Source organism: Flavobacterium flabelliforme (assembly GCF_017948675.1).
Lineage (GTDB): Bacteria > Bacteroidota > Bacteroidia > Flavobacteriales > Flavobacteriaceae > Flavobacterium > Flavobacterium pygoscelis.
The window spans coordinates 115343-173013 of sequence record NZ_JAGFBU010000006.1; the positions used below are offsets into that span (position 1 = coordinate 115343).

The 57671-nt window shown below is 32.8% G+C and carries 44 protein-coding genes and 1 tRNA gene (2 of these 45 running past the window's edge); 29 read left to right on the forward strand and 16 right to left on the reverse strand.

The window, feature by feature from the left end; genetic code table 11:
• Positions 1 to 1159, reverse strand: the 5' portion of a protein-coding gene (locus tag J3S90_RS13855) for a peptide MFS transporter (RefSeq protein WP_188051377.1). Its footprint begins 533 nt before the window's first position; 1159 of the gene's 1692 nt are visible here — the first part of the coding sequence; its start codon is at positions 1157 to 1159; its stop codon lies off the left edge, out of view.
• A gap of 25 nt (positions 1160 to 1184) precedes the next feature.
• A complete protein-coding gene (locus J3S90_RS13860; protein ID WP_210646684.1) occupies positions 1185 to 3356 on the reverse strand; it encodes a S9 family peptidase in 2172 nt (723 codons plus the stop codon).
• Between the two features lie 179 nt (positions 3357 to 3535).
• Here J3S90_RS13860 and J3S90_RS13865 point away from each other — a divergent pair, with 179 nt between their 5' ends.
• Together J3S90_RS13865 and J3S90_RS13870 are read left to right on the forward strand one after the other, a co-directional pair.
• Entirely contained in the window at positions 3536 to 4852 is a 1317-nt protein-coding gene (locus J3S90_RS13865; RefSeq protein ID WP_210646685.1) for a hydroxymethylglutaryl-CoA reductase, degradative, read from the forward strand.
• Positions 4853 to 4918: 66 nt separating this feature from the next.
• Positions 4919 to 5836 (forward strand): GYDIA family GHMP kinase, encoded by a 918-nt coding sequence (locus tag J3S90_RS13870; RefSeq protein ID WP_188051380.1) that lies wholly within the window; start codon positions 4919 to 4921, stop codon positions 5834 to 5836.
• 265 nt (positions 5837 to 6101) lie between these two features.
• Here the strand turns inward: J3S90_RS13870 and J3S90_RS13875 are convergent, their stop codons facing one another.
• From J3S90_RS13875 to J3S90_RS13900, 6 genes are all read right to left on the reverse strand, one after another.
• Complete coding sequence (locus tag J3S90_RS13875) at positions 6102 to 8198, reverse strand: peptidylprolyl isomerase (RefSeq protein WP_210646686.1); 2097 nt, start codon at positions 8196 to 8198, stop codon at positions 6102 to 6104.
• A gap of 108 nt (positions 8199 to 8306) precedes the next feature.
• Complete coding sequence (locus J3S90_RS13880) at positions 8307 to 9566, reverse strand: hemolysin family protein (RefSeq protein WP_210646687.1); 1260 nt, start codon at positions 9564 to 9566, stop codon at positions 8307 to 8309.
• Complete coding sequence (locus J3S90_RS13885) at positions 9566 to 9766, reverse strand: hypothetical protein (RefSeq protein WP_210646688.1); 201 nt, start codon at positions 9764 to 9766, stop codon at positions 9566 to 9568. The genes J3S90_RS13880 and J3S90_RS13885 overlap by 1 nt, the downstream gene beginning before the upstream one ends.
• An 11-nt stretch (positions 9767 to 9777) precedes the next feature.
• Positions 9778 to 10332 (reverse strand): LPS export ABC transporter periplasmic protein LptC, encoded by a 555-nt coding sequence (lptC, locus tag J3S90_RS13890; protein WP_188051384.1) that lies wholly within the window; start codon positions 10330 to 10332, stop codon positions 9778 to 9780.
• 36 nt (positions 10333 to 10368) lie between these two features.
• Entirely contained in the window at positions 10369 to 11616 is a 1248-nt protein-coding gene (locus tag J3S90_RS13895; protein ID WP_210646689.1) for a hypothetical protein, read from the reverse strand.
• Complete coding sequence (locus tag J3S90_RS13900; protein WP_210646690.1) at positions 11613 to 12344, reverse strand: type III pantothenate kinase; 732 nt, start codon at positions 12342 to 12344, stop codon at positions 11613 to 11615. The genes J3S90_RS13895 and J3S90_RS13900 overlap by 4 nt, the downstream gene beginning before the upstream one ends.
• A gap of 98 nt (positions 12345 to 12442) precedes the next feature.
• Between J3S90_RS13900 and J3S90_RS13905 the strand changes: the two genes are divergently transcribed.
• A tRNA-Phe gene (locus J3S90_RS13905) sits at positions 12443 to 12515 on the forward strand.
• A 156-nt stretch (positions 12516 to 12671) separates the two neighbouring features.
• On the opposite strand, the gene J3S90_RS13910 is transcribed toward J3S90_RS13905, so the two are convergent.
• The gene (locus J3S90_RS13910; RefSeq protein ID WP_210646691.1) at positions 12672 to 13211 is read right to left on the reverse strand and encodes a lipid-binding SYLF domain-containing protein; all 540 of its coding nucleotides are present in this window, start codon (positions 13209 to 13211) and stop codon (positions 12672 to 12674) included.
• A gap of 318 nt (positions 13212 to 13529) precedes the next feature.
• Here J3S90_RS13910 and J3S90_RS13915 point away from each other — a divergent pair, with 318 nt between their 5' ends.
• From J3S90_RS13915 to acs, 7 genes are all read left to right on the forward strand, one after another.
• Positions 13530 to 13949 carry an IS1/IS1595 family N-terminal zinc-binding domain-containing protein gene (locus tag J3S90_RS13915; RefSeq protein WP_188051388.1) on the forward strand — a complete coding sequence of 140 codons (420 nt, stop codon included), beginning with the start codon at positions 13530 to 13532 and terminating at the stop codon, positions 13947 to 13949.
• A gap of 109 nt (positions 13950 to 14058) precedes the next feature.
• On the forward strand, positions 14059 to 15327 hold the full coding sequence (locus tag J3S90_RS13920; protein WP_210646692.1) for a hypothetical protein: 1269 nt from the start codon (positions 14059 to 14061) through the stop codon (positions 15325 to 15327).
• A 29-nt stretch (positions 15328 to 15356) separates the two neighbouring features.
• Positions 15357 to 16892: an MFS transporter gene (locus J3S90_RS13925; RefSeq protein ID WP_210646693.1), complete on the forward strand. Its 1536-nt coding sequence runs from the start codon at positions 15357 to 15359 to the stop codon at positions 16890 to 16892.
• A gap of 10 nt (positions 16893 to 16902) precedes the next feature.
• Positions 16903 to 17130 carry a DUF6814 family protein gene (locus J3S90_RS13930; protein WP_188051391.1) on the forward strand — a complete coding sequence of 76 codons (228 nt, stop codon included), beginning with the start codon at positions 16903 to 16905 and terminating at the stop codon, positions 17128 to 17130.
• 442 nt (positions 17131 to 17572) lie between these two features.
• Positions 17573 to 20278, forward strand: a complete 2706-nt coding sequence (locus J3S90_RS13935; RefSeq protein ID WP_210646694.1) for a sensor histidine kinase — start codon at positions 17573 to 17575, stop codon at positions 20276 to 20278.
• A 7-nt stretch (positions 20279 to 20285) separates the two neighbouring features.
• Entirely contained in the window at positions 20286 to 20648 is a 363-nt protein-coding gene (locus J3S90_RS13940) for a response regulator transcription factor (protein WP_188051393.1), read from the forward strand.
• A 115-nt stretch (positions 20649 to 20763) separates the two neighbouring features.
• On the forward strand, positions 20764 to 22671 hold the full coding sequence (acs, locus tag J3S90_RS13945) for an acetate--CoA ligase (protein WP_210646695.1): 1908 nt from the start codon (positions 20764 to 20766) through the stop codon (positions 22669 to 22671).
• Positions 22672 to 23387: 716 nt separating this feature from the next.
• Here the strand turns inward: acs and J3S90_RS13950 are convergent.
• The 3 genes from J3S90_RS13950 to J3S90_RS13960 are packed head-to-tail and all read right to left on the reverse strand — an operon-like array spanning position 23388 to position 28803.
• Positions 23388 to 24209, reverse strand: coding sequence for a SusE domain-containing protein (locus J3S90_RS13950; RefSeq protein WP_210646696.1), 822 nt, complete (start codon positions 24207 to 24209; stop codon positions 23388 to 23390).
• Between the two features lie 30 nt (positions 24210 to 24239).
• Positions 24240 to 25850, reverse strand: a complete 1611-nt coding sequence (locus tag J3S90_RS13955) for a RagB/SusD family nutrient uptake outer membrane protein (protein WP_210646697.1) — start codon at positions 25848 to 25850, stop codon at positions 24240 to 24242.
• Between the two features lie 10 nt (positions 25851 to 25860).
• Positions 25861 to 28803 (reverse strand): SusC/RagA family TonB-linked outer membrane protein, encoded by a 2943-nt coding sequence (locus J3S90_RS13960; protein ID WP_210646698.1) that lies wholly within the window; start codon positions 28801 to 28803, stop codon positions 25861 to 25863.
• A gap of 233 nt (positions 28804 to 29036) precedes the next feature.
• On the opposite strand from J3S90_RS13960, the gene J3S90_RS13965 reads away from it, so the two are divergent.
• The 11 genes from J3S90_RS13965 (at position 29037) to J3S90_RS14015 (ending at position 43789) form a co-directional block, all read left to right on the forward strand.
• The gene (locus J3S90_RS13965; protein WP_210646699.1) at positions 29037 to 30059 is read left to right on the forward strand and encodes a LacI family DNA-binding transcriptional regulator; all 1023 of its coding nucleotides are present in this window, start codon (positions 29037 to 29039) and stop codon (positions 30057 to 30059) included.
• Positions 30060 to 30327: 268 nt separating this feature from the next.
• Entirely contained in the window at positions 30328 to 31692 is a 1365-nt protein-coding gene (locus J3S90_RS13970; RefSeq protein ID WP_210646700.1) for an MFS transporter, read from the forward strand.
• Positions 31692 to 32348 carry a beta-phosphoglucomutase gene (gene pgmB / locus J3S90_RS13975; protein ID WP_210646701.1) on the forward strand — a complete coding sequence of 219 codons (657 nt, stop codon included), beginning with the start codon at positions 31692 to 31694 and terminating at the stop codon, positions 32346 to 32348. The genes J3S90_RS13970 and pgmB overlap by 1 nt, the downstream gene beginning before the upstream one ends.
• Positions 32349 to 32465: 117 nt before the next feature.
• On the forward strand, positions 32466 to 34763 hold the full coding sequence (locus tag J3S90_RS13980; RefSeq protein WP_210646702.1) for a glycoside hydrolase family 65 protein: 2298 nt from the start codon (positions 32466 to 32468) through the stop codon (positions 34761 to 34763).
• A gap of 29 nt (positions 34764 to 34792) precedes the next feature.
• Positions 34793 to 36904 (forward strand): glycoside hydrolase family 97 protein, encoded by a 2112-nt coding sequence (locus J3S90_RS13985; RefSeq protein ID WP_210646703.1) that lies wholly within the window; start codon positions 34793 to 34795, stop codon positions 36902 to 36904.
• Between the two features lie 96 nt (positions 36905 to 37000).
• Entirely contained in the window at positions 37001 to 38668 is a 1668-nt protein-coding gene (locus J3S90_RS13990) for an alpha-amylase family glycosyl hydrolase (protein ID WP_210646704.1), read from the forward strand.
• 180 nt (positions 38669 to 38848) lie between these two features.
• Positions 38849 to 39406: an NfeD family protein gene (locus J3S90_RS13995; protein WP_210646705.1), complete on the forward strand. Its 558-nt coding sequence runs from the start codon at positions 38849 to 38851 to the stop codon at positions 39404 to 39406.
• Between the two features lie 13 nt (positions 39407 to 39419).
• Positions 39420 to 40955: a flotillin family protein gene (locus J3S90_RS14000; protein WP_210646706.1), complete on the forward strand. Its 1536-nt coding sequence runs from the start codon at positions 39420 to 39422 to the stop codon at positions 40953 to 40955.
• 122 nt (positions 40956 to 41077) lie between these two features.
• The gene (locus J3S90_RS14005) at positions 41078 to 41755 is read left to right on the forward strand and encodes a glycerophosphodiester phosphodiesterase (RefSeq protein ID WP_210646707.1); all 678 of its coding nucleotides are present in this window, start codon (positions 41078 to 41080) and stop codon (positions 41753 to 41755) included.
• A complete protein-coding gene (locus J3S90_RS14010; protein ID WP_210646708.1) occupies positions 41752 to 42960 on the forward strand; it encodes a BaiN/RdsA family NAD(P)/FAD-dependent oxidoreductase in 1209 nt (402 codons plus the stop codon). Before J3S90_RS14005 ends, J3S90_RS14010 begins: the two co-directional genes overlap by 4 nt.
• 91 nt (positions 42961 to 43051) lie before the next feature.
• On the forward strand, positions 43052 to 43789 hold the full coding sequence (locus J3S90_RS14015; RefSeq protein WP_210646709.1) for a hypothetical protein: 738 nt from the start codon (positions 43052 to 43054) through the stop codon (positions 43787 to 43789).
• 24 nt (positions 43790 to 43813) lie between these two features.
• Here the strand turns inward: J3S90_RS14015 and J3S90_RS14020 are convergent, their stop codons facing one another.
• The 3 genes from J3S90_RS14020 to J3S90_RS14030 all read right to left on the reverse strand — a co-directional run bounded on the left by J3S90_RS14020 (position 43814) and on the right by J3S90_RS14030 (position 46259).
• Complete coding sequence (locus J3S90_RS14020) at positions 43814 to 44290, reverse strand: TspO/MBR family protein (protein ID WP_188051409.1); 477 nt, start codon at positions 44288 to 44290, stop codon at positions 43814 to 43816.
• Between the two features lie 206 nt (positions 44291 to 44496).
• Complete coding sequence (locus tag J3S90_RS14025) at positions 44497 to 45210, reverse strand: LytR/AlgR family response regulator transcription factor (RefSeq protein WP_210646710.1); 714 nt, start codon at positions 45208 to 45210, stop codon at positions 44497 to 44499.
• Positions 45207 to 46259, reverse strand: coding sequence for a sensor histidine kinase (locus tag J3S90_RS14030; protein WP_210646711.1), 1053 nt, complete (start codon positions 46257 to 46259; stop codon positions 45207 to 45209). The genes J3S90_RS14025 and J3S90_RS14030 overlap by 4 nt, the downstream gene beginning before the upstream one ends.
• Positions 46260 to 46462: 203 nt before the next feature.
• On the opposite strand from J3S90_RS14030, the gene J3S90_RS14035 reads away from it, so the two are divergent.
• The 7 genes from J3S90_RS14035 to J3S90_RS14065 all read left to right on the forward strand — a co-directional run bounded on the left by J3S90_RS14035 (position 46463) and on the right by J3S90_RS14065 (position 54067).
• On the forward strand, positions 46463 to 48862 hold the full coding sequence (locus tag J3S90_RS14035) for an outer membrane beta-barrel family protein (RefSeq protein WP_210646712.1): 2400 nt from the start codon (positions 46463 to 46465) through the stop codon (positions 48860 to 48862).
• Positions 48863 to 49013: 151 nt separating this feature from the next.
• Positions 49014 to 50117: a diphosphomevalonate/mevalonate 3,5-bisphosphate decarboxylase family protein gene (locus J3S90_RS14040; RefSeq protein WP_210646713.1), complete on the forward strand. Its 1104-nt coding sequence runs from the start codon at positions 49014 to 49016 to the stop codon at positions 50115 to 50117.
• Positions 50118 to 50154: 37 nt separating this feature from the next.
• Positions 50155 to 50349: a hypothetical protein gene (locus J3S90_RS14045; protein ID WP_188051414.1), complete on the forward strand. Its 195-nt coding sequence runs from the start codon at positions 50155 to 50157 to the stop codon at positions 50347 to 50349.
• 51 nt (positions 50350 to 50400) lie between these two features.
• Positions 50401 to 51339: a mevalonate kinase family protein gene (locus tag J3S90_RS14050; protein WP_188051415.1), complete on the forward strand. Its 939-nt coding sequence runs from the start codon at positions 50401 to 50403 to the stop codon at positions 51337 to 51339.
• Positions 51340 to 51488: 149 nt separating this feature from the next.
• Positions 51489 to 52415, forward strand: a complete 927-nt coding sequence (locus tag J3S90_RS14055) for a geranylgeranylglycerol-phosphate geranylgeranyltransferase (RefSeq protein WP_236023968.1) — start codon at positions 51489 to 51491, stop codon at positions 52413 to 52415.
• Positions 52416 to 52711: 296 nt separating this feature from the next.
• A complete protein-coding gene (locus J3S90_RS14060) occupies positions 52712 to 53620 on the forward strand; it encodes a pseudouridine synthase (protein ID WP_188051417.1) in 909 nt (302 codons plus the stop codon).
• A gap of 84 nt (positions 53621 to 53704) precedes the next feature.
• Entirely contained in the window at positions 53705 to 54067 is a 363-nt protein-coding gene (locus tag J3S90_RS14065) for a nuclear transport factor 2 family protein (RefSeq protein WP_210646714.1), read from the forward strand.
• Positions 54068 to 54150: 83 nt separating this feature from the next.
• Here J3S90_RS14065 and J3S90_RS14070 read toward each other — a convergent pair whose 3' ends face one another.
• Positions 54151 to 56298, reverse strand: coding sequence for a M3 family metallopeptidase (locus tag J3S90_RS14070; protein WP_210646715.1), 2148 nt, complete (start codon positions 56296 to 56298; stop codon positions 54151 to 54153).
• Between the two features lie 181 nt (positions 56299 to 56479).
• Between J3S90_RS14070 and J3S90_RS14075 the strand changes: the two genes are divergently transcribed.
• Positions 56480 to 57671 carry the 5' portion of a DUF885 domain-containing protein gene (locus J3S90_RS14075; protein WP_210646716.1) on the forward strand. The gene runs 572 nt beyond the window's last position, so the window shows 1192 of its 1764 coding nt (coding positions 1-1192); it begins with the start codon at positions 56480 to 56482; the stop codon falls past the right edge of the window.

Consider the following 57671-nt stretch of genomic DNA (forward strand, 5'->3'; position numbering starts at 1 on the left):
GTTTAACAGGTGAAATTGGTTCTTTTCCAGATTCTCTCAATTTATCCCATAGAATACTAAATGGGAAAGCAAATGCAAAAACAAAAGCACCATTAAATATCTGAACCATTGATGGTGGCATATTCCAACCAAAGAAATTTCTATCTGTTTGATTATCTGCAATAAAAGTTAAGGATGATCCCGCCTGTTCGAAAGCCGCCCAAAAGAAGATAATAAAGAATGCTACAATATAAATAACGAAAATCCTGTCTCTTTCTATTTTTGTTAATGAACTATCTGAAACTATTAGTCCTGCTAAGGTTAATCCACTTGCATAAATTATAGGATAAATTATAGTTTTTACAAAATTTTCTCCACCTAGAATATATCTAAAAACAAAGAAAAGAGTAACGAAAGCTATCGCAGAGATAACTAAAGATTTTTTAGTAAAAACAGCTTGTTGCGCCTCACCTTCTTCATATTCCGAACCATCATTTTGAGATGGCAAACCTCCTAATGGCTTCCCTTCTGGAGTAACTACATACTTGTTTTTTAAGAAATAGAACACTAAAGTACCCACTAGCATTGCAATTGCAGCTGCTAAAAATCCCCATTTGAAAGCATGAATATCTCTAATTCCGCCAACATCTTTAACATCTCCTACAAGTGGACAAATCAATTGACCTAGAAAAGCACCTAAATTAATACCCATGTAAAATATTGTAAAAGCAGTATCTAATTTGCTTTTTTCTTGTTTTGGATATAAACTTCCCACCATTGAGGAAATATTTGGTTTAAAGAATCCATTACCAAAAATAATTATCCCTAATGCTGACCACATTAAAGTCGTTGCTAAATTTAAATTAGCATCAAATATACTTGCGCTAAAAAACAGTAAAAACTGTCCAACAGCCATCATTAGTCCTCCGAGTAGAATACAATTTCTATTTCCAAAAAATCGATCTGCAACAAAACCTCCTAACATTGGTGTTAAATAACAAAGTCCTAAAAATCCTCCATAAATAATTGAGGCATCAGCCTCTTTCATCATAAGAGCATTAATCATAAATAATGTTAAGATTGCTCTCATTCCGTAGAAATTGAAACGCTCCCACATTTCTGTTCCAAATAATACCCAAAGGCCTTTAGGATGTCCTGACTTTACTGCTATTTCACTCATTTTTTATATTATTGATATTAATTTATTATAAATTCTCTTTGATGTAATTAGTCATTTTTGTGTACAACTGTATTCTAGTGTTCCCGCCATAAATACCATGATTGTTGTCTGGGTAAATTTGCGAATCAAATTGTTTATTGGCTTGAATCAAAGCTTCCATCATTTGCATAGAATTTTGAACGTGCACATTGTCATCTCCTGATCCGTGTATCAAAAGAAACTTACCTTTTAATTTATCTACATGATTAATTGGTGAGTTTTGATCGTATCCGCTTGCATTTTCTTGAGGTGTTGTCATATAACGTTCTGTGTATACGCTATCATAAAAACGCCAGTTGGTTACTGGAGCTACTGCAATTGCCATTTTAAAAACATCATTCCCTTTTAAAATACAATTAGAAGCCATAAAACCACCATAAGACCAGCCAAATATACCGATTCTAGATTTATCTACAAATGAATAATTGCCTATAACTTTTGCAGCATCAATTTGATCTTCTACCTCGTACTTGCCTAATTCAAGTTGAGTTACTTTTTTAAATTCGGCACCTTTAAATCCAGTTCCTCTTCCGTCTACGCAAGCTACAATGTACCCTTGTTGTGCCAACATCATAAACCAATAATCATTAGAATTAATCCAACTATTAGCTACTTGTTGTGATCCAGGACCTGAATACTGAAACATAAATACTGGATATTTTTTTGAAGCATCAAAATCTTTTGGTTTGATAATCCAAGCGTTCAATTCATTTCCTTTATCCGTTTTTAAAACAAAAAATTCTTTAGCTGGTAAATCGTATGCTTTCAATTTTTCGCTAAGAGCATCATTATTTTGAATAACTTTGATTTCTTTACCTAATTTTGATTCGTTCAAACTATATTTTGTTGGCTGAGATGCGCTAGAAAATGTACTAATATAGAATTGAAAATTAGGACTAAAAGTCGCTTTCGTAGTTCCAATTTCTTTAGACAAACGCAATTTATTTTTACCATCAAGACTTATTCTATAAACATCTCTATTGATAGAACCATTTTCAACAGATTGATAGAATACAGTATTTGTTTTTTCATCTAATCCATAATATTCGGTAACGTCCCATTTTCCCTTAGTCACTTGATTTTTTAACTTTCCATTTTTATCATATAAATAAATATGATTGAAACCATCTTTCTCTGATGTCCAAATAAAACTATTGTCTTTTAGAAACGTTAAATTATCCGTTACATCAACATACGCTTTGTCTTTTTCGTTCAAAACCACTTTTGCAATTCCTGTATCTCCATTTACAAACACTAAATCCAAATTATTTTGATGACGATTTAATACCTGAGCAGATAAGGTATTAGCATCATTAGTCCATTTCATTCTAGCGATATAGAAATCAGTATAATTACCTAAATTGATGTTTTTTACAACATTGGAGTTGACATCATAAATATGCAAAGAAACTTCTGAATTTTTTTCTCCTGCTTTTGGATATTTAAAAGTATCAATTGTTGGGTATAAATCTTTTCCAAACATTGACATAGAAAATTCTGGTACTTTACTTTCGTCAAAACGAATATAAGCTAATTTTTTACTGTCGGCACTCCAATCAAATGCTCTTACAAAAGCAAATTCTTCTTCGTAAACCCAATCCGTAATACCATTGATGATACTGTTTTTAATACCATCAGAAGTAATTGCAGTAGATGTATTAGAAGCTACATCATATACGTAAAGATTATTGTCTTTAGCATACGCTATTTTTTTTCCGTCAGGCGAAAAGGTAGGCTCTTGAACTTTAAAGTCAAATGGTTTTTTAAGTTCTTTTGTGTCAATGTTGTACACATAATAATCTGCTGTGAAGGAATGGCGAAAAATTTGATTGCTATTACAAGCTAATAATATCATTTTTTCTGAAGCATCAAAGGTGTAACTATCAATACCATTTGCTAAGGCAGCAAATGATTTTGTATCAATTAAGGTTGATACTTTTTTTAAAGTTTCAAAATCATATAAATCAATACTCATACTGCGAGATTGTCTATCTACATTAAGAACGGTATATTGGTTTGTATTTTTTAAGGATTGTAATTCATCCATCCCTTTGGTGCGGAATGTGCCATTGTAAATCTCATTTATCGTGATTTTTTGTTGCCCTACAACGGTAAAACAGACAAATAAAAATAAAGCTATAATTCTTTTTGAGTACATAGTATATATTTAAAGATAAAAACCGTCAATTTTAGTGAAAAAATTACAATTAACAGTTGTTTTTTATGTTAAATGTAAAAATTAATATTATTGACAAATTTGCAGTCTAGATAAATTGGTTGCAAACAAAACCGCTAAAACCGTATATTTGCGGTTAATTATACCATAATCAATTGAGAATGAATAAGGCTATTAGTGGATTTTCTAAATTATCCAAAGAAGAAAAAATAAAATGGATTGCAAATGAATATTTTTCGACCCCTACAGAAGCTATTGCCTTACTGAAAAACTACTGGAATTCTGACGAAAAAATACAGCAGTTGCATGATGAATTCATCGAAAACACCATTACAAATTTTTATATACCATTGGGAGTTGCTCCAAATTTTCTAATTAACGGAAAATATAGCACTATTCCGATGGCAATTGAGGAAAGTTCAGTTGTAGCTGCTGCTTCTAAAGCAGCTAAATTCTGGTCTACTCGTGGCGGATTTAAAACGACTGTTATAAACACTGAAAAAATAGGCCAAGTTCACTTTATCTATACTGGAGATGTTTCTAAATTAAATTCATTTTTTGCTCAAACTAAGAATAAATTTTTCAAACAAGCAGAATCCATAACTGTTAATATGCAAAAAAGAGGTGGTGGAATTTTAGATATAGTTCTAAATGACAAAACTGATTTACTGCCTAATTACTTTCAGCTACATGCCACTTTTGAGACCAAAGACAGCATGGGAGCTAATTTTATCAATTCTTGTTTAGAACAATTTGCAAAGACATTAAAAGAAGAAGCGCATAATTACGATCTATTTACTCAATCGGAGAAAGAAATCGAAGTAGTTATGAGCATACTTTCCAATTATGTTCCTAATTGCCTTGTGAGAGCTGAAGTTTCGTGTCCCGTATCTGAATTAGAAGAGAAACACATTCCAAATCCTGAGGAATTTGCTCATAAATTTATTCAAGCTGTTCAGATTGCGGAAGTTGAACCGTATCGTGCTGTAACGCACAACAAAGGAATTATGAACGGAGTTGATGCTGTAGTACTTGCAACAGGCAACGATTTTAGAGCTGTAGAAGCTGGAATTCATGCTTATGCATCTAAAAACGGAAAATACTCGAGTCTTTCTCATGCAAAAATAGAAAATGGAATTTTTACTTTTTGGCTAGAAATTCCTTTAGCTTTAGGTACCGTTGGCGGATTGACTTCTTTGCACCCATTAGTAAAATTATCTTTAGAAATGCTAGAAAAACCTTCGGCAAAAGAATTAATGCAATTTGTAGCCGTAGCTGGATTAGCGCAAAATTTTGCTGCGTTACGTTCCTTAACCACCACAGGGATTCAGGAAGGACACATGAAAATGCATTTAAACAACATCATCAATCAGTTTGAGGCTAGTGATGAAGAACGCATTTTAATTCAGAAGCATTTCAAAAAAAATACCGTTACTCACAGTGCAGTAGTAACATTTATTGAAGAGATAAGAAAATAACAAACAGATCTTTGACAGATTGAGACCATCAAAGAGCTAAAAAATACTGAAATAAATTCAGCATAAATGAAAAAAACATTCTACAGTAACGGAAAACTTTTAATCACGGGAGAATATCTCGTTCTTGATGGCGCTAAAGGATTTGCACTTCCTACCAAATTTGGTCAAAATTTAATTATTGAAGAAGGAAATAAGCAAGAATTTCATTGGAAGAGTTATGATGCTGATGGAAGTATTTGGTTTGAAGACACTATTACTTATAATGACTTAATAAACGAAATTGATCTTGAAGAAGAATCTGTAAAAACTACTTTGACTATCATCCTAAAAGAAGCGTTCTTACTAAACCCAACTTTCATGGATCCTTCTAAGGGATTCAAAATTACCACAGAGCTTAGTTTTTCAAAAAGCTGGGGCTTAGGAACATCATCTACACTTATAAACAACATTGCACAGTGGTTACAAATTGATGCCTTTAAGCTACTTCAAAATAGCTTTGGAGGAAGTGGTTATGACATTGCCTGCGCACAAAACAATACTCCTATTTTATACCATTTAGAAAATGGAAAACCAATTATAGAACAAGTTTCTTTTTCTCCCGATTTTATACCAAACATTTATTTTGTATATCTCAATAAAAAACAAAGTAGCAAAATTGCAATTGCCGGTTACAATAAGAACAGAAAAAATAATTTAGAGAAAATAATTGCTACAAATGATCAAATAACAATTCAGGTTTTACAAGCAGAAACCGTTGAATCGTTTGCAAAAGCAATTCAGAAGCATGAAATAGATATGAGTTTAATTCTTGAAATGCAAACAGTAAAAGAAGCTTCATTTCCTGATTTTACTGGAACTATAAAGAGTCTTGGTGCTTGGGGAGGCGATTTTGTAATGGTAATTAGCACTGAAAACCCAACAGACTATTTTGTTGAAAAAGGATATACAACTGTTATCCCTTATGCTGAAATGATATTAAACTAACTTTTATGAAGTATACTCTTTTCAGTAGCAAACACAAATTACAGCGTTTATAATTATGTAAGGCCATCAATAGAAAGGAGGAAGTTTGCAGATACAATTCAATCCTGACCAATAAAACACAAAAGAGATTTCTAAATAATTCATTTTTTTATTGATAGAAGTGTCAGCTTATTATGCATATTCACTAATTAGATCAAAATTATAGCACAAAAAAAACCGATACATTTAAAATGTATCGGTTTTTTTTTAACCTATAAGATATAAACTAGTAATTAAACTGTTGTCTGTTATCTTTAATTTTAGCGTTTCCTTTTAATGCAGGAATTACTCTATTTACTTCAGCACCATTTTGAGCTTCTATTTTTGCAACGTATGTCTTATAATCTTTCAACGCTGGAGCTTTAACTGTACTTGTGTTTTTCACAACATAAACACCAGTATTTCCTTCAATTGGAGCCGATAATTTATTTGCTGCTAATGCAAATGCATTCCCAACTACTTTTGGCTCAGGTCCAACATTTGGCAACATTGCATTTTCCATAGTAAGATCAGTTGCTTGTTGCACTGAACCACCAACTGCCTTAGCAATTGCTTCAAGAGAAGAACCAGTCATTTTAGCTTTGATTAGTTCTGCTTTTTTCTTGTTTTTAAGTATTTGCTCTACGTAAGGTCTCGCAACCGAAACTGCTACTAAACCAGATTTATCAATACTTTTAACTTTAGCAATAACGTGTCCTACATTGGCTACTTCAAATCTTTTTACAGAACCTTGTTTTACATCATTTTCAAAAGCCCATCTTACGATGTTTCTTTGTTTTCCTAATGAACCAAAATTCTCATCCATTCCTTTTACAGAAACTGCTGGAGCAACAGTAAGACCCATTTCTTTAGCGGCTTTGCTAAAATCTTTATCAGCAGCTTCCATTTCAAATTTGGTTGCTTGTGTAAACATTTTATCAGAAGTTCCTTCTGAAGCTTGAATTTTTTGAGCTACAGTTGCCAAACGAATTCCGTCTTGCTTGTCTGTTATTTTAATAATATGAAAACCAAAATCTGTTTCAACTAAACCTACTTTACCAATTCCGTTATTAAAAACAAAATCATTAAAAGGCTTAACCATTTGGTTTGGACCAAAATAACCTAAATCACCACCTTGTTGAGAAGAAGAATCATCAGAAGCGGTAAATGCTAACATTAAGAAACTATCCGGATTTGCAGTTACTTGAGCTAAAATACTTTCTGCTTTTGCTTTTGCTTCTGCTTTAGTTCTTTTTTCTTTTTTATTTGGAACTTGAGTTCCTTCATAACTAATTAAAATATGACTTGCTTTAGCATTAACCCCATTTTTCATACCCATTGATCTAGAAATACAATAGTACTGACCAAAAATATAAGGACCATAAACAGTACCTGGAGCAAGGTTAAATAATTTATCAGCATCAATAGCTGGTAAATCTTTTTTAGCAATGTAAGTTGAATCATAAGGAATATCAGAATTTGAATTCACAAAGTCAATCACATTTTTTGTAGTTCTAAATCCTGCTACAGTATCATTTTTCCCTGTTGCTTGGTTGTATACCACACTTCCAGTTAATAATGCACTAATTTTAGATTTTATTTCTGCCTCATCTGCTGGAGATGGTTTATCTTCAATTAAAACGTATTCTACTTCACGAGATTCGTCTGCTTTGAATTTTTTTTCATTTTTCTTCATGTAATCTACAATTTCAGAATCAGTAACTTTTACATCACTATCTTTAATTGTTGAATATAAACCGGCAACGTAAGCAAAGTTAACTTTGTTTGCTTCCATTTCGTATTTCATCTTACCTTCACTCTCAGTTGTATAAACTGCTGCTTTTATCATTGTGTTATACATTTGATATTTCGCATTAAGTTCAGCGTCTTTTTCTCTGTCTTTCAAAAATTGAGCTTGCTCCGGATTAGACTTGAAGTACTCTTTAAATTTAGCAACATCAAATACACCAGCTGCATTCATAAACAATGGATTTCCACCAATATTTTGATCTGCTTTTAAAACTTCCAATAAGTGTTTTTCACCTACTCTCAATCCTAATTTTTCAAACTCTGAAGACAACAAAGCGATAGAAACTTCTTGCTCCCAAACTCTGTTTGCTGCTTCAGTTGAAGTAATTCCTTGCCCACTTTTCTCAACATTACTTACTTTAACTCTAAAGTCTTCAAATGAGATATCTTTTCCATCAATGCTTCCTACATCTTTTGATGTGCTGTTGAAACCACCGCTGTTGAATATATCACCTATGATAAATGCTAATAAACAAAACCCGATAACAAGTATCAGAAGAAGTGAACGTTGTCTAATTTTTTGTAAAACTGCCATTTTATTGTTGTTAATTTTTATATTCAGTTTGCGAAAATACAATTATCTAGTTAATAATAATACTAGTAGCGTTTTATTTTGCAAGAATTTTTACTTTCACAATAAAAATCACTCTTGCACGCTCATTTTAACCAATTCTATTTTCTTGTTTGTAGCCTCTTGTATTACAAAATGATAGCTTCCTACGGTAATAATAGCACCTTTTTGTGGAATTTCTTTAGTAAAATTGACAATAAATCCGCCAAGCGTACCATAGGAGTCTTCCTCTGGAATATTAAGTTTATATTTTTCATTAAGATACTCAACATCTAATCGAGCTGAAAACTGAAAACTACCATCATCGAGTAGGTTTTCTATCAACTCTTCCTCCGAATCGTGCTCATCTTCTATTTCGCCAAAAAGTTCTTCTACAATATCTTCGATAGTAATAATCCCTGAAGTACCGCCGTATTCATCTAAAACTACAGCAACACTTTTTCGCTTTTTAGTCAGCAGATTCATGGCGTCTTTTATAAATATGGTTTCTGGAACAAACTCTACAGAAATAACAATTTCTTCAATATTATTGGGTTTTTTAAACATATCAAAAGAATGCACGTAACCAATAATTTCATCAAAAGATTTTTGATAAACCACAATTTTAGAATATCCAGTTTCGATAAACAATTCTCTTAAATCTTCTATCGAATCAAATAAATCTACAGCTACAATTTCAATCCTAGGAGTCATTACATCTCTAGCTTTTACACCAGAAAACTCTAATGCATTTTGAAACATTAATATCTCTGAATCTACTAATTCATTGTCTTCTACAGTGCTCATTTGCTCTGTAATGTAATCTCCAAGTTCTAATTTACTAAAAAAAAGAGGCGTGATATCACCCTCTGTTTTAAAGAATTTTCTCAATATAAAATCTGAAATTCCTATAAAAAATGCTGAAATAAAATAAAAAATCTTGTAAAAAACATAAGCCGGAATCGCAAGAAATTTAATTAATGAATTGGCATAAATCTGGAAGAAAACTTTAGGAAGAAACTCTGCCGTAACAAGAATTATCATTGTAGAAACAACAATTCTTATTATTAAAGCCAAACTAACCGAAAGCGGATTTGAAAAAGACAGTAGCCAATGCGTAAGCAATTCGCCCATAAAAAAACCGTAAACAACCATTGCAATAGTATTCCCTATTAACATGGCAACAATGAAATTTGTAGGCTTTTCAGTAAGTTTAGTCAGTATTTTAGAAAGAAAATTATCTTGTTTTTTTTCAATTTCAAGATATATTTTATTCGACGAGACAAAGGCAATCTCCATTCCTGAAAAAAAAGCACTTAGTATTATACACAATATGATAATACTAATCTCCACTATTTAGAGTTGTTATTTCTATCTTCAAATTTTTTAGCATATTTTCTTCTAAAAAAGAACATAAAAATAGCCAAAGCGGCAATTATAAAACTCAACCAAGGAGTTCCTGTTTGTGGGTCTATCAGTTTAGTAACTCCATCATAGATGAAATAAGCAGCAAAAAGCAGATAAACGTATTGTGTTAATTTTAGGTAATTCATGGTATTATTAATTATTCATTGGTTTCTACTTCGCCAGTAATTTTTTGAGAATTAATGACTTTAAAATCTTTACTAAAATCTATTCCTTGGCCGTTTGAAACTCCTTTTGGATCGGTAAACTTAAATCTACGCTCTGTAAAGAACCATTCGTTTTTTTGATCAAAATAAAGCTGTTCCGTCTCTAATATTTGACCATCTTCGGTATATATTTTTACTTTTCCTTGCAAATCAATAATACTAGATCCTTTATATGAAATTGCATAATTAGACCTAATAAAGGTTTTTTTTGCCTTCTTATCATACAAAGTAACATCTATTCCTTTTGGAAATTCTGTAAAAGGGAAATTAACACTTGCGTAATCAAGCATCTTAGAACTAACCAAAATTGCAGTAATACGGCCTGAGTCGGTATATTTTAAATTAACCATATCAGCATCACTGCTTGGAACAAACTCGGAAAAGTTAATTTTTTGTATTTCTTTAAAATTACTTTCGCATCCAAAAAACAGAGTCACAGCAAAAGCTGTGACAATCTTTATTGTATTTTTTGTATTAAATAAAGTCATACGCTAAACTTAGCAATAAATTTATGAATGGTAATTTTAGTTGAATTTTCGTTTAACAAACCATTGCTCATTAAGTGAAAAACTCACACTTACATTGGCATAATTTTCTTGAACTAAATTTGCTGTAGTGGTACCTTTTTTACCAATTTCAAAACCAACATTTACATTAGAAAATGTTCCTGACAAGGGCAAACCTAATCCTAATGTTAATGCCATATCATTTATTGGCTCAGAATTAATAATCAAACCGGTTTTTTCATATCTAAATCCACCTCTGTAAGTAATTCTTTTTGCATAGCTTGAAAATGCATTATAACTAGGAACATAATATCCTCCTAGACTATATTTTGAGTGCTTTTCATGAGTCACATTAACAGCTGAGTTATAATAACTACTCATAGAGCTTGCTCCTTGAAAAGTATATCCAACACCTAACAACCACTTTCTAGCTTCACCAATACCTGCAGCAAATGCATATTTACTTGGCACTTTTAGATTCTCATTTGTCTTTACATTTTCTAAAACATCAACAATTTGCAAATCAAAATTAGAATTATATAAAGCTGTAGCAATATTTCTGGAGTTTTTAGATTTTAAATCACTTTCAATCGTATAATTTAAGCTACTAAAAAAAGACAGTTTCTTATCAATTTTTTTCTGGTACATAGCGCCTAGATTGAAATTAAATCCAGACAAATCAACTTCATTTAACTCACGTGTTCCAATAGAAATATCATTGATATATTCAAAATTGTTAGATTCAATTTTTCCAAAATTATAATTCAAATCGGCACCCACGCTAAATTCAGAATTTATCTTATATCCTGCACCAATAAATGCTTTATTCAGACCTCCTTTACCATTAAAACTTTGATTGTTTTCTGTTCCAGAGCCTAATGTTCTAATTTTATAACCAACAGATGAATATGGAATTAACCCAAAGCCTACACCAAATTTACCTAAAGGCAAACCTACCGCTAAGTAATCTAAAGTTGATCTTGTTGCTTTAGCAGAATTAGTATTTGATTTCAAGTTAGTCGATGAGTAACTTCCACCTAGTGTAAAAGTCGTCAATTTTAAACTTGCATAACTCGCAGGATTTTCTAAATTCATGTGAATACTATCTTGCTCAATGGCTATACCTCCCATAGAACGGGTTTCATGGGTTCCTTTGAACCTTACATCACCTATACCGTAAAATGAATATGGAGAAGCAGTTCCTTCTTGAGCAAAAGAAACTAATGATAAAAGCAAACAAGCGCTTACTATAATTTTTTTAATCATTTTTTGATTTTATATTGAAAAGTTTGGTTCAAACTCTCTAATAGAAAATTTGAATTGGCAAATATGGTATTTTTTAATCGTTTAGCCAAAAAATCTGTGTCTCCACCCGTTAAAATTATTATAAAATTTAAATATCGCGATCTATAATCTGCTATGAATCCGTCAATCTCGTAAACTAATCCATTAACAATACCAGAATGAATGGATTCTGAAGTAGAGTTTCCAATAAGATTTTTGGGCGCTTCTAAGGACAATAAAGGCAATTTTGCAGTGTAATTATGCAGTGATTCATACCTTAATCTTAGTCCAGGAGCGATTGCTCCACCTAAATAATTATTTTGATCGTCTATAAAATCATAAGTGATACAAGTTCCTGCATCAATAACCAAACGATTCTGATTAGGAAATTGGAGTACAGCTCCAGCAGCAAGAACCACTCGGTCTAATCCTAATGTATGTGGTGTACTGTATTTATTTTGAAAAGGAAAAGAATCTTTATGAGATATAAAAAAAACATCGACTACTTTTTCGTAAGCTAAAAAAGATTGTTTTTCGACATCTCCAACTGAGGAAACAACGAGATCTGATACTTTTTTAAACTTTTTTAAAATAAAATCTATATTTTTTTGAAGCTCTATTTTCGTGAAAACAAAATGCTCTAAAAGCATAGATTCCTCAAAAACAGCCGCTTTAATTCTAGAATTACCCACATCAACAACTAAAACCATAATATATTCTTTGATGTTGCGAAGGTACGAATTGATTTTTTTAAAAAAATGTTTTGGATATACTAAAAATGATTCTATATTTGCACCCGCAATAGCACGGTACCTTAGCTCAGATGGTAGAGCAATGGACTGAAAATCCATGTGTCCCTGGTTCGATCCCTGGAGGTACCACAAAACCCGAATAGAAATATTCGGGTTTTTTGTTTTATAAAATTGACGTTTATTGCTTCTCCTGATTCATTATAACTTGAAAGTCAACAGAAACCAAATATTATACATCTTTAGGAATTTGATTCTTTTGTTTTTTTAAACTTGAAAAAATAAGTATTACAATTTATTAAACTTAAATTTTTGACCTCCTACTGACGCTTCATACATCAATCCTCCTTTTAGTGCTGTAAAAACCATAACACCTTCTGCATACTTAACATTCGCCGAAGCACCTTCTGTCGCAGCCACTGCAGAAGCTTGAGCCGAAAACTCAAAGTTACTTTCCTCAAATCGCGATAAATCTTTTTTCGCCTCAAAAAATATCACTTCTCTATAAGCCTGTCCACCTGCTTGAAATCCTATACTCAATTGCGAAAGCTTTGCCATACCTATAATTTTACCTTTCTCATAAACAACACCATTTCCTGCAGCTCCTCCTATTCCGAAGCCACCTTTACCAACATTAGGAAAAATAACATACCCATGTGCATTCTCAAAAAGATCTTTCATAAGAGCATCGGCTTTAATAAATTCAGCTTTTGCCATCTTGCTGTCAGCAATAATTTTATTTTTTTTAGCTTCTGACTGTCCTAACACAGATGCAGTACTCATCACAAAAACTACTGCCATCATCCAAATAACATTCAAATTTTTCATATCCTTTATTTTTAATTGTTCATAAACTATTGACGCAATAATCCATCTGATTTATTAAAAAAGAAGAATAAAAACGCTTATCAAATATACCATAAAAAATCAAACAAAACACAAAACAACTGATTATCAATACAATATAAGTAAGATGTTTTTTTTTACAGTTGAATTATGGCAATCAACATAACCACATTAATAAGCAGTTAGAAACAGTACATTAATGTAATCATTATTAAGTTTTGATAAATTTAAAAAGTTTTAAATGAATGCGTTTTTATAATATAATTGCAAAATTACTATATTTATGCAAAATTTATATACATGGAGATTTTAACCTGTCCAAAATGCCAAAGCAATCACATCATCAAAAGTGGTGTAATAAACAGCAAACAAAGGTACTTATGCAAAAAATGTAATTATTTTTTTACCGTAAATAAAATAGGAAAAAAGATCGATGATTACTATGTCACTAAAGCATTACAACTTTATTTAGAAGGGCTCAGTTTTCGTGAAATAGAGCGAATCATCGGGGTTTCACATGTAACCGTTAGCAACTGGGTAAAGTCCTATAATATAAAAAAACCTTCTCATGGCAACTATCACCCTACTTATAAGATTATTAATCATTTAGAATTAATAGAATTTATAAAAAACAAAGAATTACTTTCTGGTGCAGGTATGATAATCACAGAACTTGGTGATAAATTTATGCTTATAAAATGGGAGCGTTTCAAGGATTAACTATAGTAGTTTACATAAAAATATATCATAATTTTTTTCTAGAATAAAATAATTGAATTTGGCACCGTTGAAACTAACCACTTTGATAAAACCAAACCAACTAGTTATTATGAAAAAAGCATGTTTATTATTTTTTGTCGGAATAGCTTACTTTCAAGGTTATTCACAAACTCCAACACCATTACCTACACAAACAAATACTGAGAAAGAATGGGACATTAGTTTGTACGGTTTTGCTAGAACTGACTTTATTTGGGACAGTCGAAAGTCCGCTTTTACTAGAGAAGGCCAGTTAAATCTATATCCGTTAGATGTAATTTTAGACGCTAATGGTAAAGATATTAATGATGCTCCACAATCTAATTTTCTATCCATTACATCAAGATTAGGAGTAAAAGCAAAAGGACCGAATGTTTGGGGCGCAAAAACGTCCTCTGTGATTGAAGGCGATTTCTACGGAAATGTTGAAGGTGGCACCATTGGGTTATTGAGATTAAGACATGCTTACATAAATCTCGAATGGTCTAAAACAGCTGTTACAATAGGACAAACTTGGTATCCGCAATTTATTCCTGAAGTTTTTCCTGGCGTGGCAAACTTTAACACAGGTATTCTTTTTAATCCTTTTGGCTGGGCAACACAAGCTAAAATAAAACAAATGTTAACTACTGAATTTTCAGTAACATTTACTGCATACAAAGAAAGAGAATTTACAGTTCCAGGACCTGGAACACAAAATTCCGCATCTATAAACAGTACATTACCCTCACTTAATGGTCAAATTCAATACAAAGGGAACAACTCGATTCTGGGTTTAGGAATCGAATATAAGTCCTTACAACCACTTACAGTTTCCAATAATTTAGTTACCACTGAAAAAGCAAATAGCACTTCATTTTTTGGATACGGAAAATATTCTAATGAAAAATTTTCGATAAAAGCTTACGGAATTTCTGGTGGCAATCTAAACAGCTTAGTAATGCTTGGTGGTTATACTGGTAAAACAATTGCTGGTCAAGTTGAGACTTATAATCCTACAAAAACAACTGCTGTTTGGATTGATCTTGCCAGCAATGGAAAAGCTATTGCTCCAGGATTATTCTTTGGTTATACCAAAAATAATGGATCGAAAGACGATAATACTACCGCTACTTTCGTGAATTATGTTCGAGGTAGTAGCGGAAATAGAATAGTAGATAATGTATGGAGAGCTTCTGGAAGAGTTGACTTTAAGAAAAACAAATTTAGAGTTACTCCTGAGTTAGAATACACCGATGCAACTTGGGGCGATTTAAATAAATCAAATGCAACCGCAGGAGCTAATAAAACAGCAGTAGGAAATTTTAGAACCATGATTTCTTGCGCTTATTCATTTTAAAAAACCAAACTAACAAAAAACCAAAAAATATGAAAGAGAAATCAACAAAAGGAATTTGGAAAGTAATTTCCGCCTCCTCAATGGGCACAATGATCGAATGGTACGACTTCTACATCTTTGGGAGTTTAGCTGTTGTGATTTCAACAAAATTCTTCCCATCAGACAATCCAACGGCAGCTTTCTTATCTACTTTAGCAACTTTTGCTGCTGGATTTGTTGTTCGTCCTTTTGGAGCTCTGTTCTTTGGGAGACTAGGTGATTTAATTGGAAGAAAGTACACCTTTATGGTTACCTTACTTTTAATGGGTGGCGCCACTTTCCTAATTGGTTGTATTCCGAGTTACGAAACCATAGGGTTTATGGCTCCCTTACTCGTTTTAATTCTTCGATTGTTACAAGGTCTTGCCTTAGGAGGCGAATACGGTGGAGCAGCCACTTATGTAGCAGAACACGCACCAGTGGGACAAAGAGGTTATTGGACTTCTTGGATTCAGACTACTGCAACGGTTGGTTTATTCATTTCATTGATGGTAATTCTAGCTACACGAAATATTCTTACCCCAGAACAATTTGATGAATGGGGATGGAGAGTTCCGTTTTGGGTATCTATCATTATGGTTGGCGTTTCTTATTTGATTCGAAAAAACATGGATGAATCTCCCGTTTTTGCAAAAGCAAAAAGTGAAGGAAAAACAAGTACAAATCCATTAAAAGAGAGTTTCGGTAATCGTTATAATTTAAAATTTGTCTTACTAGCTTTATTTGGAGCTACTATGGGACAAGGTGTCGTTTGGTATACAGGACAATTTTACGCGATGAGTTTCATGAAAACCGTAATGGCGATCGATTCTTCTCAAGTAGATACTTTACTCGGAATTGCTTTGATTCTAGGAACACCGTTTTTCGTTTTCTTTGGTTGGTTTAGTGATAAAGTGGGTCGAAAATACATTATGATGGGTGGTATGTTATTAGCAATTTTACTGTACAGACCTATTTACAAACAAATGTACGAAACCACCTCTGTTAAAAACAAAACAGAAATAGTTGCAAAAACGACGCTCCTTGCTGAATTAAAAGAGACCAAAAAACAAACCATGGACTCTATTTATACTACTCACAAAGAGTACACCGATGGAACAACTTTTCAAGAGATAAAAACCGTACATTTAGAAAACGGCACTCCTATTATAATTGATGGAAAACCAAAAGGAGATACCAAAACAACTGTGAAAATTAATTCCAGTGACGAATGGTCTTTAGTATTCCTTGTGTTTATACAAGTCATTTTCGTAACCATGGTTTATGGTCCAATTGCAGCATTTTTAGTTGAAATGTTTCCCGTTAAAATTAGATATACCTCTATGTCATTGCCCTATCACGTAGGTAACGGAATTTTTGGAGGCTTACTTCCGGCTATTTCAACGTATTTTGTTACCAATGCAAAAGATCTTGGTCATCCAGAGTTTTATTTAGAAGGACTTTGGTATCCAATTGTTATTGCTGCTGTCAGTTTTGTAGTTGGAATGGTTTACATAAAAAATAAAGATAAAAACGCTCACGTATAAAAATATAGCTATGAATCAAATAAAAAGAATTTTAGGATTAGTTTGGATTGCATTAGCGGTTGCCGCAGCTTATTTTTGCATCTTTACTTTTGGATTACCAAAATTTGTATCCGGAAAACAAGAGGATTTAGTTTTTGGAATTATTATCCTTTTCGTGCTCACACCTCTTATTGTTTTGGGCTTAGGAACTTTTGGATACTATGCCTTAATGGGAGATTACGACGAAAAAAAGAATTAAAAAAACACTACTTTAACAAACAGTCCCTGTATTTATTTACAGTGATTGTTTGTTATTTAATATAAAGCTGTTGTACCAAAATGATAAAATTTTAACATTATAAAATTAATTGTGTTTTAGTATGACTAATTATAAAGAGACAATGGTTTTAGTTACTTTTATCTAGTACAAACAGTTTTTCAGTTTTTGTATCAATAATACAAATACAACACCCATTATATTAGCTATTCTGCTCACAACAAGCGGTATCTTACTATGAAAAAGAGACATGAACAAAAGTTAGTAATTCTATCAATGCTATTGTTATTAGTATTGAATCTGCCTCTTTTGCTATTATTTGATAGCTCCAAACCAATTTTTGGTTTTCCAATAATCTACATCTATATTTTTTCGGCATGGTTGTTTTCAGTTGCTATTTCGTACTTCATTATAAAAAGATATTATGAATAGCATAGGGCTTTTACTAATATTGGTTATTTATTTAGCTATTCTTTTTTTCATTGCCCATTGGTCTGAAAAAAGAAGTCATTCTAAATGGACTAATAATGCCTATGTATATTCCTTTTCATTGGCAGTTTATTGTACCGCCTGGACGTATTATGGGAGTATTGGCGTTGCTGCAGAATCCGGTTTAAATTACCTAACGATTTATTTAGGCCCTATATTAATTATTCCGACATGGATGATTATTCTCAAGAAAATTATTAGAATTTCGAGGGTGAATAAAATCTCTAGTATCGCAGATTTTATTTCCTTACGTTATGGAAACAGCAGATTTCTTGGAGCCTTAGTCACTATGGTATGCATTTTTGGTATTGTACCTTATATCGCATTACAATTAAAATCTATTTCAGATACTTTTCATATTGTTACAAAAACAGAATCTAGTGCTAATATTTTTACAGATACTACTACTTATGTTTGCTTGGCTTTGGCACTTTTCGCTTCCTATTACGGTACAAAATACGTAGATGCTTCAGAAAAAAGACGCGGTATTGTTACTGCAGTTGCTTTAGAATCTATATTAAAATTAATTTTCTTTTTGATTATAGGAATCTATGTAACTTATTTTGTTTTTGATGGTTTTGATGATATTTATCAAAAAGCAGCTTTACTCAAAGATTTCGACAAAAAAAATACAATTGGTGGGATTAGCAACGGTATTAATTGGTTCTTTTTATGTATATTATCCATGTTTGCTATTTTTTTATTACCTAGACAATTTCATACAGCAATTGTAGAAAACAATAAAGAAAATCATATTAGAACTGCTATTTGGCTTTTTCCTTTATACTTACTGCTTTTTAATATATTTGTTTTTCCAATTGCTTGGGGCGGCAACATCCTTTTTGAAGGAAAAGGCCATAATTCAGACACTTATTCTTTATTGATTCCGCAATTATTTGACAACAACACCTTGACAGTTTTAGTATTTCTGGGTGGATTTTCGGCAGCAATATCAATGATTATTGTTTCTTGTATTTCTCTGTCTACTATGCTTAGTAATAATTTACTAATTCCGTATGGATTTATTGGATCTCTGGAAAATGCATCGCAGAAAAAAAACAACAGACGTATCGTTAACAGTCGCAAAATTGGTATATTTTCTCTTATCATTTTATCCTACGCTATTTATAGAATTTTCATTTTAGATTATTCTCTATTTTCTGTAGGATTGGTCGCTTTCGTAATAATTGCACAACTAGCACCTTCCTTTTTCGGCGCGCTCTTTTGGCGAAGAGGTTCAAAAAAGGGAACGATCACTGGGATTATTTTGGGTTTTTCAGTATGCTTTTACACGTTACTAATTCCTTTTGCTATTGGTCTTACAAAATCAACAAGTATGTTTATTCAAGAAGGACCTTGGGGAATTACACTATTAAAACCTTTTCAGCTTTTCGGATTGGATTATCTGGAACCAATTCCACATGCTTTTTTCTGGAGCTTACTTATTAATACATTTAGTTATATGGCAATTTCCGTAAGTTTTAGCGGAAATTACAGAGAACGCAATTATGCGGAAATGTTTGTAGATATTGACAAATATATTACCAATCATGAAAATGCTTTTATTTGGAAAGGTACCGCTTACATTAGTGACATTCAAAAAGTATTACAACGTTTTTTAGGAGAAGACAGAACAAAGAGAGCTCTTACTATTTTTAATTTAAAATACAATGTAGACAAAGATATCACGACAGCCGATGCGCGATTTATAAAATTTGCAGAGAATCTATTAACCGGCCATATTGGTACAGCTTCCGCAAAAATATTAATATCTAGTGTTATCAAGGAAGATAAGATCAGTTTGCCGGAGGTCTTGCGAATTTTAGAAGAATCTAAAGAAAACCTCATCATCAACAAAAAACTGACAGATACTTCTAATGAACTAAAAAAAATATCGGTACAGTTAAAGAATGCCAATTTAGAACTCGTAAACAAAGACATTCAAAAAGATGAATTTCTAGATACGGTTACACATGAATTAAGAACACCAATTACGGCTATTCGCGCGGCTAGCGAAATCCTTCATGATGACGAGGATATACCAGATGAGTTGCGCAAACAGTTTTTACAAAATATTATTTCCGAATCAGATCGATTGAACCGTTTAATAGACAAAATTTTAGATTTAGAGAAATTTGAAACCGGAAAACAAAAAATATATTTATCTAAAAATGACATTTCTAGAACAATAAAAAATACTTTAGAATCATTACAACAATTGATCAAGAATAAAAAAATTGAAGTGGTTTTTGAAGAATCTTCTTCAGAAATAAAAGCTTTTTATGATGAAGAACGGATTGTTCAAGTTGTTACAAATTTAGTGTCAAATGCTATAAAATTTAGTGCAAATGCCAACGGGAAAATAATAATTTCGATTATTGAAAATAGAGATAACATCGAGGTCAAAATTCACAACAATGGCAAAGGAATTAAAAAAGAAGATTTTGAGGCTATTTTTGATAAATTTTATCAGTCCAGAAATCAAAATGTAAAAAAACCAATAGGAAGTGGATTGGGATTAGCAATTTGTAAAAAAATTATAGAACACCATAAAGGTAGAATTTGGGCAGAAAAAGAAGTTCTTGAAGGCGCAACTTTTATTTTTACCTTACCCAATTATAACACCGCAGAAAATAGTTAAAGAAAAAATGAAAAAGATTTTAATCGTAGATGACGAACCCAATATTGTAATGGCGCTTGAATACACGTTCAAGAAAAACAATTTTGAAGTTTTTATTGCTCGTGATGGACAAGAAGCATTAGAGATTTTAAAAAATCAACTTCCAGATGTAATTATATTAGACGTAATGATGCCTATGGTTGATGGTTTTGCAACATTAGAACACATTAAAAAGAACGAACGGCTGCGGCATTGCAAAGTCATCTTCCTTTCGGCAAAAAACAAAGAAAAAGATATTGAATCAGGACTAGCACTCGGAGCAAACTTATATGTAACCAAACCTTTTTCAGTTAAAAAATTAGTCGAGCAAGTTCATGAATTAACACAATAAAAAAATTCTCAGAATAGGGAGTTATTAAAATGTAGAGGTTACATTATAACAAAATCAAAAGTTCACGAAATTGAAAATCATTTTTTAAAATAAAAAACAACTAACATCTATAAATATGAGCCGTTACAAAATAAATAATCTAGAAGAATACTTTAAAGAATATAAAAAATCCATTCGCGAACCAAGAAAGTTTTGGGATAAGATAGCCGCCGAAAATTTTACGTGGTACCAACAATGGGACAAAGTAGTCGATTTTAATATGGCTGAAGCCGAAATAAAATGGTTTACTGAGGCTAAAGTTAACATCACCAAAAACTGTATCGACAGACATCTTGCTAAAAAAGGAGAAAAAACAGCTATTATTTTCGAACCAAATGATCCTTCTGAAGAAGCGGTTCATATTTCGTATAATGAGTTACACCAAAAGGTTTGCAAAATGGCAAATGTTTTATTAGATCAAGGTGTAAAAAAAGGAGATCGTGTTTGCATTTATTTGCCCATGATTCCCGAATTAGCAATTACTACATTGGCCTGTGCTAGAATTGGAGCAATCCATTCCGTTGTATTTGCTGGGTTTTCAGCATCGGCAGTGACGGCAAGAATTAATGATAGCGAGTGCAAAATGGTAATTACTTCAGATGGTGGTTATCGTGGTAACAAGACAATAGACTTAAAAAGCATCGTTGATGAAGCTCTAGAAAAAAGTCCTTGCGTAGAAAATGTGTTGGTGGTAAAAAGAATCCATTCGGAAATTAATATGAAAGAAGGTCGTGACCAATGGCTAGAGCCTCTTCTTGATCAAGCATCGGATAATAATGTAGCCGAAATTATGGATGCAGAAGATCCTTTGTTTATTCTTTATACTTCAGGATCAACAGGAAAACCAAAAGGTATGGTTCATACTACTGCGGGTTATATGGTTTATGCTGCATACACTTTTAAAAACGTATTTAATTATGAGGACAATGACATCTTTTGGTGTACTGCGGATATTGGTTGGATTACCGGACATTCTTATATTTTGTACGGTCCCTTATTAAACGGAGCCACTACAATAATTTTCGAAGGTGTGCCTTCCTATCCTGATTTCAGTCGTTTTTGGGAAACAATAGAAAAGCACAAAGTAACCCAATTCTACACTGCTCCAACTGCCATTAGGGCTTTAGCCAAAGAGAACTTATCTTATGTTCAAAAATTTAAATTGGAAACATTAAAAGTAATTGGTTCTGTTGGAGAACCTATAAATGAAGAAGCATGGCACTGGTATAATGATCACGTAGGAGGCAAAAGATGTCCGCTGGTTGATACTTGGTGGCAAACTGAAACAGGCGGGATTCTAATATCCCCTTTAGCTTTTGTAACACCAACAAAACCAACTTATGCTTCCTTACCATTACCGGGAATTCAACCCGTATTAATGGATAGCAAACGAAATGAAATTGAAGACAATCAAGTCACGGGAAGTCTTTGTATAAAATTTCCTTGGCCGGGAATTGCAAGAACTATTTGGGGGGATCACCAACGCTATAAAGAAACTTACTTTTCTGCTTTTCCAGGTAAATATTTTACTGGCGATGGAGCTTTACGTGATGAAGTGGGATACTATAGAATTACAGGCCGTGTAGACGATGTGGTTATCGTTTCAGGACACAATCTTGGCACAGCACCTATTGAAGATTCAATTAATGAGCATCCAGCCGTTGCTGAATCTGCCATTGTAGGTTTTCCTCATGACGTAAAAGGGAATGCGTTATATGGTTTTGTAATTTTGAAAGAAACCGGAGAATATCGCGACAGAGAAAACTTGATTAAAGAAATTAATCAACAAATCTCAAATCATATCGGACCAATTGCCAAACTCGATAAAATACAGTTTGTGTCTGGTTTACCAAAAACACGTTCTGGAAAAATCATGCGTAGAATTTTACGCAAAATTGCCGAAGGTGATTATTCTAATTTTGGAGATACATCTACCTTATTAAATCCTGAAATTGTAGATGAAATTAAAGAAGGAAAAATTTAATTTTTGCTTTTTAATTGTTGTTCAAAAGTATTCCAAATAAAGGAGTTCACTGAAACATATCGCCTATTTTGAGCAATATTACCCTTAAATAATAAAAATCGCTTATAACTGAATTTTAAAGATTCGTTATAAGCGATTTATTTTTATAAGCTTTTTTTGATCTACTTTTCATTTGAACCATTTCTTTTTATTCATTAAAAACTTCGATTATCTTTATATACTTAATTGGATTATTCTTTTTAAATTTACTGTAAACTATTTTATTTCAGATTGTTAGTGCCGAAAGTTATTCCTCTATCATAACCATCTCCATTTTTGAAATAACTATTTTCGGCTTGAATTTGGTATCTATTCTTTGCTTTTTCCTTGTAATATCCAGTTTCTTAAAAAGCTATTTTATCAACGAACTGAAATTGATAAGTTCATACTCTGGATTCTTAACTAAAAAATATTTAATAGACATATCATATTACCAGAGTTCTATTACATCGACATCTGAAACGCTGTGAATTGTTTTCAAATTGAATTTTCACTGAACTGAATCGCTTGTTGTTATTATTATTGCGCTAGCTTTTATAAAATCTCATAATTACACTTAAACAAAAAAAGGAGTAGAAAAACTTCGTTTTCTACTCCTTTTAACTAACAATTTATATCTCAAAAGACTTTTTTAATGCATTCTCGAATAATAGTCTTGTTTTGGATACATTAAAAAATTATTCTAACGTTATCGTTTTGGCAGCGTTATCAATTTTTAGGACTCTCATTCCTGTTGGTCCTGTATATTTAAAATTAAAATCACCATCATTAGCATTTACTAATTCAGGAGTAATGGTATAACCTGCGTTAGCGTAAAATGCGTAACTGCGACTCGCATCCCAGTTTCCGTTACTTGTGAAATTATTGCCTAGAAAAATTCTAAAAGCTTCTCCACCATTTAACATTACTGCCACTTGATATACATTGGTTTGGCCTATTACTAATGGCAACTCGGTTTCTGCATCATCATCCCATGACCATCCTCCAGGAGTAGCTGCGCCTACAAGCCATAATGAACTTGCTAATGGTGTTCGGTACGAAGTAACTTTAATAGTAAAGAAATTAGAAAACTGTGCTACACTGCTGGTAGCTCCTATAGATGATTTTACACGAATATCTACTAAGTTTTCTTGTTTTTCAACAAAGCCACCATTCACTAATGCTGAATTTAATTCTCCAACGGTAATTGCCTTAAAACGACTTGTAGTGGTAGTAACAACAATTGGCGCTGCAAATTTAGTTCCTGCTTTTGCAATTTCTATTGTATAATTTACAACAGTAGGCGTTCCCGCATAAGCAGCATCGTCCCATACAAAAGTGGTTGCAACATCTTTTTCTGTTGCTTTAGAAAGTACGATATTAAAATCTCCTGTTGGTGATAATAATACAGGTGCTTTTACCCCAGCTACAGCTTCTCTATTGGTATCTTGAATATCATCTGTACAAGAAATAGCTGCTATGCTCAAAAAAGCAACTAATAATTTATTAATATTTTTCATGTTTTTTTATTTTTAATGTGAAACAGTCATTTAATAGCCCGTGTTTTGCGTCAAATTAGGATTGGATGAAATAGATGAACTAGGTATCGGAAAAACATTTAAATTGGATGCAAATGAAGTTCCATTGGCAACATTTCCTTTCCAAGCCCAATTGTAATTGCCTCCACCGTATTTATTAAAGCGAATCAAATCTTGTCTTCGGTGACCTTCCCAATGCAATTCTCTCGCTCTCTCATCAATAATAAAGTTTAAGTTTACTTGAGCCTGAGTAACATTTGCAACAGCAGAACCATTATTTGCTCTTTCTCTTAAAGCATTAATATAATTTAACGATTGAACAGAAGCATTGGCAGAAGTATTTGAATTGGTAGCACCATCTTTTCTCATTTGCGCCTCAGCATACATTAAGTACGCATCGGCTAATCTAAATAATGGAAAATCAGTATCTACAAATGTGGAGTTTACCCCAGCAATACCAGCTGAAGTTTTGTTAGAATATTTACGCAAAATATATCCTTGTCCCGCATTAGTAAGTTCAGCAATATCAATTGGTCTTGTACCAGCTGCATACGTTTTTCTGGTATCGGTATCAAATTGCGAACCATCAAATTTCTCTACTAATTGTCTTCGCATACGCAACGCTCCTCCAAAACCACCAACACCAAATTCAGCACCGTTGGATTCGATAGAACCTACTTGACCGTTAATTATAACAGTAGTAGCACCGTAATTTTGAGTTTTTATACCATCTGATTGTAAGGTAAAAATAAGCTCAGAAGAGGTATTATTGTTAGCATTAAAATTGTCTAAATAATTCGTTTTTAAGGAATATCCTCCACCAATTACCTCGGTACATTTAGTCATACACTCCGCATATTTTGGTGTGCCAATATATACCTCAGCATTCAAGTACATTTTTGCTAGAATCATTTGAGCCATCGCTTTGTCTAATCTCCCATACTCATTTGTTCTTGCGGCTTTAAGATTTGGAATTACTTCATTCAGTTCTTTTTCAATAAAAGTAAATAATTGTTGTCTGTTGTATTGTGGCCCTTTAAAATTCAATTTGTCATTTTCTGTAATAAAAGGGGCTTTTCCAAACAAATCCATGATGTTATAATAAGCAAACGCTCTTAAAACACGTACTTCATTTCTGTAAAAATTAATTTCTGCAACATCTGCCGTAGCATTAATTCCTCTTGAACTTAATAATTCTGGTGTAGATTGTCTCAAAAAATCATTAGCAAGTGCAACCTCAGCCATTGTTCTACTAAACATACCTAGTAAAATAGGATTGGCGGCTGTCCAGGTATTCCTTTGCAATTCAGCAACTCCTTCATCATTTTCATAGGTCCAAACGGCTTCATCTGTTGTTAAACTTTGTAAATACCACATACATCTTCCAAACTGACTTGTTCCTGCATCAATTCCTTGTAAGAACGAAGAACCTGCATCTCCTGTACCGGTCAAACTAAGATTGCCATATACACCAGCCAATGCTTGCTTGTATCCTAAAGGAGTAGTAAATAGTTTTTCCGAAGAAAGTACTCTTGGATCTTCTGCTACTACATCTAAATCACCCGTACACGATTGCAATGTCGCTAAAGCAAATAGGAAGTAAATAAAATTTATTTTTTTCATGATCTTATTATTAAAATTTAACATTAACCCCACCTAAAATAGAGCGTTGTCTCGGGTATATGGTATTGTCAATTCCGTTGTTTGCAATCTCTGGATCTAAACCAGAATAATCTGAAATTACGAAAACGTTTTGTACCCCAGCGAATAAACGCAAAGAGGCTTTCCCTTCTAACCATTTTGGAAAAGTATAGCCCAAAGTGATGTTATCCAGCCTCAAAAAAGAAGCGTTTTCAACAAACAAATCGGATAAAACTACATTTGAAGTTGTATTGAATCCTGTTTCTAAAACAGAAGTTGGAATATTTCCCACCGTTCCGCCTGTTGTTAATAAATTGTATTGTGCTCTACTGGCATTAACAGCATTAAATACTCGGTTACCTACACTTGCTCTAAAGTTGAAAGAAAAATCAAGATTCTTATAATTTAATGTAGAGGCCAAACCAAAAGTAGCTTTAGGATCAGGATTTTTATAAATATACTTATCGCTTGAGTTGATCACGTTATCATTATTTAAATCTGCATATCCATTTTCAATAGGTTTTCCACTGGTATCATAAAGTTGTTTGTATAATAAAAAAGAGTTTGGAGCATACCCTACTTGATGCACTTGTCCTTGGGTTCCTGTTCCTGCTAAATTTTCTCCAACTCTAATAAAATCAGAGCTCAACTCCGTTATCTTGCGTTCAAAGGCAGTCACATTAAAGTTAAGATTCCAATTTAAATCTTTGGTTTTAATTACATCTGTACTTACTGAAAATTCGATTCCTTTGGTAGTAAAACTACCAATGTTTTGCCAAGATCTGTTAGAAAAATTACTTCCGTCAGCTGTTGCAACATCGGCTAATAAATCCTTAGAGTCTTTATAAAAAACCTCAACACTTCCTGTAATTCTATTGTCATAAAGACCAAAATCTATTCCTGCATTATAAGTAGTGGTTTCTTCCCATTTTAGATTAGAACTTTGTCTGGCAGAAACTGCAATTGGCAAAGCAACAGTCCCAAAATAGTATTGAGAGCTACCACTTCCTACATTGTATTGTTGTAAATAATCATTGTTATTACCAATCTCTTGCTGTCCTGTGATACCATATCCTAATCTAATTTTCAAATCAGAAACGGCAGTACTATTTGGTAATAAATCATCTTTAATTTTCCATGCAAAGGCTGCAGCAGGAAAGTTGGCCCATCTATTATCCTTATCAAATCGAGAAGAACCATCTCTTCTAAAAGATAAAGTAAGCAAGTATTTATCGTTGAAGTTTAAATTTGTTCTTCCAAAAAACCCAACATTAACTCTATCAAAATCGATGGTTTTTTGTGGAAATCCGGTAATTCCTGTTGGCAAATTAGGATCGTTTGTATTTCCTGTAATAAAGTTGAACGAATCCCATTTTTGATACGAATATCCAGCAGTAATATCAAAAACCAATTTATCAAAAGAAGTATTATAAGTTAAATACGCATCCAATAATTTATTTTTTCTAACACTTCTGGAGAATTCATTGGTACCAAAAGGAATGTCATTATTGGTGCCTGAACTGGCTGCGAAGGCCGAAGCTGTTTTAGCTCTTTCTCCATCGGCCTGATCAAATCCCGCATTTACAACCGCTCTTAATGCTGGCAAAAAATGAAACTTATAATCTAATTCTAAATTACCAAAAAAGCGGTTGTTTTTTCCTTCATCAAAAGTCTGCATCAATTGTGCAACAGGATTTCTAGGAGTTTGCGAGATAAGCTTGCCATTGGCCTGATTGTAATATTCAAAGAAACCACCATAAATAGAACCTGACTGATATACTGGCTGGGTAGGATCAAATCGCAATGCGCTTCCCTCCACGCCATCAGCGAATCTATTGTTCTCGTTCGAATAATTGGCATTCAATTTTATTTTCAAATGATCTTCCAGAAAGGATGGGTTTAAGGCTAATCCCACTGTATTTCTATTAAATACATTTGTTAATCGCAAGCCTTCTTGATAGGTATTACCCACTGTAATTCTTGAAGGAATGATGTTAAATAAGTTTCCTCTTAATGAAATGTTATTATCTACATAATCAGTTCTTCTATAAATTTCTTTTTGCCAATTTGTATTAGCATTACCTAATTTCGGAACATCATCTGGTCTTCTTTGAGCAATAATCGCTTTAAAAGAATTGGCATCAAAGACATCAATAGTTTTTACTAAATTACCACTTCCATATTGAAAATTATAATCTACAGCAAGCGTTTTTCCTCCTTTTTTGGTAGTAATTATTATAACACCGTTAGAAGCGCGTGAACCATAAATAGCAGTGGCTGAAGCATCTTTTAATACCGTCATAGACTCAATTGTACTCGGGTTTATAGACGCTAAAATAGAGGTTGAACCAAAATTTTTATCAGAATTGTTTTCAATCGGCAAACCATCTATAACAATTAAGGGATCATTACTCGCGAACAAAGATGAGCCACCACGAATTCTAATTTGCGATCCAGATCCTGGAGCTCCACTCGTATTTACAGTTACACCAGCAACTCTTCCATTTAATAAGTTTTCCGCAGTAACATTGGCTCCTTTATTAAAATCTTTAGTAGATAATACTGTTACGGCTCCTGTGGCATCTTTTTTCTTTACGGTTCCGTACCCTACTTGTACTACAACTTCATTCAGTTGGTTGGCATCTTCAACCAGTGATACATTTAGTGTTTTTTGATCTGTAAAAATTGCGGTAACATTGGCATAACCAATATAAGAGAAAACAATTTTATCTCCTTTTTTTACATTCGACAATTGGTATTTACCATCAAAATCAGTAGAAACGCCACTTTTGTTTCCTTCAATATTTACGTTTACTCCAGGAATAGGTTGCCCCGATAATTTATCTAAGACAGTTCCTCCTAAAGTACTCTGAGCCAAAATACTGAATGGGAGCAGTAATATTAAAATGAACAACTTTTTATAAATTGTTTTCATACTTTTCATTTAAATTAATTGATTTTTTGTAGAATCTTAATGCTTAACTATTACTTCGAATGTTAAATTTATGTAAAATTTGTTACTCCCGACAAGCAGTATTTTTTCCTGGTCTACGAAAACGTGATAGTGTTGAAAACTTTCTGATTTATTTGCATTTTCACCAATTAAATTATTAATTGTGAAATTATATTTTATCTTTATTACGAAATAAATTTTTACTCGATTGCAATATGAAAAAGAAAATTACGCTTAAACAAATCGCAAAAGAATTAGACGTTTCTATTTCAACCGTTTCCAAGTCACTTCGTAATAGCCCTGAAATTGGCGAAGATACCCGACTTAAAGTGCAAGCTTTTGCAAAGTTTTACAATTATAAACCCAATAATATAGCGCTGAGTTTAAAAAATAGAAAAACAAAAACAATTGGCATCATCATTCCCGAAATCGTTCATCACTTTTTTTCTACAGTAATAAACGGTGTAGAACAAGTAGCTAACGAAAACGGTTATAGTGTAATCATTTGTCTATCCGATGATTCTTTTGACAAAGAAGTATTAAATATGGAGATGCTTGCCAATGGTAGCATAGATGGTTTTATCATGTCACTCTCTAAAGAGACGCAGTTTAAAGGTGATTTTCATCACATTACAGAAGTTATAAATCAAGGAATGCCTGTCGTAATGTTTGATAGAGTAACCAATGAAATTTTGTGTGACAAAGTGATAATTGATGATAAACTAGCTGCTTACGAGGCAGTTCAAAGCTTAATTGATAAAGGAAGAAAAAAAATCGCATTAGTAACCACTGTAGATTATGTAAGTGTAGGCAAGCTTAGAACCGATGGTTACACCAAAGCACTTTTAGATAACGACATTCCTTTTAATGACGAACTAATCATTAAAATTGAAGATATTGATACCTGCGAAATAACAATAGGCAAATTATTAGAAGATAAAGCGATCGATGCGGTGTTTGCAGTAAATGAATTGTTTGCGGTAACAATTATAAAAACGGCTCACAAAATTGGATTGAACGTTCCTAACGACCTTGCTGTCATTGCCTTTACCGATGGTATGATTTCTAAATACTCTACTCCTACTATAACTACTGTAAGTCAAAGTGGTATAAAAATGGGAAATATCGCTGCGAAAATGCTAATTGAAAGACTTGAATTAGAAGACGAAGAAGAAAACGAAAGCTACAAAACAGAAGTAATAGAAACTCATCTGATAGAAAGAGAATCTACCAAGTGATTTTTAGCTTTTAATCACAGTTATTGTAGTTCACTTTTAGAAATTAACACCCAAATTTGGCTTTTTCCTGAATCATACATTATCTTTTTTCTTATTTATTTCACCACTACAACCTTGTAGTTGCAAATCTTTCCTTTTATTTCTTTATAAAAAACAAAGAATTAAAATATATTTTTATATTTACCACTCAAAGCTTTGACTTTTACTTCGAAAATAAGACAAGTTTTGATAAGCATAGCGCTTATCGTATCAATTTTAAATTACGATAATGGAAAAGCGTAGATTAAGTTTCTGGGAAATTTGGAACATGAGTTTCGGTTTCTTAGGGATACAGATGGGTTTTGCCCTTCAAAATGCTAATGCCAGCAGAATTCTCCAAATTTTTGGTGCAGACGTACATGAATTATCTTGGTTTTGGATCATTGCTCCTTTAATGGGACTCATTGTACAACCGGTCATAGGATATTACAGCGACAAAACTTGGGGAAAACTCGGAAGACGAAAACCATTCTTTTTATTAGGTGCTGTATTAGCTTCAGTAGGTTTAATATTAATGCCACAAGCGGCCATTTTTATTACCTTTTTACCTGCTTTATGGGTTGGTGCTGGAATGCTTATGATCATGGATGCTTCGTTTAATATTGCCATGGAACCTTTTCGAGCATTAGTTGGCGACAACTTAAGAACGGATCAAAGAACTCTTGGATTTAGTGTACAAACCGCTTTAATTGGTTTTGGTGCTGTAATCGGTTCTTGGCTACCATATGTATTAACGAATTGGTTTGGCGTTTCTAATAGAAATGAAAGCGGCGGCGTTCCAATGCATTTAATTTTATCTTTTGTCATTGGAGCTATTATTCTTGTTGGTTCCATATTAGTATCGATTTTTACAACAAAAGAATATTCTCCAGAAGAATTAGCACAATTTGAAGAAAAAAAGACACTTTTAGAAACAAACGTTTCAACTGTAAAAATCAAAAATAACAGCTTATTAGACATTTTTGAAGATTTCAAAAAAATGCCTGAAACGATGCGTCAGTTAAGTTGGGTACAATTCTTTTCTTGGTTTGGTCTTTTTGGAATGTGGGTATTTAGCACTCCTGCCATAGCCCATCACGTATACGGCTTACCCATAAGCGATAGCAAAAGTGAAGCGTACCAAAATGCAGGAGATTGGGTTGGAGTCCTTTTTGGAATTTACAATCTGGTTTCGGCTTTCTACGCATTTGCTCTTCCTTACATTGCAAAAAAAATAGGTCGAAAAATAACACATTCTATTTCATTGGTCATTGGAGGTTTAGGATTAATCTCAATCTACTTCGTGCCAAATGAAAACTGGTTAATATTATCTATGATTGGTGTCGGAATCGCATGGGCTAGTATTTTATCTATGCCTTACGCTATATTAGCGGGTTCAATATCTCCTATGAAAATGGGAGTTTACATGGGTATCTTCAACTTTTTTATTGTAGTTCCTCAAATTATAAATGCCTTGATCGGCGGACCATTAGTTAAATATGTTTACCATGACAATGCTATTTTCGCATTGGTTACTAGTGGCTTTAGTTTCTTGATTGCTGCTGCTTTAGTTTTTAAAGTACAGGATGTAGATGACTTAATAAAACAGCAATAATGAATAAGAAAGCATTTATCTTCGACTTAGATGGAGTGATCGTTGACACTGCCAGATATCATTATTTAGCTTGGAAAAAAATTGCCAATCAGCTAGGTATAGATTTTACATTAGATCATAATGAATTATTAAAAGGAGTGAGCCGCGTGCGCTCTTTAGATATCATTTTAGAAATAGGAAAAATTGATCTTATACAAGAGGAAAAAGAACAGTTTCTATTTCAAAAAAATGAAGATTATCTCATCTATATAACAAACATGAACGAAACCGAGATTCTTCCGGGAGTTCACAAAACACTACAATTTTTAAAGGAAAAAAAACAATTGATAGCATTAGGTTCTGCCAGTAAAAATGCTAGACCAATATTACAGAAAACAGGAATTATAGACTATTTTGATACAATTGTTGATGGCAATGATGTAACGAATGCTAAACCTGATCCTGAAGTTTTTCTTATTGCAGCAAAATCTTTAAATGTTCTTCCAGAAAACGCAATTGTTTTTGAAGACTCTGTAGCTGGAATTCAAGCTGCAAACATAGCAAATATGACCAGTGTCGGAATAGGAAATGCTTCTGTATTAAAGGAAGCAAAATATACATTTGAAGATTTTACAGCTATAAAAAACCCATTTATAGAGTTTTTTATTTCAAAATAACTAATTCCTAAAAATTACTTTTTTAAAATCAAGTACACCTAATTAGTCCTCTTACTTGCTTATTCCTAAAATGGAGCAAATCTCTACTAATTAGGGCTTATTACAAATTAAAGCGAAATGAATCAAGATTATATAAAACCAGATAATTGGTCTGTCATAGAAGAAGGGTTTGATGTTACACGTATCAAATCTTCCGAAAGTTTGTTCAGCATAGGCAATGGCGCCATGGGACAACGTGCAAATTTTGAAGAAAATTATACCGGAGAAACCTTTCAAGGAAGTTACATTGCCGGTATTTACTATCCCGATAAAACCAAAGTGGGTTGGTGGAAAAATGGATATCCCGAATATTTCGCTAAAGTTTTGAATGCTCCTAACTGGATAGGAATCGATATCGAAATTAATGGAGAAAATTTAGATTTGAACACCTGTGTGGAAGTAAAAAACTTTCGTAGAGAATTGAATATGAAGGAAGGATGGTACAATCGCTCTTTTAATGCCATACTGAAGAATGGAACCGAAATTGCAGTAAATGTACGTCGATTTGTTTCATTAAAACTTGACGAGATTGGTATCATAAATTACGAAATAACGCCTTTAAACAAAAATGCAAAAATAATTTACAAACCCTATGTTGATGCAGGAATTACGAATGAAGATGCCAATTGGGAAGAAAAATTCTGGGAGCCGCTCGAGGTATCAAAGGCAAATAACAAAGCATTTGTAACAGCTCAAACCTTTAAAACTCATTTTAAAGTAACGACTTTCATGCAAAACAGCATTTGGTCTAATGGACAAAAAACAGCTATTTCTCCTTCTGATGTAGAAACAAAATCAGATAAAATACAATTTAACTATGATGTCATAGTTGCGCAAGGAGAAAAATCCTCTATTCAAAAAATAGGAGGTTATACCGTTTCTTTAAACCATAAAAACACACTAATTGCTGCAGAAAAAGCAATCGAAGAGGCAGTATCCAAAGGATATGAATTACTATTAGAAGATCAAATTAATGCTTGGTCAGAGATCTGGGAAATGTCAGACATTACCATTGAAGGAGATGTAAAAGCACAACAGGGAATTCGTTTTAATATTTTTCAGTTAAACCAAACCTATCTGGGTAAAGACTCTCGCCTGAATATTGGACCAAAGGGTTTTACAGGAGAGAAATATGGCGGCTCAACCTATTGGGACACTGAGGCGTATTGTATTCCTTTTTATATGGCTACAAAAGATCAAGAAGTTACGCGCAATTTATTGACCTACCGCTATAATCAATTAGACAAAGCGATAGAAAACGCTTCAAAATTAGGCTTTGTAAATGGAGCAGCTTTGTATCCAATGGTGACTATGAATGGTGAAGAATGCCATAACGAATGGGAAATAACTTTTGAAGAAATTCATAGAAATGGAGCTATTGCTTTTGCTATTTATAATTTTCATAGGTATACAGGTGATTACAGCTATATTCCAGAAAAAGGCTTAGAGGTCCTTATTGGAATTGCTCGTTTTTGGCACCAAAGAGTAAATTATTCTAGCAATCAAAAAAAATATGTAATCTTAGGAGTTACAGGCCCTAATGAATATGAAAATAATGTCAATAATAATTTTTATACCAATTATATTGCAAAATGGTGCCTTGAATATACCTATGAACAAGTTCAGAAAGTATCCTTAGAATATCCGTTGGATCACAAAAGAATTACTGAAAAAGTAAAAATAACCAATTCTGAATTACAATCTTGGAAAAATGTTTCAGATAATATGTATTTCCCGTTTTCTGAAGAACACAATCTATATTTACAACAAGATGGTTTTTTAGACAAAGACCTTGTTCGCGTAGCCGATTTACACAAAGACCAAAGACCAATCAATCAAAAATGGTCTTGGGACAGAATTTTGCGTTCGCCATACATCAAACAAGCTGACGTTTTGCAGTGTTTTTATTTCTTTGAAGATCATTTCACTAGAGAAGAATTAAAAAATAATTTTGATTTTTACGAGTCTTTTACTGTTCATGAAAGCTCACTATCTCCTTGTGTTCACTCTATACAAGCAGCTTTATTAGACAAAATGGATATGGCTTATTCCTTTTATCTAAGGACTTCTCGTTTGGATCTTGATGATTACAACCATGAAGTAGAAGAAGGATGTCATATTACATCTATGGCTGGAACTTGGATGAGTATTGTAGAAGGTTTTGGTGGATTAAGAGTACGAGACAACACTTTGCATTTTTCTCCAAAAATTCCAAAACAATGGCAGTCGTACTCCTTTAAAATTAATTTTAGAAATCAGATTTTAACCGTTGTGGTGAGTCAAAATGAAACTCATTTTTATGTCAATGGAGACACAAAACTAGCGCTAGTCGTTAATGACCAAAAAGTGTTTGCTAGCAAAAGCCCACAGAATTAAAAGTTACGATATCATTAAAAAAAAGAAATATGAAAAATCTATTTTTAACTGCATTTATTCTTCTTAGTAATAGCATTATGCAAGCACAAGAATTAAAATCACCTGAAGGCAAATTTGTAATGCAATTTTCCTTATTGGATGATGGAACTCCAACTTATAACCTTACATACAAAAACAAAGATGTTATAAAACCAAGTACATTAGGACTAGAGCTAAAAGACGACAAAAAATCATTACTTCATGATTTTATTATATTGGATGCACAACAAACTAGTTTTGACGAAACCTGGAAACCAATTTGGGGAGAAGTAAACAAAATTAGGAATCATTACAACGAACTAGCAGTAACATTAAAACAAAAAGAAACGGAACGATTAATTATCATTCGTTTTAGATTGTTTGATGATGGTTTGGGTTTCCGATATGAATTTCCAACACAAAAAAACCTTACTTATTTTATTATTAAAGAGGAAAAAACACAATTTGCAATGACTGGAGACCATACTGCTTTTTGGATTCCAGGAGATTATGACACTCAAGAGTATGATTACACACAATCGAAATTATCAGAAATAAGAGGTCTTTCAGAAAAAGCATTTACTGAAAACGTATCCCAGAAATCTTTTTCACCAACAGGCGTGCAAACTTCATTAATGATGAAATCAAAGGAGGGGATTTATATCAATCTGCATGAGGCCGCTTTGATTAATTATTCGTGTATGCATTTGAATTTAGACGATAAAAGCATGATTTTTCAATCGTGGCTAACACCAGATGCAAAGGGAGACAAAGGATACATGCAAGCACCTAACTTCTCACCTTGGAGAACTATAATAGTGAGCGATGATGCCCGAGAAATCTTGAACTCTAAAATGACCCTAAACTTAAACGAACCCTGTAAAATAGAAGATACTTCTTGGATAAAACCTATTAAATATGTGGGTGTTTGGTGGGAAATGATTACTGGAAAAAGTTCTTGGGCTTATACCAATGATTTTCCCTCTGTTCAGTTAGGCATTACCGATTATTCTAAGGCCACACCAAATAAAACTCATGGTGCCAACACGAAGCATGTAAAAGAATATATTGATTTTGCGGCTCTTCATGGTTTTAATGCCGTTTTAGTTGAAGGATGGAATGAAGGATGGGAAGATTGGTTTGGACATTCTAAAGATTATGTTTTTGATTTTGTAACTCCATATCCTGACTTTGATGTAAAAGGGATTCAAGCCTATGCAAAATCTAAAGGAGTAAAAATGATGATGCATCATGAAACCTCAAGTTCAGTTCGGAATTACGAGCGTCACATGGACAAAGCCTATCAGTTTATGAAAGATAACGGTTATGATTCTGTAAAAAGTGGTTATGTAGGAGATATTCTTCCAAGTGGAGAAAATCATTATAACCAATGGTCTGTAAACCATTACCAATATGCCATAGAAAAAGCCGCCGATTACAAAATAATGGTGAATGCTCACGAAGCCATTCGTCCTACAGGAATCTCTAGAACTTATCCAAACTTAATTGGCAATGAATCGGCTAGAGGAACAGAATATCAAGCTTTTGGTGGTTCTAAACCAAATCATGTAACGATTTTACCTTTTACCCGTTTAATCGGTGGACCAATGGATTACACGCCTGGAATTTTTGAAATGGACATCAGCAAACTAAATCCTGATAATAAGTCACATGTAAATAGCACTATTGCCAATCAATTGGCTTTGTATGTAACGATGTATAGTCCTTTACAAATGGCAGCAGATCTAATAGAACATTATAATGCGTTCCCAGATGCTTTTCAATTTATAAAAGACGTAGCAGTAGATTGGGATGAAAGTAAATACCTAGAGGCAGAACCTGGTAACTACATTACTGTAGCGCGAAAAGCAAAAGGAACTAATAATTGGTTTGTAGGTAACGTAAATGGAGACAACAGCCGCACTTCAACTATTAATTTTGATTTTTTAGATAAAGGAAAAAAATACACCGCTATAATTTATGCTGACGCTAAAGATGCGCATTACAAAACAAATCCGCAAGCATACACTATTACTAAAAGTACAATCACTAATAAATCAAAACTATCACAATTATCTGCGCCTGGGGGAGGTTATGCAATTAGTATTGTCGAAAGTAAATAAGTGTTTGATCGCTTATTAGCCCGACTTAATTTACTTTAGAATAAGCTAAAAAATTCAGAATAAAAGAGCTAAAATACAATCGTTTAAATTTAAAAAATGAAAAAGCAATTCATCCCTTTTTTTCTATTCCTAACAATTATTATGGGAAGTTGTTCCGCTTCTAAAAATGTTTCTAAAACACAGAAAACACCTTTTGTATGGGAAGGAGCCAATGTCTATTTCTTACTAACAGATCGTTTTAATAACGGCAATACATCAAATGATACTAATTTTGAAAGAAATAAAAAAACGGCTAAATTACGCGGTTTTGAAGGCGGTGACATTATAGGAATTACTAAAAAAATAGAAGAAGGCTATTTTGATAAACTAGGAATAAATGCAATATGGTTTACACCAATTGTAGAACAAATTCACGATGGTGTAGATGAAGGAACTGGACTAACATATGGTTTTCATGGTTACTGGACGAGAGATTGGACTAACTTAGATCCTAACTTTGGAACCAAGGAAGATTTAAGAATGCTAGTCGATAAAGCACATGCACATGGAATTAGAATTATACTAGACGGTGTAATCAATCATACTGGACCGGTAACACAAACAGATACTGTCTGGCCAAAGAATTGGGTACGAACAGGTCCAGTATGTGATTATAAATCCTATGAAGGCACCACTGCGTGTACGCTAGTCTCTAACCTTCCTGACCTTAAAACAGAAAGTAATGAAAATGTAGATTTACCTCCTTTTCTAATCGAAAAGTGGAAAAAAGAAGGACGCTATGATAAAGAAATGGCAGAATTAGATGCGTTTTTTGCTCGAACAGGATATCCAAAAGCACCCAAATATTATATTATAAAATGGCTCACAGATTATATTAGTGATTACGGGATTGATGGTTACAGAGCCGACACAGTAAAACACACCGAAGAAACGGTTTGGGCTGATTTTAAAACGCAATGTGACTTTGCTTTTGCCACTTGGAAGCAAAATAACCCTACTAAAGTTTTAGATGAAAATTCTTTCTATACAATTGCCGAAGTATATAATTATGGCATCGGCAGTGGAAAAATTTTTGACTTTGGAGATAAAAAAATCAACTATTTCGAAAATGGTTTTAACAACATGATCAATTTCGAATTTAAAGGGGATGCCCAAAAAGAATATGAATTTATATTCTCTAAATATTCAGACAAGTTAAATAATGAATTGAAAGGATACAGTGTTTTAAACTATTTATCTTCTCATGATGACGGAGCTCCTTTTGATGCCAAACGCACAAAAAGTAAAGAAGCGGCAATTAAGTTGTTACTTTCGCCTGGATTATCTCAAGTATATTATGGAGATGAAAGTGCACGATCGTTAGTAATCGAAGGTACAGAAGGTGATGCAACATTGCGTTCTTTTATGAATTGGGAGGAAATTAAATCAAATTCAGAAACTCAAAAAACACTATTACATTGGCAAAAATTAGGGCAATTTAGAAGAAATCACCCTTCAATTGGTGCAGGAATTCACAAAAAAATTTCCGACCAGCCTTATACTTTTTCTAGAACATTATCCAAGAATAATTATTCGGATTCAGTTATTATAGGATTAAATCTGCCAGTAGGTCAAAAAGAAGTAACGGTAGCATCTATTTTTAAAAACGGAACAAAGCTAAAAGATACTTACTCAGGAAAAGAAGTTTTGGTTGTAAACGGAAAAGTCAGTATAGATTCTGAATTTGATATTGTTTTATTAGAAGCCATTTCCGAAACTAAATAATAAAAAACAGTAAAAGCTTTTTATCATCTTATTCAAAACACCTTTGTAAATGAAGGTGTTTTTTTTTATAATGAACTTTATCAAAAAGTAGTAAAACACTTAAATATATTTTATATCTTTTTTAAGAAATATAACTTTTGTAAAAAATTCCGTCTATTTTTGGCAATCAAAACCAAACCAATGGAATTTTTAGAAAACTACGAACCTTTGCTTAAAGCTTTCTGGTATATCGCATTACCAATTAGCTTATTTTTTACTTTGCAAACCATTATGACTTTCATTGGCCTAAGCGGCGGTGAAACCGATATCGACTCCGATGCTGGGGATGGAGATTTACCTTTTGAAATCTTCACCTTGCGCAATCTTATCAACTTTTTATTAGGGTTTAGCTGGAGCGGAATTTCATTTTATGATTCCATTCAGAACAAAGCAGTGCTGATTGGTGTTTCTCTTACAATCGGTTTAGCTTTTGTTGGCGTTTTCTTTATATTAGTAAAGCAAATTTTAAAACTATCGGAGAACAATAGTTTCAAAATAGAAGATACACTTAACAAAACAGCCGAAGTATATCTTACCATTCCAGAAGCTAAATCTGGAAAAGGAAAAGTACTAATTAGCGTAAATGGATCTTTTCATGAACTAGATGCCATGACGCTTTCAAATGAAAAAATATTTTCGAATTCTTCCGTAAAAGTAATTGCTGTTGAAAACACCTTATTAATTGTAGAAAAAAATTAAATTAAACTAAACCATGACCGAAATTATTATTATTATTGTCGTTGCCGTATTCGTTATTTTCGTTTCCTTTTTAACTCTTATATCGCGTTATAAAAGATGTCCTTCTGATAAAATTCTTGTGATTTATGGTCGCACTGGAGGAACTTCTGCAAAATGTGTTCACGGAGGAGGTGCTTTTATATGGCCTGTTGTTCAAGATTTTCAATATTTAGATTTAAAACCACTTTCTATTGATGCGAATTTAACCAATGCCTTATCGCGCCAGAACATTCGGGTTGATGTTCCTTGTCGTTTTACTATTGCAATCTCAACAGAAAGTGAAAGCATGAATACTGCTGCAGAACGTTTGCTAGGTTTACAGCCAGAACAAATTCAGGAATTAGCAAAAGATATTTTATTTGGGCAACTGCGTTTGGTTATTGCCACAATGACTATCGAAGAAATAAACTCTGACAGGGATAAATTCTTAGAGAATATTTCTAAAAATGTAGATTCGGAATTAAAGAAAATTGGTTTAAAATTAATCAACGTAAACGTAACCGACATCAAAGATGAATCGGGTTATATAGAAGCTCTAGGAAAGGAAGCTGCTGCAAAAGCTATTAATGAAGCTAAGATATCAGTTGCAGAACAAGAAAAAATTGGAGAAACTGGAAAAGCAATGGCAGATCGTGAGAAAGACGTTCAAATTGCAGAAACCCACCGTGATCGCGACGTAAAAATTGCCATCACAAATAAAGATAGAGAAGTAAGTATTGCTGCAGCTTTCAAGGATGAAAGTATTGGTAAAGCAGAGGCACAAAGAGATACCCGTGTAAAAACATCGGAGGCCAATGCAATTGCAATTCAAGGAGAAAATGAAGCACGTATTGCTATTGCACAATCAGAAGCAACAAGAAGAGAGCGCGAAGCAGAAGCATTAAGAATGGCACTCGCCTCAGAAAAAGTACAAAGTGCAAGAGCACTAGAAGAATCCTATGTTGCAGAGCAAAAAGCCGAAGAAGCTCGTGCAGAAAGAGAACGATCTACTCAAAATGCTAATATTGTTATTCCTGCTCAAATTGCAAAACAAAAAGCCATTATTGATGCACAAGCTGAGGCCGAAAAAACAAGGGAATTAGCCAAAGGTGAGGCCGATGCTATCTTTGCAAAAATGGAAGCAGAAGCAAAAGGTTTGTATGAAATATTAACAAAACAAGCAGAAGGATATAAGGAAGTAGTTAGCGCTGCTGGTGGAGATCCTACAAAGGCGTTCCAATTATTATTGATTGAAAAATTACCCGAATTGGTTCGAACTCAAGTGGAAGCTGTAAAAAACATCAAAATTGATAAAATCACGGTTTGGGATTCTGGAAACAATGGTGACAATGGCGCAGGTTCTACAGCTAATTTTGTCTCTGGCATGATGAAAACGGTTCCTCCTTTGAATGATTTATTTAATATGGCAGGATTAAATTTACCTACTTATTTAAAAGGAGAGGATACAAAGGAGGTAAATAGCAAAAGCACTGCTCCTGCTGAAATCATAACTCCAACTGATCAAGTATAGAAATAAATAATCCTTAAGTTAATTTTTAACTTTTAGATAATCTATTGCGAATCTCTAAAGCACAAATCGTTTTTGGTTTGTGCTTTTTTATTTTAGTTACCTTTGAAAAAAAATCTTCCTATATGCTTAAAATAGGCCATCGTGGCGCCAAAGGTTTCGAACCAGAAAACACATTAATTTCTTTTCAAAAAGCGTTAGACTTAAAAGTGGACGGAATAGAATTAGATGTTCATCTGAGTCTTGACGATGAATTAATAGTTATTCACGATGAAACAATCGATAGAACCACAAACGGAAATGGCTTTGTAAAGACGTTATCTTTGTCTGAATTAAAAGCTTTTAGAATTAATAATGAGCATGAAATTCCAACTTTAATTGAAGTTTTAGATTTAGTTAATCAAAATTGTTTGGTCAATATTGAATTAAAGAGTTATGAAACAGCTGAAAAAATAGTAGTACTGATCGAGAAATATGTTTCGGAGAAAAACTGGAAATACAATCAATTTATAGTTTCTAGTTTTGACTGGAATGCCTTACAACAAGTTCGGTTTTTAAGCGAAGAGATTCACATTGGCGTTCTAACAGAAACCGATTTAGACTTGGCTTTGGCTTTCGCCAAATTTATTCAGGCAAGATCAATTCACCCACATTTTCATTTGCTAAACAAAGAGAACGTTTCTAAAATTCAAGCTAAAGGAATACACGTTTTTCCCTGGACAATCAATGAACCAGAGGACATCGAGAAAATAAAACAATATAACATAAACGGAATCATTACTGATTTCCCAGACAGAATATGAATCAGAATTTTGATATAATTATAGTTGGCGGTGGCGCAGCAGGATTTTTTACAGCAATAAATATTGTAGAGAAAAACCCAACATTGAAAGTAGCTATTCTAGAACGTGGTAGCGAAGTTTTACAAAAAGTTAGAATTTCTGGTGGCGGAAGATGTAATGTGACTCACGCCTGTTTTGAACCAAATGAATTAGTAAAGTTTTATCCGCGTGGCGAAAAAGAGCTTCGAGGTCCTTTTCATCAATTTGGTGCTGGTGATACTATTGAATGGTTCGAAAAACACGGTGTAGCACTAAAAATCGAATCGGACGGGCGTATGTTTCCCGTTTCAAACTCCTCTCAAACGATTATTGATTGTTTTCTAGAAGCAACAAAAAAATTGGGAATCGCTGTTTTAACTGGACAAAGCGTGCAATCTATTTTTAAACAAGAGTCTTTTTGGAAAATAGAAACACAAACCGAAAACTATCTTTGCGAAAAACTAGTATTAGCAACAGGAAGTAATCCCAAAGTCTGGGAAATGTTACAAAATTTTGGTCACGCAGTAATTACACCAGTTCCTTCGCTATTTACCTTTAATATCAAAGATGTTAGAATAAAAGAATTACCAGGTGTGGCGGCACAAGCGACTGTAAAAGTAAAAGATACAAAACTAATTTCTTCTGGACCCTTACTAATTACACATTGGGGAATGAGCGGACCGGCCATTTTAAAGCTCTCGGCTTGGGGAGCACGAATTTTGCATGACAAAAATTATCAGTTTACAATTTTTGTAAATTGGCTTAATGATGCTGATTCAGAAGAAGTTGAAAAAAAGCTAAAAGACTTAAAACAAGAGCATGCTAAAAAATCAGTTTCTAAGAAATCACCTTTTGAATTAACCAATCGATTGTGGGAAAGTTTAGTGCTTGCCTCTGGAATTGAAGCCGAAACAAAATGGGCCGATTTATCTAAAATTCAACTGACAAACTTAATAAATCAATTGGTAAATGGTACATTTCAAGTGAATGGAAAAAGCACTTTTAAAGAAGAGTTCGTAACGGCAGGCGGAATCGATTTAAAAGAAATTAATTTTAAAACCATGGAAAGTAAGTTACATAAAAACCTCTATTTTACGGGCGAAATCGTAAATATTGATGCGATAACTGGAGGATTTAATTTTCAAAACGCCTGGACGAGTGGTTTTATTGTAGCGAATACTATTTAAAGACTAAAAGTCAATTAACAAGACTTTAATGCTTTACTAACTTTATTTTAGGATTAAACTTATATTTTTACTTTCTATCTAATTGCTATTCATGAAAGGAAAATTACTGTTTGCTTGCTATTTTATCATGGTAAATTCTGTTTTTTCACAATCCCAAAAAACACTAAAGGGTGTGGTAATGTGTGAAAAAAATCCTGTTCCGAAAGTGGATGTGGCCAATTATAATTCTAAACAAGTTATTACTACTAATACATTAGGAACATTTAGTGTCCAAGTAAAAGTTGGAGATGAACTAGTTTTCATTTCTAAAAACTATGAAATAAAGAGATTAATGGTTGATCAAAAAACGATGAACCTCAACAACTTAATAATTTCATTACAACTCAAACCAGAACAGTTGAACGAAGTAGTAATAACCAACATACCTTCTATTAAACTGAGTGCGGATAATAAATGGGAAGAAGGGAAAATTGAGGAAATGACCTTAATAAAAAATGCAACTAGTTTAAAAAATCCCGCTGTTTACGATGGAAGAATTGAAAATGGTGTCGATTTAATAAAAATTGGCAGTAAAATTATGGCTCTTTTTAAAAAAGAAAATGAGCCCATCAAAAAAGAAATTCCTAAAATAGAATTTGCAACTTTGGCAAGAAAGACTTGTGATGAAAAGTTCTATATACAAACACTACATTTAAAACCAGAGCAAATAAATCTCTTTCTTCAATTTTGTGAAGCAGATCCTAAGTCGCAAACACTTTCAAAAGAAACAAGTGTATTAAACATAATGGACTTTTTAATTTATAAAAACAGTGACTTTAAAAAGTTATAATTATTAAAGTCAATAGTAATCATACTATTTATTCAACCACCAAATACTAGCATTCAAAACTGCTGCAAAACTAACCCAAGCGAGATATGGCAGAAACAAATAACCCGCAATTTTATTGATTTTACCAAACTGAACATAGGTCTCATAAATCATCAACCACAATACGATAATTTCTAAACCTGCAAGCATTGGGTTGTGCAATCCAAAAAATAAATACGACCACAGGGCGTTTAATCCTAACTGTATCGCAAAGAAAATTAGCGCTTTTTTTACGGCTTCTTTTTCAAATTCTAATCTGTTCCAAACCAAACCTGCGGCAACTCCCATCATAACATAAAGCAAACTCCAAACGGGAGCAAAAATCCAGTTGGGCGGATTAAAACTAGGCTTTACCAAAGTGGGATACCAATCTGTAATAGCAGAGCGAGTAACGATTCCTGAAAAATAACCTATCACAAGGCAAGTAACTACTACTGATAGAATTCGGGTAATCTTATTCATTTTAATGTGTTTTATGTTTTACAAATTTAATGAAAACTTCAATGCATTTCTTAAAAACATATGTTTCAATAAAACTACTTTTTTAAACAATTCAATAAGCTGTATTTATTGTAATATAACTACTTTGCTGACAATTAGAATTGATAAATAATACTCATTCAAAATGTAAAAATAAAATATGTTGAAAATTCAATAAGGTTTTAAAATTATAATTTCTTTTGTTGAATGATTTCAAAAAGTTCTTTCTTGAAAGTATCCCCAATAGGAATGCATTTGTCGTTTATGTAAACGCACAACGAATCTGTTTTAGAAATGTGTCGCATCGAAACAATAAATGATTTATGCGTTTTTATAAATTCTGAAGCAGGCAAAAAATCCTCTATGCTTTTTAAGGTATTATTGGTGATAATCTGCTTGTTGTTTAAATGAATGGCTACATAATTTTTTAAGCCTTCGATGTAACAGATGTCCTTAACATAGACTTTTTCAAAATTATTTTTACCGTCTGTTTTAATAAATATAAATTCATCTGCTTCTTTTAAAACTTCTTTAATTTCTGATTGAAAACTATTTTTTACTTTTAAAACAGCTTCATAAAAACGCTCAAATTCAAATGGCTTAAGCAAATAATCTACAGCGTCTACTTCATAACTTTGCAATGCAAACTGCGGATAAGCCGTGGTAAAAATGATGTTTGTTTTCCCTTTTACAATTTTTGACAACTGCAAACCCGTTAAGTCAGGCATTTGAACATCCATAAAAACTAAGTCGATATCGCCTTCTTCAATTTTAGACAATGCTTCTAGAGAACTTGTTGTAGAGGCTTTTAAATCCAAAAAAGGAACTTTAGAGACATATTTTTCTAATAATCGGATTGCAGGTGGTTCATCATCAACAATTAGACATTTTAATATTTTCATATTTTATATTTAAGTGGCAATTTTAGTACGGTAGTAAAGGTATCATTAGATTGATTGTAATTTAACACATAATCATCTTTATAAATGGCACTCAACCTTCTTTTTAAATTTTCCTTACCAATTCCGCTATTATTATATCTTTCTGAAGATGAAATTTTATTGTAAGTTGCTACTGTAATTTCGTTTTCGGTAATGTTTATACTAATTTTTGCAGGATTTTCGCTGTCGTTGATAATTCCATGTTTAAAAATATTTTCTACAAAATGAATAAAAACTAATGAGGGTACACTTTGTTCTCCAACAATTCCTTCTACATTGTACTCTAAAAATAAAGTGTCTTCAAATCTTTTTCTATGAAGATAAATATAATCCTCAATAAATTTAATTTCCTTACTCAAGCTCATAAACTCCTGCTCGGCTTCGTAAGTTACATAACGTAATAGTTCACAAAGACGATGAATATCTTTGGCTATCTTGGGTTGTGTATCTATTAAATCGGTATAAAAAGTGTTCAGTGTATTGAACAAAAAATGAGGTTCTAATTGTGATTTAAGAAAATTGAGTTCCGCTTTATTATAATCTAATTCCAATTTATGAATGCGGTTTTGATTGCTTGCAAACTCAAAGAACAAATACAATAAGGTGCTGTATAAAATCCCTTTGAGCGCAAAATAAGAATTGTCAAAAGTATAAAAAAAGAATTTTCTAGACTCCTCAAAGTAATTGTGGTTTCCGGTGAAATGATATAAAATTACTTCTTCTCCTAAATAGCGAATACGCCCAAAAATAATAATGAGAATTAAAACTCCCAAAGCAAATTTAAAATAATTCTTTTTTCGCAGCGTGTAAGGACAAACAACAAAAAAGTTTAGCGCATAAGTTGTAAAAGTGGCTACATAAATAATGATGCGCCCATAATTTAAAGGGAATTTAAAATTTTTGACAAACCCTTCTGATCCAGCATAAATATAATCTGCAAAAAGATCCATAATCACAACTACAAGGATTATGGCAAAATGAAAGTACCACTGTTTTTTATTTATTTCCATGGGATGAAATTACACATTCTACATTCATTTTAAATGTTTTTTTGGATCAACGCACCAATTGGCTATACGAAACCTACTTTTTTTTATAAAAAATACAAATTAAATACTTTTTAAGGTTTGGTGTAGTGTAAAGACCGTATCGTGTAAAATGAATTTAGGCACCGTTTCTCTATTATAAATTTGCTACAACAAAACCAAACATCATGAAAACAGTCCTTATCCTTTTTTTAGTATTCAACATTAATTTTTTGTTTGCACAAGAAACCAAACTTACAGGAACAATAGCAGCAAAAAACAATAAAGAGAAGTTAGCTTTTGCAACTGTTTCTGTTTTTAATGCTCAAAATAATAGTTTCCTAAAATTCGCTACCACAGATGAAAAAGGACATTATGAAATCCTACTTAATACTCCATCATTTTATATTCAAGTAGAGATATTGGGTTATAAGACATTTAAATCAGAAATTAACACTGCAAAAAAGGCGATTCAAAATCAAGATTTTTATTTAGAGGAAGATTCCGTAGCTCTTAATGAAGTCGTGATAATGCAAAATAAAAGTGCAATAAAACTCAGTAAGGATAAAATGATTGTTGATGTAGAAAAAGCAGGTTTGGGCATTGGCAATGACGGTCTTGAAACTTTAGCCAAGTTGCCAGGAGTTCGTTTAGACAAGGATGAAAATGTAGTTTTTAGAGGAAATGCTAATCTTCAAATTATGATAGACGGCAAACCTTCCTTATTAACTGGTGAAGAGCTTAAGCAATATCTAAAAACTATGGATGGAACCAATATCAAAACAGTTGAAATTATTGCCAATCCTTCCGCAAAATATGATGCTTCTGGAAGTGCCGGTATTTTTAATATTGTTTTAAAAAAATCTGCTGCAACGGGATTAACGGGAAATGTAAAAACATCCATTGGTTATGCCGAATTCATCAAAAACTACAACGGAATAAACCTTTACAACAATACCGAGAAATGGAACCTTAAATTTGGTTTAAACTATAATTACTCGGAATCTGCAAATCACAGAACTATAGAACAAACTGTAGTAAACCCATTTCTTACCACAGTTTTAAAGCAAAAAAATGATTGGTTGCCTATTTCTAATAGTTATTCTGGAAACTTTGGAGCCGCGCACAAATTAAATACCAATGCTACTATTGGTGCCTCTGCAAATTACAGTGTTTATAAAAGTGATGAACTTACAAACGGACGTACCGAAGAATTTGACAATAGTATTTACAATCGCTATACGATCTTAAAAACACAAAACGAAATTCTTAATAATACCCTAACAAGTACTGTATTTTACAATTTTGCCACAGATAGTTTAGATACTAAATTGGATGCCCAAATAAATTATGCAAATTACCAAAATGAAAGCGACCGCATTACATCAAATTCATATTTTAGAGCTATTACCAACGATAATTACAAAAATAATGAGTTTGTAAAATACCAAAACCCTACAAACTTTAATATCTTAAGTGCAAAAGTAGACTTCGAGAAAAAGATAAATAAAGCCTTTAGTATAGAAACAGGAAGCAAATACGGTTATGTAAACAATGATTATACGATTGTTTTACAAGACCAAAATGCGCAAGGAGATTATGTTGTAAATACCAACAGAAGCAATCGACTGATTTATAAAGAATCTATTCTTTCTGGATATGGAATTGCAAATTTCACTACAGGGAAGTTAGAATTTCAAGCAGGATTACGAGCAGAATATATTAATTATAATGCTACTTCTGTAACCTCTAATACTAAGAATAAAGATCAGTATTTATCTCTTTTTCCTTCCTTTAGCATTAATGCCAATTTAGAAAGCAATCAATTCAAATTTTCCTACAGCCGCCGCATCCAAAGACCTCGTTATTTATATCTAAATCCTTATTACGAATATATAGACACGTATAATGTTTCTGTAGGAAATCCTAATTTAACTCCTCAGTTTACCGATGCATTTGAATTAGTTTGGATTAATAAACAAAAAACATCTGTTTCCTTATTTGCGAATTTTTCTACAGACGAAATGTATCAAATTATAGATTACAATAAGGATACAAAAATTACAACATTGTATTATGACAACATTGGAAGTTCTAAAAGCATCGGACTTTCCTACAACACCAGTTGGACTTTAAAAAAATGGTGGGAAGCTCAAGTAAGTAGCGAAGTTTCTTTTGGACAAGCAAAATCTGATTTGGAAGGCTATAAATTTGACAATAGTGGTATATCGTACACCGCAGGAATAAATCAGTCTTTTACCCTTGCAAAAGATTGGAGTGCCACTTGGAATAGCTTTTACAGTAAAAATGGAGATTATGGAAACACCACTTTCAAACCCTTATATGATATGTCTTTTGGTATGCGAAAAGATTTTCTTAACAACAAATTACGTTTGAATCTTAGCGCTCAAAACGTATTGAAAAAAAGTCAATGGATACAAACTACCAAACAAGATAACGTAACAACCAACTGGGTAAATCGTTGGGAAACAAGAAAAGTAACTGTATCTCTTACCTACAGTTTTGGTTCAGCAAAAAAGAAAGAAGTAAAAGAGGCTGACCTTAATGACGAGCAAAATAGATTATAATTAGTATTCTATTCTTGAGTTTAGAAAAAGATAATTATTAGAAAAAGCAAATTACATACAGATCGCACAACAATTTTCATCAGAATTGATTTAAAAAAATCTACGAATCAGCGGTAAAAAATAGAGTATCTTTGCACAAAATTTATCAATTATGTTTACAGCAACGGATTTTATTCCTTCAAACTATACGCATACTGTAGAAAGTGGTAACTTTCAGTGGAGCGCTCCTAGCAATATTGCTTTAGTGAAATATTGGGGCAAAAAAGACAATCAGATTCCTGCAAATCCATCTGTGAGTTTTACACTTAATAATTGCAAAACAGTTACTAAATTGGCTTTCGCCAAAAAAGATAATTCGCTTACGGAAAATGCAACAGCCAATACTTTTTCATTTGATTTACTTTTTGAAGGGAAACCAAAAGAAGATTTTAAACCAAAGATTCAGAAATTTCTAGAGCGAATCGAAATTTACTTGCCTTTTTTAAAAGAATATCATTTTACGATTGATACCGAAAATACTTTCCCACACAGTTCAGGAATCGCATCTTCGGCATCAGGAATGGCGGCTTTAGCGATGAACTTGATGCGTTTAGAGAAAGAATTAAATCCAGCAATGACGGAAGCTTATTTTTATCAAAAAGCATCAATGCTCGCACGTTTAGGTTCTGGAAGTGCTTGTCGTAGTATAAAAGGAGAAATCGTAGTTTGGGGAAATCACAACAATATTCCTGGAAGTTCAGATTTATTTGGAGTTGAATTCCCGCATACTGTTCATGAGAATTTCAAAAATTTTCAAGACACCATTTTATTAGTTGATAAAGGCGAAAAACAGGTTTCTAGTACCGTTGGTCATGAGCTCATGCACAACCATCCTTTTGCCGAAAAGCGATTTGCACAAGCGCATAAAAATTTAGAGCAATTAATTGCTATTTTCGAAAATGGAGATTTAGATGCATTTATCAAAATTGTAGAAAGCGAAGCCTTGACTTTGCATGCGATGATGATGACTTCGATGCCGTATTTTATATTAATGAAACCTAATACTTTAGAAATCATTAATGCCATTTGGAAGTTTAGGAATGCTACTAAAATACCCGTTTGTTTCACTTTAGACGCTGGAGCAAATGTGCATGTTTTGTATCCAAATAAGGATAAAGAAATTGTATTGCAATTTATTCAAGACGAATTAGTTGGCTTTTGCCAAAATCGTCAGTACATTTGTGACGAAATTGGAAGTGGAGCGGTTGAGTATTAAGTTTTTTTCAATACCTTTATTTTCTAATAGTTAGATTATGGATATTCAGTCAGAAAAAATAGAATTGATACAGCTTTTGTTAGCGACTAATGACAAAGCGATAATTGATGCCATAAAAACGATTTTTGAAAAAGACAAGCAAGAAGCTTGGGAGAAATTATCGCCAGAGGAACAAGCGGTAATAAATAACGAAATACAAAAAGAAAATCAAGCTGATACAGCCGATTTTTAAAAATATATAAAATCAGATTAACAATCCCAAATTGCTAATTACCTACCTCATATGAAAGGACCTTTATTTTATTCAAAAATATTACTCTTTGGCGAATACGGAATCATCCGTGACTCAAAGGGATTGTCAATTCCGTATAACTTCTACAATGGCGCTTTGAAAAAAGAGGAAAACCCATCTGAGGAAGCGATAAAATCGAATGGACATCTGAAACGTTTTGTGGTGTATTTGCAAAACCTACAAAAGGAACAACCTAATTTAGTCAATTTTGACTTAATTACTTTAAATGAAGATGTTGAAACGGGAATGTATTTTGATTCTAGCATTCCGCAAGGATATGGTGTAGGAAGTAGTGGCGCTCTTGTTGCTGCTATTTATGACAAATATGCTCAAAATAAAATTACAGTTTTAGAGAATTTAACTCGCGAGAAACTGTTGCAATTAAAAAATATATTTTCTCAAATGGAAAGTTTTTTCCACGGGAAAAGTTCCGGTTTAGATCCTTTAAATAGTTATTTAAGTATTCCTATATTAATTAATTCTAAAGATAATATTGAAGCAACAGGAATTCCAACTCAAAGTTTTGACGGTAAAGGTGCTGTTTTCTTGTTAGACTCAGGAATTGTGGGTGAAACCGCTCCAATGGTTAATATTTTTATGGAAAATTTAAAAGATAAAGGCTTCCGTGCTATGTTGAAAAATCAGTTTGTAAAACACACTGATGCTTGCGTAGAAAATTTCTTGGGTGGTGATATGAAATCTTTGTTCATGAACACCAAAAAATTATCAAAAGTAGTTTTGAATAATTTTAAACCTATGATTCCAGAGCAATTTCACGGAATTTGGCAAAAAGGAATTGATAGCAATGACTACTACTTAAAATTATGTGGTTCTGGCGGTGGCGGTTATATTCTAGGTTTTACAGAAGATTTAGAAAAAGCAAGACTGTCATTGATCGATTATAAATTAGAAGTAGTTTACCAATTTTAAAATTCTTTTTAATAGTACATCCACCAGGAGAAAATTAAAATAAATATCGAAATAATTGTTGTTTAATTACTAATAAAAAATACTTAGAGCCTTTGTGCCTTTGTGGCTAACCAGATGTTTCAATGAACAGAAAGCACAAACTTCTTATAATGAAAATTGCAAGTTTGTTCTCTGTAGTTAGAGGGTATAACATTCCAATAATTATTTTAGCGCAGTATTTATCTGCCGTATTTATACTCGCTCCCGAGAAAAGAGCTTTAGATATTTTGTTGGATTTCAATTTGTTTATACTGGTTTTCGCTTCCTCACTAACGATCGCTTCGGGTTACATTATTAATAATTTTTACGATAGCCAAAAAGATTTAATCAATCGTCCTAACAAATCAATGTTGGATCGATTGGTCAGTCAGAAAACAAAATTAAGCGTTTATTTTACCCTTAATTTTATTGTTGCTTTGATGGCTCTATTTGTTTCCTGGCGCGTATTTTTATTCTTCTCTGGCTACATATTTTTTATTTGGTTTTATTCTCATAAAATAAAAAAATACCCATTAATTGGAAATCTTACAGCTGCTTTGTTAGCGGTTTTACCTTTTTTTGCTATTTTACTTTACTTCTACACACGCATTCCGTTTGAAGATATTGACAATTATAAAAGACAATTGGGAGTGATCTTTTCGCACGCAACTTTTCTTTTTATCCTGCTTCTTATTCGTGAAATGATTAAAGATTTAGAAAACTTAAAAGGAGATTTAGCCAATGGTTATAAAACCATACCTATTGTTTATGGTGAGATGATCTCCAAACAAATCATTACAACATTGACAGTTTTAATAATTATTCCTGTTTATGTTTTAATTGAAATATCCGATGTTGGCTTTATGGATATTTATTTTTATTCCTGCCTTATCATATTGATTTTCTTTTTGTTATACCTTTGGAAAGCAAACCGAAAAGGGCAATTTTTATTTCTACACAACGTGCTCAAATTTTTAATTGTTGCGGGTGTATTTTGTATTGTTTTGATAGATCCAACGGTATTATGGCATGGGAAAAGAATGCTGTTGACTATTTAAAAAAAAAAATGAAAATAGATTTTAGATACTGCTAAATCTATTATTATAAGAATAGCTAATTAAGATACTCGCCTAGCCCCGATTGCAACGGCATCCTTTTATAATATTTGGCTTTTAGCCTTTTGAAGGCGGAAAGCAAAATGTTATAAAAGATAGAGTGAAAAGCGGGAAATAGCTCCAGAAAAAGAAACTCAAACAATTAAGTGACTTATTAGCTAGATAGTTACCTATTTATACTCCTCAACTATTGATTATCAATTATATAAATACTACCTTTGCGCAAATTAAGGAATATTATGAATAATAAGCAAGGCAATAATAAAGGAAGTGGTCCAAGAGCAACTAGTTCAAGACCAAGTTCTAACAAGCCAAAACCTGCGATGCAAAAAAGGGCACAAGGGCCAAAAAAAGTTAAAACCGTTACTAAAGTTGCAGAAGTTGTTTCTGATAAAGTAGAGAAAAAGCCAAACCAAGCGGCAAAGAGACCAAAAGTGAAAGACGAAATTCGTTTGAACAAATATATAGCTAATTCTGGGGCTTGTTCGCGTCGTGATGCAGATATTTACATTACGTCTGGTACTGTAAAAGTAAACGGAATTCCGGTTACCGAAATGGGATATATGGTAAAACCTGGTGATGTTGTTAATTTTGACGGTGCTACATTGACACCAGAGAAGAAAGTTTATATCTTGTTGAACAAGCCAAAAAACTTTACAACTGCGATGGACGAAGGTCAAGAATATCGTAATGTATTAGAATTAGTAAAAGGTTCTACTACAGCAAAAATTGGTGCTATAGGAAGAATGGACAAAAATACAACCGGTTTGTTATTGTTTACTAACGATACCGATATGATTCGTAAGTTTACTTTACCTAGCCAGAAATCATCTAAAATATACCAAGTTTCCCTAGATAAAAACTTGAAATTTGAAGATTTAGAAAAGATAAATAAAGGCTTGACACTTGATGGACACCGCGTTTTTGTTGAAGATGTGAGTTATATTGATGGAGAAGCGAAAAGTGAAATTGGTTTACAACTGCGCTCTTCTAATGTAAAAGTAGTTCGTAGTATTTTTGAACATTTTGATTATGATGTTTTAAGAATTGACCGTGTGGCTTTTGCTGGATTAACGAAGAAAAATTTACCAAGAGGTAACTGGAGATTACTTACTGATCAAGAAATCATCAATTTGAAGAACGTTTAATACGTACTTTAATTTATACTAAACAAAAATCCCTTCCGTTCTATACGGTATGGGATTTTTTATTTAAACGCACCCCTCAATTATATGACACCTGAAAAATTACAGTCGATTGCTTTTAAGTGGTTTGAGACTTTTAACAATAAAGAATTAGAAAAATTATTGTCTTTATACGATGAAGATGCAGTACATTTTAGTCCAAAACTAAAAATATTAAAACCCGAAACAAACGGATTTGTTACTGGAAAACAACAACTAAGAGAATGGTGGCAAGATGCTTTTGATCGATTACCAAGTTTAAATTACAAAGTAAAAACACTTACCGCAAACGGAGACCGAGTATTTATGGAGTACATAAGAACGGTTGATGATCAAGAAGATATGCTAATCGCTGAAGTACTAGACATAAGAGACGATAAAATAACTTTCTCTAGAGTTTATCACGGATAAATATTGGTTGAACACTAAAAACAAAAAACCCTACCTCATTTTAATTTTGATGTAGGGTTCTTTGTTATAAAATAGATTTTAGTTTATCCTTTTAACTTTTTTAAAGTTGTTTCTTTTTTATCTAATCCACGCTTTCTTAACAAAGGTTCTATACTTGGCTCAGCACCTCTAAAACGCTTGTATAAAACCATAGGATCTTCTGTACCTCCTTTTTCTAAAACATTCTCGCGAAATGATTTTGCTTTCTCTGGATTAAACAAATTAGTTGTTTTAAACACTTCAAATGCATCTGTATCTAAAACTCCAGACCAGATATAACTGTAATAACCCGAAGAATATCCGCCAGCAAAAACATGATTAAAATACGTACTTCGGTATCTAGGGATAATAGCATCTATCAAACCAATTTTTTTCATTGCTGCTTTCTCAAACGCATTTGCATCAAGAGTGATATCCTTTGTTTGTGAGTGGTATTCTAAATCTAATAGCGAAGCGGCTAAATACTCTGTTGTTGTAAAACCTTGATCAAAAGTCCCTGCATTTTTAAGTTTGTTGATTAAGCTTTCTGGTATTACTTCTCCCGTTTTATAATGCTTTGCATACATTTTTAAGACTTCTGTTTCAGCTGCCCAATTCTCCATAATTTGAGACGGCAATTCAACAAAATCTCTTGGAACGCTAGTTCCTGCAAGGCTTTTATAGGTCACATTAGAAAGTAGTCCGTGTAAAGCATGTCCAAATTCATGAAAAAAGGTAGTAACCTCATCAAAAGTCAATAAAGCAGGCGCTGTACCTGAAGGTTTAGTAAAATTACACACAATGGATACCACTGGCGCTAGTCTTTTTCCATTAACCGTTTCTTGCGTTCTATAAGAGGTCATCCAAGCACCACCACGTTTAGAATCACGAGGATGAAAATCCATATAAATAATTCCAATATGACTTCCATCAGCTTCTTTTACTTCCCAAACTGAAGCATCTTCGTGATATTTAGGAACATTATTGAGCTCTGTAAAAGTAACACCGTATAATTTTTGAGTTACTTGAAAAACACCGTTTCTTACATTTTCTAAACTAAAGTAAGGTTTTAACTCCTCCTCATCTAAATCAAAACGTTGCTTTCTAATTTTCTCGGTATAATATCTCCAGTCATAAGGCTGAACAGCTCCTTTTATTCCGTCTTTAGCCATCATGTTTTTGATATCTATCGCTTCTTGTTTTGCGATTTCTAGAGCTGGCTTCCACAAATCATTCAATAGCTTATTTACATTTTCAGGCGTTTTTGCCATAGATTCTTCTAACACATAATCTGAGTGCGATTTAAAACCTAACAAACGCGCTCGCTGTCCGCGCAAGTTAGCCAGTTGCACAACATTTTCTTTGTTGTCAGTTTCATCATCGTGATTCGCTCTAGTTTGATAGGCATTCCAGATCTCTTGACGCAATTTTCTATTAGCACTATATTGTAAAAAGGGCATCACACTAGAATTAGAAAGTGTAAATACCCATTTACCTTCTTTCCCTTTGTTTTTGGCATCAGTTGCAGCGGCGTCAATTAAGCCTTGAGGCAAACCTTTTAAATCTTTTTTGTCTGTAATTACTAATTCATATTTATTAGTTTCTGCTAATAAATTTTGGCCATATTTCAAACTTAATAAAGAAAGATCGCCATTAATTTTCCTTAATACACCTTTATCTGAATCTGAGAGATTCGCACCACTTCGGATGAAATTTTTATAGGAGTTATCAAGAATTTTAGCCTGTTCTAAATTTAAGCCTAGCGTTTCTTTTTTGTCCCAAAGCGCTTTCACTCTGGCAAATAATTTCTCATTCAAATAAATATTATCTCTATGAGCAGATAAATTTGGCGCAACTTCCTTAGCAATATTTTGTATTTCTTTATTGGTGTTCGCCGAATTTAAATTTGAAAAAACTGCATTTACATTGGATAATAATTTGCCTGCATTTTCCATAGCAAGGATTGTATTATCAAAACTTGGTGCAGCAGTTGAATTTGCAATTGCTTTAATTTCTGTATCATGCTCTTTAATTCCTTCTAAAATTGCAGGTTTAAAATGTTCATTTTTGATCAAATCAAACGGGGGAACATTAAAAGGAGTGTTATACGGTTGAAAAAAAGGATTTTTTCCTTTCTCTTCTTTTTTTTCTTGGGCTTCGACAGTTAACATATTTCCGATAACTAGTAGAATAAAAAGTGATTTTTTTCTCATTTTGGTAAATTAATTAAGTTCGTAAACATAAATGAAATGGATTTGAAATGGAAGTAACGCAGATGGATTAACTAAATTTTAAGAAAAACAAAAGCTATTTTTTTTTAAGTCTGCCACCTATTCTTACATTTAAACTTAAAAAAAAGAATAAATTAGCTAATTCTATCAATATACATAACTCATGAAAAAAACAACCACGATTTTTATTGCCTTCATCACCTCATTTCTACTTGTAAATTGTAAGTCGGAAGAAAAAAAGCAAGATTTTGCTACGCTAACTAAGAATTATTTTGACGATAAAAGTGCTCTAGATCCTTTATCTGCCACTCAGAATGGACAAAACGAATACAACGACAAACTACAATTTGAGATGACGGACGGATATCGAAAACTGCAAACCGCTTTTTTTAATAAATACCAGAAAGCACTACAACAAATCGCCATCGATGACTTAAACGAGGAAGAAAAGAATAGCTACCAAATCATTAAGTGGGAAGTTGAAATAGGCAAAGAATTATTGAAAAAACCTACTAATCTGTTGCCGGTTCATCAATTTTGGGGAACACATTTAACCATGGGACAATTTGCAGGAGGAACTAGCGCACAACCCTTTAAAACTGAAAAAGACTATACCAATTTCTTAAAGAGAATGGATCAGTATGCGGTTTGGATAGACTCTGCTATGGTTTATATGAAAAAAGGAATCAGCAAAGGAGTAGTTTTACCACGAGCATTAACCCAGAAATTGATTCCACAATTTTCAGAAATGGCGACTCCAGCGATAGAAGATAATTTATTCTACTCTTCGATTAAATTAATGCCCGCTTCATTTCCGGATAGCATGAAAGAGGATCTGACAGCAAAATATACGCAAACTATCAATAATAAGTTAATTCCTCAATACAAAAAAATGGCTGATTTCCTAAGCAAAGAATATCTCCCTGCATCGCGAGCAACGAGCGGAATAGGAAGTTTGCCTTTTGGAAAAGATTTATATAAAATCTATGTCAAACAATGGACAACTACTGAAATGAGTCCAGAAGAAATTCATGAATTAGGTTTAAAAGAAGTGGATCGATTGAATGCAGAAATGGAAAAAGTAAAAAATCAAGTTGGTTTTAAAGGTACTTTACTTGCGTTTTTTGAAGAGGTTAGAAATAAAAAAGAACTCAAACCATTCACAGAACCAGAACAAGTAATTGCTAATTTTCAAAGTATTTATGATCGAATCAAACCAAATGTAGATAAATTATTTTCGCTACAGCCAAAAACAAAATTCGAAATCAGAAGAACAGAAGCCTTTAGAGAAAAAACGGCTAGTGCTGAATACAATCAAGGAACAGCTGACGGTTCGCGTCCTGGTATTTTTTATG

Bases quoted from the DNA above. Each gene is read 5' to 3' on its own strand.
- J3S90_RS13930 (WP_188051391.1), top strand. From the start codon at position 16,903: ATGAATCAAATAAAAAGAATTTTAGGATTAGTTTGGATTGCATTAGCG.
- J3S90_RS13895 (WP_210646689.1), bottom strand. From the start codon at position 11,616: ATGATTAAAAAAATTATAGTAAGCGCTTGTTTGCTTTTATCATTAGTT.
- J3S90_RS13875 (WP_210646686.1), bottom strand. From the start codon at position 8,198: ATGGCAGTTTTACAAAAAATTAGACAACGTTCACTTCTTCTGATACTT.
- acs (WP_210646695.1), top strand. From the start codon at position 20,764: ATGAGCCGTTACAAAATAAATAATCTAGAAGAATACTTTAAAGAATAT.
- J3S90_RS13940 (WP_188051393.1), top strand. From the start codon at position 20,286: ATGAAAAAGATTTTAATCGTAGATGACGAACCCAATATTGTAATGGCG.
- J3S90_RS13925 (WP_210646693.1), top strand. From the start codon at position 15,357: ATGAAAGAGAAATCAACAAAAGGAATTTGGAAAGTAATTTCCGCCTCC.
- J3S90_RS14070 (WP_210646715.1), bottom strand. From the start codon at position 56,298: ATGAGAAAAAAATCACTTTTTATTCTACTAGTTATCGGAAATATGTTA.
- J3S90_RS14055 (WP_236023968.1), top strand. From the start codon at position 51,489: ATGAAAATTGCAAGTTTGTTCTCTGTAGTTAGAGGGTATAACATTCCA.
- J3S90_RS14005 (WP_210646707.1), top strand. From the start codon at position 41,078: ATGCTTAAAATAGGCCATCGTGGCGCCAAAGGTTTCGAACCAGAAAAC.
- J3S90_RS13915 (WP_188051388.1), top strand. From the start codon at position 13,530: ATGGAGATTTTAACCTGTCCAAAATGCCAAAGCAATCACATCATCAAA.
- J3S90_RS13935 (WP_210646694.1), top strand. From the start codon at position 17,573: ATGAATAGCATAGGGCTTTTACTAATATTGGTTATTTATTTAGCTATT.
- J3S90_RS14065 (WP_210646714.1), top strand. From the start codon at position 53,705: ATGACACCTGAAAAATTACAGTCGATTGCTTTTAAGTGGTTTGAGACT.
- J3S90_RS13920 (WP_210646692.1), top strand. From the start codon at position 14,059: ATGAAAAAAGCATGTTTATTATTTTTTGTCGGAATAGCTTACTTTCAA.
- lptC (WP_188051384.1), bottom strand. From the start codon at position 10,332: ATGACTTTATTTAATACAAAAAATACAATAAAGATTGTCACAGCTTTT.
- J3S90_RS14050 (WP_188051415.1), top strand. From the start codon at position 50,401: ATGAAAGGACCTTTATTTTATTCAAAAATATTACTCTTTGGCGAATAC.
- J3S90_RS13900 (WP_210646690.1), bottom strand. From the start codon at position 12,344: ATGGTTTTAGTTGTTGATGTGGGTAATTCTAGAATTAAAGCGGCTGTT.
- J3S90_RS13960 (WP_210646698.1), bottom strand. From the start codon at position 28,803: ATGAAAACAATTTATAAAAAGTTGTTCATTTTAATATTACTGCTCCCA.
- J3S90_RS13965 (WP_210646699.1), top strand. From the start codon at position 29,037: ATGAAAAAGAAAATTACGCTTAAACAAATCGCAAAAGAATTAGACGTT.
- J3S90_RS14045 (WP_188051414.1), top strand. From the start codon at position 50,155: ATGGATATTCAGTCAGAAAAAATAGAATTGATACAGCTTTTGTTAGCG.
- J3S90_RS13860 (WP_210646684.1), bottom strand. From the start codon at position 3,356: ATGTACTCAAAAAGAATTATAGCTTTATTTTTATTTGTCTGTTTTACC.
- J3S90_RS13985 (WP_210646703.1), top strand. From the start codon at position 34,793: ATGAAAAATCTATTTTTAACTGCATTTATTCTTCTTAGTAATAGCATT.
- J3S90_RS13970 (WP_210646700.1), top strand. From the start codon at position 30,328: ATGGAAAAGCGTAGATTAAGTTTCTGGGAAATTTGGAACATGAGTTTC.
- J3S90_RS14060 (WP_188051417.1), top strand. From the start codon at position 52,712: ATGAATAATAAGCAAGGCAATAATAAAGGAAGTGGTCCAAGAGCAACT.
- J3S90_RS13990 (WP_210646704.1), top strand. From the start codon at position 37,001: ATGAAAAAGCAATTCATCCCTTTTTTTCTATTCCTAACAATTATTATG.
- J3S90_RS13995 (WP_210646705.1), top strand. From the start codon at position 38,849: ATGGAATTTTTAGAAAACTACGAACCTTTGCTTAAAGCTTTCTGGTAT.
- J3S90_RS14000 (WP_210646706.1), top strand. From the start codon at position 39,420: ATGACCGAAATTATTATTATTATTGTCGTTGCCGTATTCGTTATTTTC.
- J3S90_RS13865 (WP_210646685.1), top strand. From the start codon at position 3,536: ATGAATAAGGCTATTAGTGGATTTTCTAAATTATCCAAAGAAGAAAAA.
- J3S90_RS14020 (WP_188051409.1), bottom strand. From the start codon at position 44,290: ATGAATAAGATTACCCGAATTCTATCAGTAGTAGTTACTTGCCTTGTG.
- J3S90_RS13885 (WP_210646688.1), bottom strand. From the start codon at position 9,766: ATGAATTACCTAAAATTAACACAATACGTTTATCTGCTTTTTGCTGCT.
- J3S90_RS13955 (WP_210646697.1), bottom strand. From the start codon at position 25,850: ATGAAAAAAATAAATTTTATTTACTTCCTATTTGCTTTAGCGACATTG.
- J3S90_RS14015 (WP_210646709.1), top strand. From the start codon at position 43,052: ATGAAAGGAAAATTACTGTTTGCTTGCTATTTTATCATGGTAAATTCT.
- J3S90_RS14040 (WP_210646713.1), top strand. From the start codon at position 49,014: ATGTTTACAGCAACGGATTTTATTCCTTCAAACTATACGCATACTGTA.
- J3S90_RS13980 (WP_210646702.1), top strand. From the start codon at position 32,466: ATGAATCAAGATTATATAAAACCAGATAATTGGTCTGTCATAGAAGAA.
- J3S90_RS13950 (WP_210646696.1), bottom strand. From the start codon at position 24,209: ATGAAAAATATTAATAAATTATTAGTTGCTTTTTTGAGCATAGCAGCT.
- J3S90_RS14035 (WP_210646712.1), top strand. From the start codon at position 46,463: ATGAAAACAGTCCTTATCCTTTTTTTAGTATTCAACATTAATTTTTTG.
- J3S90_RS14010 (WP_210646708.1), top strand. From the start codon at position 41,752: ATGAATCAGAATTTTGATATAATTATAGTTGGCGGTGGCGCAGCAGGA.
- J3S90_RS14030 (WP_210646711.1), bottom strand. From the start codon at position 46,259: ATGGAAATAAATAAAAAACAGTGGTACTTTCATTTTGCCATAATCCTT.
- pgmB (WP_210646701.1), top strand. From the start codon at position 31,692: ATGAATAAGAAAGCATTTATCTTCGACTTAGATGGAGTGATCGTTGAC.
- J3S90_RS13870 (WP_188051380.1), top strand. From the start codon at position 4,919: ATGAAAAAAACATTCTACAGTAACGGAAAACTTTTAATCACGGGAGAA.
- J3S90_RS14025 (WP_210646710.1), bottom strand. From the start codon at position 45,210: ATGAAAATATTAAAATGTCTAATTGTTGATGATGAACCACCTGCAATC.
- J3S90_RS13910 (WP_210646691.1), bottom strand. From the start codon at position 13,211: ATGAAAAATTTGAATGTTATTTGGATGATGGCAGTAGTTTTTGTGATG.